General features: G+C 71.6%; 50 protein-coding genes (1 of these 50 cut by a window edge). 31 read left to right on the top strand and 19 right to left on the bottom strand.

Annotation, left to right across the window (positions count from 1 at the left end; genetic code table 11):
* The 3 genes from ACBJ32_RS45815 to ACBJ32_RS45805 all read right to left on the bottom strand — a co-directional run.
* Positions 1-937 carry the 5' portion of a WD40 repeat domain-containing protein gene (locus ACBJ32_RS45815; RefSeq protein ID WP_375132199.1) on the bottom strand. Its footprint begins 920 nt before the window's first position, so 937 of the gene's 1857 nt are visible here — the first part of the coding sequence; it begins with the start codon at positions 935-937; the stop codon falls past the left edge of the window.
* Positions 938-1234: 297 nt separating this feature from the next.
* The gene (locus tag ACBJ32_RS45810) at positions 1235-2395 is read right to left on the bottom strand and encodes a hypothetical protein (protein ID WP_375132198.1); all 1161 of its coding nucleotides are present in this window, start codon (positions 2393-2395) and stop codon (positions 1235-1237) included.
* A gap of 98 nt (positions 2396-2493) precedes the next feature.
* Positions 2494-3012 (bottom strand): winged helix-turn-helix transcriptional regulator, encoded by a 519-nt coding sequence (locus ACBJ32_RS45805; RefSeq protein WP_375132197.1) that lies wholly within the window; start codon positions 3010-3012, stop codon positions 2494-2496.
* Between the two features lie 71 nt (positions 3013-3083).
* Here ACBJ32_RS45805 and ACBJ32_RS45800 point away from each other — a divergent pair, with 71 nt between their 5' ends.
* The gene (locus ACBJ32_RS45800) at positions 3084-3680 is read left to right on the top strand and encodes a dihydrofolate reductase family protein (RefSeq protein ID WP_375132196.1); all 597 of its coding nucleotides are present in this window, start codon (positions 3084-3086) and stop codon (positions 3678-3680) included.
* A complete protein-coding gene (locus ACBJ32_RS45795; RefSeq protein WP_375132195.1) occupies positions 3674-4510 on the top strand; it encodes an MBL fold metallo-hydrolase in 837 nt (278 codons plus the stop codon). The genes ACBJ32_RS45800 and ACBJ32_RS45795 overlap by 7 nt, the downstream gene beginning before the upstream one ends.
* Positions 4511-5369: 859 nt before the next feature.
* On the opposite strand, the gene ACBJ32_RS45790 is transcribed toward ACBJ32_RS45795, so the two are convergent.
* Positions 5370-6935: a Gfo/Idh/MocA family protein gene (locus tag ACBJ32_RS45790; protein WP_375132194.1), complete on the bottom strand. Its 1566-nt coding sequence runs from the start codon at positions 6933-6935 to the stop codon at positions 5370-5372.
* A gap of 217 nt (positions 6936-7152) precedes the next feature.
* Here ACBJ32_RS45790 and ACBJ32_RS45785 point away from each other — a divergent pair, with 217 nt between their 5' ends.
* Positions 7153-7530: a VOC family protein gene (locus tag ACBJ32_RS45785; RefSeq protein ID WP_375132193.1), complete on the top strand. Its 378-nt coding sequence runs from the start codon at positions 7153-7155 to the stop codon at positions 7528-7530.
* Between the two features lie 100 nt (positions 7531-7630).
* On the opposite strand, the gene ACBJ32_RS45780 is transcribed toward ACBJ32_RS45785, so the two are convergent.
* The gene (locus ACBJ32_RS45780; protein WP_375132192.1) at positions 7631-8002 is read right to left on the bottom strand and encodes a beta/gamma crystallin domain-containing protein; all 372 of its coding nucleotides are present in this window, start codon (positions 8000-8002) and stop codon (positions 7631-7633) included.
* A 354-nt stretch (positions 8003-8356) separates the two neighbouring features.
* Between ACBJ32_RS45780 and ACBJ32_RS45775 the strand changes: the two genes are divergently transcribed.
* Positions 8357-9043, top strand: coding sequence for a TetR/AcrR family transcriptional regulator (locus ACBJ32_RS45775; RefSeq protein WP_375132191.1), 687 nt, complete (start codon positions 8357-8359; stop codon positions 9041-9043).
* Positions 9044-9178: 135 nt separating this feature from the next.
* Here the strand turns inward: ACBJ32_RS45775 and ACBJ32_RS45770 are convergent, their stop codons facing one another.
* The 4 genes from ACBJ32_RS45770 to ACBJ32_RS45755 are packed head-to-tail and all read right to left on the bottom strand — an operon-like array spanning position 9179 to position 12702.
* A complete protein-coding gene (locus ACBJ32_RS45770) occupies positions 9179-9667 on the bottom strand; it encodes a S26 family signal peptidase (protein ID WP_375132190.1) in 489 nt (162 codons plus the stop codon).
* Positions 9664-11544 carry an ABC transporter ATP-binding protein gene (locus ACBJ32_RS45765; RefSeq protein WP_375132189.1) on the bottom strand — a complete coding sequence of 627 codons (1881 nt, stop codon included), beginning with the start codon at positions 11542-11544 and terminating at the stop codon, positions 9664-9666. Before ACBJ32_RS45765 ends, ACBJ32_RS45770 begins: the two co-directional genes overlap by 4 nt.
* On the bottom strand, positions 11544-12122 hold the full coding sequence (locus ACBJ32_RS45760) for a TlpA family protein disulfide reductase (protein ID WP_375132188.1): 579 nt from the start codon (positions 12120-12122) through the stop codon (positions 11544-11546). Before ACBJ32_RS45760 ends, ACBJ32_RS45765 begins: the two co-directional genes overlap by 1 nt.
* 55 nt (positions 12123-12177) lie before the next feature.
* Complete coding sequence (locus ACBJ32_RS45755; RefSeq protein ID WP_375132187.1) at positions 12178-12702, bottom strand: MauE/DoxX family redox-associated membrane protein; 525 nt, start codon at positions 12700-12702, stop codon at positions 12178-12180.
* A 693-nt stretch (positions 12703-13395) separates the two neighbouring features.
* On the opposite strand from ACBJ32_RS45755, the gene ACBJ32_RS45750 reads away from it, so the two are divergent.
* The 8 genes from ACBJ32_RS45750 (at position 13396) to ACBJ32_RS45715 (ending at position 24670) form a co-directional block, all read left to right on the top strand.
* On the top strand, positions 13396-14238 hold the full coding sequence (locus ACBJ32_RS45750) for a spermidine synthase (RefSeq protein ID WP_375132186.1): 843 nt from the start codon (positions 13396-13398) through the stop codon (positions 14236-14238).
* Positions 14239-14567: 329 nt separating this feature from the next.
* On the top strand, positions 14568-15986 hold the full coding sequence (locus ACBJ32_RS45745; protein ID WP_375132185.1) for a PqqD family protein: 1419 nt from the start codon (positions 14568-14570) through the stop codon (positions 15984-15986).
* An 82-nt stretch (positions 15987-16068) separates the two neighbouring features.
* Complete coding sequence (locus tag ACBJ32_RS45740) at positions 16069-16236, top strand: hypothetical protein (protein WP_375132184.1); 168 nt, start codon at positions 16069-16071, stop codon at positions 16234-16236.
* Positions 16237-16392: 156 nt separating this feature from the next.
* Positions 16393-17289, top strand: a complete 897-nt coding sequence (locus ACBJ32_RS45735; RefSeq protein ID WP_375132183.1) for a hypothetical protein — start codon at positions 16393-16395, stop codon at positions 17287-17289.
* Complete coding sequence (locus ACBJ32_RS45730) at positions 17282-18664, top strand: lanthionine synthetase C family protein (protein WP_375132182.1); 1383 nt, start codon at positions 17282-17284, stop codon at positions 18662-18664. The genes ACBJ32_RS45735 and ACBJ32_RS45730 overlap by 8 nt, the downstream gene beginning before the upstream one ends.
* Before the next feature lie 78 nt (positions 18665-18742).
* Positions 18743-21991: a lantibiotic dehydratase gene (locus ACBJ32_RS45725; protein WP_375132181.1), complete on the top strand. Its 3249-nt coding sequence runs from the start codon at positions 18743-18745 to the stop codon at positions 21989-21991.
* Positions 21988-23901 (top strand): ABC transporter ATP-binding protein, encoded by a 1914-nt coding sequence (locus ACBJ32_RS45720; protein ID WP_375132180.1) that lies wholly within the window; start codon positions 21988-21990, stop codon positions 23899-23901. The genes ACBJ32_RS45725 and ACBJ32_RS45720 overlap by 4 nt, the downstream gene beginning before the upstream one ends.
* Entirely contained in the window at positions 23891-24670 is a 780-nt protein-coding gene (locus tag ACBJ32_RS45715; RefSeq protein ID WP_375132179.1) for an SAM-dependent methyltransferase, read from the top strand. The genes ACBJ32_RS45720 and ACBJ32_RS45715 overlap by 11 nt, the downstream gene beginning before the upstream one ends.
* A gap of 222 nt (positions 24671-24892) precedes the next feature.
* On the opposite strand, the gene ACBJ32_RS45710 is transcribed toward ACBJ32_RS45715, so the two are convergent.
* Together ACBJ32_RS45710 and ACBJ32_RS45705 are read right to left on the bottom strand one after the other, a co-directional pair.
* Positions 24893-25252: a hypothetical protein gene (locus tag ACBJ32_RS45710; RefSeq protein ID WP_375132178.1), complete on the bottom strand. Its 360-nt coding sequence runs from the start codon at positions 25250-25252 to the stop codon at positions 24893-24895.
* 204 nt (positions 25253-25456) lie between these two features.
* Complete coding sequence (locus ACBJ32_RS45705; RefSeq protein WP_375132177.1) at positions 25457-26242, bottom strand: hypothetical protein; 786 nt, start codon at positions 26240-26242, stop codon at positions 25457-25459.
* Positions 26243-26946: 704 nt separating this feature from the next.
* Between ACBJ32_RS45705 and ACBJ32_RS45700 the strand changes: the two genes are divergently transcribed.
* From ACBJ32_RS45700 to ACBJ32_RS45690, 3 genes are all read left to right on the top strand, one after another.
* Complete coding sequence (locus ACBJ32_RS45700) at positions 26947-28002, top strand: protein kinase family protein (RefSeq protein WP_375132176.1); 1056 nt, start codon at positions 26947-26949, stop codon at positions 28000-28002.
* Positions 28003-28219: 217 nt separating this feature from the next.
* Complete coding sequence (locus ACBJ32_RS45695; protein ID WP_375132175.1) at positions 28220-28666, top strand: hypothetical protein; 447 nt, start codon at positions 28220-28222, stop codon at positions 28664-28666.
* 279 nt (positions 28667-28945) lie between these two features.
* Positions 28946-29188, top strand: coding sequence for a hypothetical protein (locus ACBJ32_RS45690; protein WP_375132174.1), 243 nt, complete (start codon positions 28946-28948; stop codon positions 29186-29188).
* Here the strand turns inward: ACBJ32_RS45690 and ACBJ32_RS45685 are convergent.
* Positions 29142-30575: an MFS transporter gene (locus ACBJ32_RS45685; RefSeq protein ID WP_375132173.1), complete on the bottom strand. Its 1434-nt coding sequence runs from the start codon at positions 30573-30575 to the stop codon at positions 29142-29144. The two genes, ACBJ32_RS45690 and ACBJ32_RS45685, sit on opposite strands and share 47 nt — an antisense overlap.
* Positions 30576-30665: 90 nt before the next feature.
* Between ACBJ32_RS45685 and ACBJ32_RS45680 the strand changes: the two genes are divergently transcribed.
* The gene (locus ACBJ32_RS45680; protein ID WP_375132172.1) at positions 30666-31235 is read left to right on the top strand and encodes a TetR/AcrR family transcriptional regulator; all 570 of its coding nucleotides are present in this window, start codon (positions 30666-30668) and stop codon (positions 31233-31235) included.
* Positions 31236-31434: 199 nt separating this feature from the next.
* A complete protein-coding gene (locus ACBJ32_RS45675; protein ID WP_375132171.1) occupies positions 31435-32415 on the top strand; it encodes an NAD-dependent epimerase/dehydratase family protein in 981 nt (326 codons plus the stop codon).
* A 169-nt stretch (positions 32416-32584) separates the two neighbouring features.
* Here ACBJ32_RS45675 and ACBJ32_RS45670 read toward each other — a convergent pair whose 3' ends face one another.
* On the bottom strand, positions 32585-32761 hold the full coding sequence (locus ACBJ32_RS45670) for a hypothetical protein (RefSeq protein ID WP_375132170.1): 177 nt from the start codon (positions 32759-32761) through the stop codon (positions 32585-32587).
* A 106-nt stretch (positions 32762-32867) separates the two neighbouring features.
* Between ACBJ32_RS45670 and ACBJ32_RS45665 the strand changes: the two genes are divergently transcribed.
* On the top strand, positions 32868-33107 hold the full coding sequence (locus ACBJ32_RS45665) for a DUF1345 domain-containing protein (protein ID WP_375132169.1): 240 nt from the start codon (positions 32868-32870) through the stop codon (positions 33105-33107).
* 77 nt (positions 33108-33184) lie between these two features.
* Positions 33185-33541 carry a response regulator transcription factor gene (locus ACBJ32_RS45660; protein WP_357893195.1) on the top strand — a complete coding sequence of 119 codons (357 nt, stop codon included), beginning with the start codon at positions 33185-33187 and terminating at the stop codon, positions 33539-33541.
* Here ACBJ32_RS45660 and ACBJ32_RS45655 read toward each other — a convergent pair.
* Positions 33519-34172 (bottom strand): response regulator, encoded by a 654-nt coding sequence (locus ACBJ32_RS45655; protein ID WP_375132168.1) that lies wholly within the window; start codon positions 34170-34172, stop codon positions 33519-33521. The two genes, ACBJ32_RS45660 and ACBJ32_RS45655, sit on opposite strands and share 23 nt — an antisense overlap.
* A 106-nt stretch (positions 34173-34278) precedes the next feature.
* Here ACBJ32_RS45655 and ACBJ32_RS45650 point away from each other — a divergent pair, with 106 nt between their 5' ends.
* Both ACBJ32_RS45650 and ACBJ32_RS45645 read left to right on the top strand, forming a co-directional pair.
* The gene (locus ACBJ32_RS45650) at positions 34279-35646 is read left to right on the top strand and encodes a CHASE3 domain-containing protein (protein WP_375132167.1); all 1368 of its coding nucleotides are present in this window, start codon (positions 34279-34281) and stop codon (positions 35644-35646) included.
* Between the two features lie 120 nt (positions 35647-35766).
* Positions 35767-36735, top strand: a complete 969-nt coding sequence (locus tag ACBJ32_RS45645; protein ID WP_375132165.1) for a PrsW family intramembrane metalloprotease — start codon at positions 35767-35769, stop codon at positions 36733-36735.
* A 203-nt stretch (positions 36736-36938) separates the two neighbouring features.
* Here the strand turns inward: ACBJ32_RS45645 and ACBJ32_RS45640 are convergent, their stop codons facing one another.
* Complete coding sequence (locus tag ACBJ32_RS45640; RefSeq protein WP_375132164.1) at positions 36939-37526, bottom strand: TetR/AcrR family transcriptional regulator; 588 nt, start codon at positions 37524-37526, stop codon at positions 36939-36941.
* A 102-nt stretch (positions 37527-37628) separates the two neighbouring features.
* Between ACBJ32_RS45640 and ACBJ32_RS45635 the strand changes: the two genes are divergently transcribed.
* Positions 37629-39101: an MFS transporter gene (locus ACBJ32_RS45635; protein ID WP_375132163.1), complete on the top strand. Its 1473-nt coding sequence runs from the start codon at positions 37629-37631 to the stop codon at positions 39099-39101.
* Positions 39102-39193: 92 nt separating this feature from the next.
* On the opposite strand, the gene ACBJ32_RS45630 is transcribed toward ACBJ32_RS45635, so the two are convergent.
* Positions 39194-40594: a serine hydrolase domain-containing protein gene (locus ACBJ32_RS45630; protein WP_375132162.1), complete on the bottom strand. Its 1401-nt coding sequence runs from the start codon at positions 40592-40594 to the stop codon at positions 39194-39196.
* Between the two features lie 371 nt (positions 40595-40965).
* On the opposite strand from ACBJ32_RS45630, the gene ACBJ32_RS45625 reads away from it, so the two are divergent.
* The 8 genes from ACBJ32_RS45625 (at position 40966) to ACBJ32_RS45590 (ending at position 53109) form a co-directional block, all read left to right on the top strand.
* Positions 40966-41856, top strand: a complete 891-nt coding sequence (locus ACBJ32_RS45625) for a lantibiotic dehydratase C-terminal domain-containing protein (protein ID WP_375132161.1) — start codon at positions 40966-40968, stop codon at positions 41854-41856.
* The gene (locus tag ACBJ32_RS45620) at positions 41853-42947 is read left to right on the top strand and encodes a thiopeptide maturation pyridine synthase (RefSeq protein WP_375132160.1); all 1095 of its coding nucleotides are present in this window, start codon (positions 41853-41855) and stop codon (positions 42945-42947) included. The genes ACBJ32_RS45625 and ACBJ32_RS45620 overlap by 4 nt, the downstream gene beginning before the upstream one ends.
* Positions 42944-44299, top strand: coding sequence for a SagB family peptide dehydrogenase (locus tag ACBJ32_RS45615; RefSeq protein ID WP_375132159.1), 1356 nt, complete (start codon positions 42944-42946; stop codon positions 44297-44299). Before ACBJ32_RS45620 ends, ACBJ32_RS45615 begins: the two co-directional genes overlap by 4 nt.
* Complete coding sequence (locus ACBJ32_RS45610; protein ID WP_375132158.1) at positions 44296-46233, top strand: hypothetical protein; 1938 nt, start codon at positions 44296-44298, stop codon at positions 46231-46233. The genes ACBJ32_RS45615 and ACBJ32_RS45610 overlap by 4 nt, the downstream gene beginning before the upstream one ends.
* A gap of 18 nt (positions 46234-46251) precedes the next feature.
* Positions 46252-48189, top strand: a complete 1938-nt coding sequence (locus ACBJ32_RS45605) for a TOMM precursor leader peptide-binding protein (protein WP_375132157.1) — start codon at positions 46252-46254, stop codon at positions 48187-48189.
* A gap of 28 nt (positions 48190-48217) precedes the next feature.
* Positions 48218-49990 carry an ABC transporter ATP-binding protein gene (locus tag ACBJ32_RS45600; RefSeq protein ID WP_375132156.1) on the top strand — a complete coding sequence of 591 codons (1773 nt, stop codon included), beginning with the start codon at positions 48218-48220 and terminating at the stop codon, positions 49988-49990.
* 51 nt (positions 49991-50041) lie between these two features.
* Complete coding sequence (locus ACBJ32_RS45595) at positions 50042-50239, top strand: thiomuracin/GE37468 family thiazolyl RiPP peptide (protein WP_357893167.1); 198 nt, start codon at positions 50042-50044, stop codon at positions 50237-50239.
* A gap of 104 nt (positions 50240-50343) precedes the next feature.
* A complete protein-coding gene (locus tag ACBJ32_RS45590; protein WP_375132155.1) occupies positions 50344-53109 on the top strand; it encodes a lantibiotic dehydratase in 2766 nt (921 codons plus the stop codon).
* On the opposite strand, the gene ACBJ32_RS45585 is transcribed toward ACBJ32_RS45590, so the two are convergent.
* From ACBJ32_RS45585 to ACBJ32_RS45575, 3 genes are read right to left on the bottom strand one after another with little or no spacing between them, the layout of a single operon-like run.
* Positions 53037-53342 carry a hypothetical protein gene (locus ACBJ32_RS45585; RefSeq protein ID WP_375132154.1) on the bottom strand — a complete coding sequence of 102 codons (306 nt, stop codon included), beginning with the start codon at positions 53340-53342 and terminating at the stop codon, positions 53037-53039. The genes ACBJ32_RS45590 and ACBJ32_RS45585 overlap by 73 nt on opposite strands.
* A gap of 56 nt (positions 53343-53398) precedes the next feature.
* Positions 53399-53758, bottom strand: a complete 360-nt coding sequence (locus ACBJ32_RS45580; protein ID WP_375132153.1) for a hypothetical protein — start codon at positions 53756-53758, stop codon at positions 53399-53401.
* Positions 53755-53910, bottom strand: a complete 156-nt coding sequence (locus tag ACBJ32_RS45575; protein ID WP_375132152.1) for a hypothetical protein — start codon at positions 53908-53910, stop codon at positions 53755-53757. The genes ACBJ32_RS45580 and ACBJ32_RS45575 overlap by 4 nt, the downstream gene beginning before the upstream one ends.
* A gap of 464 nt (positions 53911-54374) precedes the next feature.
* Between ACBJ32_RS45575 and ACBJ32_RS45570 the strand changes: the two genes are divergently transcribed.
* Positions 54375-57553, top strand: a 3179-nt coding sequence (locus ACBJ32_RS45570; protein ID WP_375132151.1) for an Ig-like domain-containing protein, incomplete at its 3' end; no start/stop codon positions are given.

Genomic DNA, 57553 nt, shown 5'->3' with positions numbered 1-57553 from the left:
GCCGCCAGATCCGTACCATGTCGGGGCCGCTGCCGGCGATCAGGTCACCGTTGGGGAAGACCTGCAGATCGCTCCAGTGACCCTGGTCAGCCAGGGCTCCGGCGGGCGAGCCCGAGGGCAGGTGCCAAAGACGGATCCCCGAGGCGAGGACCGCACCGGCGAGGAGGGTGCCGTCGGGTGTGACGACGAGCCGGTGGAGCTCACCGGTGTACCTTTTCAGCGGTGTGTCCGCGTAGCCGTTGCCCGGGTCTCCGGTGCAGCGGCTCGCCGGTTCGGCCAGTTCGGCGAAGGCGGCCTGGTCGTCCGGCCGCCACGCCTGTTCGGCGAGTGTCTGCACCATGCGGACGCTCCACTGTGGCGGGGCGTGCGCCACCAGCCGCCACAGCTCCTCCCATGCTTCGTGCGCGCTCAACGTCGCGATCACGGCGTCCCATTCGGGGCCGGACACCTCGTCGAGGTTTTCTTCCTGCCCGAGGGTCGCCCGTACCCAATCCATACTGGCTGCGACGCGGGCACGAGCGGCCAGCCGGGCGCGCAGCTCTTCGCCGGCTGCGGCACGTGCGGCGGCCAGGTCGCCGCCGGTGTCGGTGGTGCCGGTCAGGAACAGCAGCGCCGTCTGGCGCGCCGGGTCCGAATGCCGATGGCCGGTCCTGGTGACCAGCGCGGACAGCCGCTCATCGCCGGTCTCGATCAGCACGTCGCATACCGCGTCGACGCCCGCCTGATCGTCAAGACAGGTGAGCGCCTCTTCGGCGATCGCGACGACACGGCTGTCGCGGCCGGACACGTACGCGCGGGCCAGTCCGGCGATCGCGGCCGGTGACGCCGTCCGGGCGAGAGCGCGCGCCGCTCTCCTGCGCCATAACCGGCCGAGCAGCAGCCCTCCGGCGTCGAGCCGGGCGAGCAGTTCTCCGAGCTCGCGGCCATCCACGTCCACGCCGCTCCTCCGCCACCTCAGTGGATCATCAGGTTAACGGATGGGGGGTGGGAAGCGGGAGGGCTGCACACTTGATGGGCCGCTCAGGGCACCGCAGCCCATCCAGGGTGAGTCCGGCTGGCGCGCCGGCCGGGCCCATGGCGGGCAGGCGATCAGCGGTAGTCATGCGACGTTCATGTTCTCCAAGGGCGGGTCTGTGAGGCGTCGTATCCGCTCGTCGCGGTCGGGCGCGAGCAGGTCGTACACGGTGATCATGGGACCGAACGGCACTTTGGCGAGAGTGTCGGGCGCCGGCGATCAGCTCACCAGCACGTTTCCGCCGTCCGCGGCGAGGATCGTGGCGCCGGGTTGCTCGGCCTTCCAGGTGACCTTGCCGGTGGCCGGGTCGCGCAGCGTCAGTGTGCCGTCCCCCGTCACGCGGGGAAGGCTGCTGCCCTCCCAGCGTTGTCCGTACTCGCAGCCGGGGTCCTGCCAGGCGGCGTGCCAGACTCGCTTCCCGGTGCGCACGTCGCGGGCGGCCTCCGCGACGTCGCAGCTCTCGGCCTGCTGGTTGATGCGGCTGGGGACCAGGACCACCCTGCCGTCCGCCACGTAGGTGTCGGAGAAGTAGTCGCCCTTCACGGGGCGCCCGCCTGCGAACCTGCGAGCGTCGACGCGCAGGCCGAGCCGGGCTCCGGCCCGCTTGTCCAGTGCCGTCAGCCAATACTTCCCGCCGTACCCCTCCGGCCGGGTGCCCATCGCGAGCGTGGTGCCGTCGCCGTCCACTATGTACGGCATGTGCTCTGTGGGGATCGTCCAGCGCACTCGCCCGGTCTGTGCCTCCCGCGCGCTCAGCATGCATGCGTCCCGCCGCCCGGTCTGCTGAGCGCGGCAGAGCGCCGTGTAGACCGTGCCGTCGAGCACGGTGACGAACGGTGAGATGACGGTCTTCCACAGCGTCCGGCCCGTAGCGGGGTCGAGCGCTTCGATCACGCTGGTGATGAGCGGGCCTGTCTCGGCCCGGATTGTTCTGGCGGGGTGCCGGTACGACATGATCAACACGCCGGCGGTCTGGCTGAGCTCCGTGGAGTAGCGGTTGGAGGAGCCGGACGTCCGGTCGCGGGGGAAGTCGCGCTGCCACTTCTTCTTGCCGGTGGGAGTGAAGCCGCGGACGGACAGATCAAGCCGGATCACGAAATTTCCGGACGCGTTGAGGACTTCGATGTCACTCCAGGATCTCTTCTTGAGGTGCTTGGCCGTGTACGACCAGCGCTTCGCCGCTGCCTTCACCGTCGCGGCGGGGGACGGAACAAGGGCCGGCGTCCGTGGCGGAGCAGGAGGCGGGGTCGGGGTGGGCGTCCGGGGGCGCTCGAAGATGAGGCTGGGCGTGGCGGCCACGGTGGCCTGGGACAGCCCGGCGGCGGAGCATCCCGTGCTCAGCACGAGCGCCCCGCCGATCACTGTCAGGGTTCGCTTCACCGCAGGCCTGTCTCGGTATGGCTTTCTGGGACGAAAGGGATGCTAGGAAGCTCGGGTATGTTCCCGGTACACCGAGGGCCGCATCGGCGGTTCCCCGATCACGTGGGCGGGGCCGTTCCGCCGGCGTGTTCCCGCTCGGCGGCCGCGGCGCAGGCGGCCTCGAGGCGCTCGAACGGGCCCGGACCGTCGTGCGGCCTCGGCGGGGCGCCGAGGTGGCGGACGCGGAGCTCGTCCATGAGCTCCTCGATGAACGCCGGCCCCTCCTCGCGCAGGAACTGCTGCCGGCTCCGCGGCCCGGCGCTGCCCGGGCGCCAGTCGAGGCCCCAGTCGCCGAGGGCGCAGATGATCGGAAGAGTCCGGATGCCGGCTTCGGTGAGGCTGTAGCGGGCGCGCTGCCCCCGTACGGCGGTGCCGCGGGTGAGGATCCCCGCCTCGACGAGCCGTACGAGGCGGTCGGCGAGGATGTTCGAGGCGATGCCCTCGATCGACCCGGTGAGCAGCGCCCGGAAGTAGCGGCGGTCGCCGAAGATGACGTCGCGCAGCACGAGCAGCGACCAGCGATCCCCGAGCACCTCGACGGCGGCGTTGACCGGACACCCGGACCGTGGTTCCACCATTCCTCCTTGACAGGCGTTTCGCCCTACCTATAGTAGTTGCAAAATACAATCACTCCTGGGAAGAGGAGCTGATGGGCCGCTTCGTCTATTCGATGCAGGTTTCCCTCGATCTGCGGATCGAGCAAGTTCCCGGCGACAACGGTGCCGGCGAGTGGCTGCGCATCGGTGAGGAGCTGCACCGCGCGGCCAATGCGCTGACGCGGTCGCTGGCGCTCATGGTCCATGGCCGGATCTACTACGAGGTCATGGAGGAGGCCTGGCCACGGGCGCACGAGGACGCGTCACTGCCGGACTTCATGCACGAGTACGGCGAGATCTGGACCGCCAAGCCCAAGGTGCTCGTCTCCCGCACCCGCCGCAGCGCCGATCACAACACCAGGATCATCGGCGGGGACGACGCGATTGAGCAACTGGCCGCCCTTCGGGCCGGGACCGACGGGAGCATCAGCGTGGGCGGCGCGGCACTCGCCACGCAGCTGCTCCGGGCGGGGCTGCTGGACGAGCTGCTGCTCTTCACCCATCCCGCGATCCTCGGCTTCGGCAGGCCGCTGTTCGACGACTACGACATGCCGATCGATCTCGAGCTGATCGAGCAACGATCGTTCGACCAGGGCGTCACGATGCATCGCTACGCCGTTTTGGACGCCAAGGAGGCGAGCTCGTGCTGAGGCAGGTCGCGGATGGGGTGCTGGTCCACGAGAGCGTGTTCGTGCAGAGCAACGCCGTTGTGGTGCAGGGCCGGGGCGGAGTGCTGCTCATCGACCCGGGGGTGACCGGCTCCGAGCTCGGCTGCCTCGCGGACGACCTTCGCGAGCCGGGCCGCCCCGTCGTGGCGGGGTTCTCCACGCATCCGGATTGGGATCACCTGCTCTGGCACGCCCGGCTCGGCGAGGCGCCCCGTTACGGCACGGCGCGCTGCGCGGCCGCCGTCCGCGATCAGCTGTCGGACGCGGGCGCGAAGGAGCGCATCGCCGACCACCTGCTCGAGACGGAGATCGCCGGGCAGGTGCCGCTGGACCTGCTCGGCCTCATCACCGGCCTGCCCGCCGGAACCACGCGGATCCCTTGGGACGGCCCTCAAACCCGGCTCATCGAGCATCAGGCGCACGCGCCGGGCCATGCGGCGCTGCTGATCGAGGAACGCGGGGTTCTCGTCGCCGGCGACATGCTCTCTGACGTCCTGGTCCCGATGCTCGACCTGGACGCCGCCGCGGACCCGATCGAGGACTACCTCGCGGCGCTGCGGCTGCTCGAGGAGGTGGCGGGCGAGGCCGACGTCGTCGTCCCGGGTCACGGGTCCGTCGGCGGGTCCGGCCAGGCGCAGGCGCGGATCGAGCAGGATCGGGCGTACGTGCTCGCCTTGCGTGACGGCCGGGACCCCGATGACCCGCGGATCGGCCCATCGGCCAAGCCCGGCTGGGAGTGGGTGAGCGACGTGCACACGGGGCAACGGCAACGCCTCGCCCGCAGAAGCGAGGGCGACGGGACGCCCCGCTAGCGATCGGCGGGCCAGCCGGTGACCCCACAGTCCATGTGCTCGATCCAGTGGCCGAGCAGCGCCCCATCCCCCTGCGGTTCCAGCGCGGGAGCCGCACCCGGGGGGCGGCGCCTGCTGATCACGAGCAGGAGGCGGAGCGGGCCCATCGTCTTCGAGCGAGAGGTCTTGCATCGCCACACGCCGGCGGACCATGCCGGAGCGAGCCTCCCTGCAAGCGGCAAGACATGAGAGGCCCGGCCACGTACAGGCGGCCCGGCTCCTCTTCGTGCTCGACGTGAGATCGCCCAAGCCGACATGCGCTCCGTAAGATCGCGTTTTCGTGATCGGTCGTCGGCTGTCCACCCTCCTTGGTTCGCTCCTCTGCATGAAAGCCGCCGGCGGGCGTGCCGATCCTCAGCAACCCCGCCGATCTACCCGTCGCCCCGCTCTCGCGGCTGACCATCAGCCTCTACCTGCCAGGCCAAGTCGACATCTCCACTGATGTCTCCTGGCCGATCCGCTCGGCGCGCGAGTGCGAGGTCAGGCTGCATGTCCAGGCAAGGCCAGCTGGGCGGTCGCGCAGCATCAAGGCGATCGGCTCCGCGAGCTGGGGTTGCCGCCGTAGTAGCCCGCCCCTCGCACAGCCGCCCTCACGCGGTCGGCCTGATTCCGGCCTCGGATCGACGACAGGACTTCCCGGCAGGTAGAAGAGGTTCCGACCCCTGTGGGCGGGCCTGTGCGACAAGACCCTGGCGGAGGGGGAGGACGGGATGTGGCCGGCGACGTTCGGGGCGTTCGGCGGCGCGTGTTCACCCTGGGGCTGACGCAGCGGTGGGGTGAGGCGGTGGACCTGGCGCCGCGTCCGTTCCCGCACCGGCGGTCACTGGCCGTCCGGGGCCGGTCGGCCGCCTTCCTGGCCGCTGCGGGCGCCCGGTGGGGGGTCGGCGTCCCCGTTCGCTTCGCTGCTGCCCGGCTCGATGATCCCGGTGGCGCGGCGGCCGGCGGTTGCACCGGCTCTGAGCTGCGGGTCCTCCGGTTGCGGGCGGTCGAAGGTGGGGCGGGCCTCCTTCCAGTGGCCGCGGGTGAAGTCGGGCACCTTGACCGGGCGCAGGCGGCCGGACCTCAGCGACTCGTGGCTGAGCGGGATCACCGAGCACCACGCCGCCGAGTCGTAGACGTCGATGTCGGGCGTCATGCCGAGCCGCATCAACTGGACGAGGCGGAAGATGGAGACGAAGTCGCCGCCGCCGTGCCCGCCGTACTGGTCGGCCAGCCTTTCCAGCAACGGCCATAACCAGTGGTCGTACTGCTGGCGGATGGCGGTGTAGGCGCTGCCGGTCCGCCACGTGTGGTCGTTGTGGCCGAGCGATTCGAGGTAGACCCGGGCGTTGTCGAGCTCGATCGACCCCCGCGTGCCGGTGAGCGTGGTCTCCCTGGTGTACGGGTGGGGGGAGTTCACGTCGTGCTCGACCCGGATGAACCGGCCGCGGACGGTGGTGACGAAGCAGGTGTGCCGGTCGCCCGAGATGTACGGCCTGTCCTGCCAGGACGAGTGGTCCGGGGTCACCCGCGGGTCCTCCTCGCGGAACAGGGCCAGCGCCTTGGGCAGGGAGGCCACGGCGACCAGCTCGTCGAAGCGGTCCCCGCGGTTGATGCCCATGGCGGCCGAGACGGGCCCCAGGCCGTGCATCGGGTAGTGCAGGGCGTTCATCCGGGTCTGCCAGCGCCGCCGCCAGTACTCGGGGTGGTAGGCGCCGCCGAACAGGTACGGCCAGCGCAGGTCGTGGATGTAGCCGCCGGAGCCGTGCTGCAGATCGCCGAAGAGCCCCGCCTGGACCATGTTGAACATCTGCAGCTCGGGACGGAAGTAGTTGACGTTCTCCAGGAGCATGCAGTGCTTGCGGGTCCGCTCGGACGTGCGCACCAGGCTCCAGATCTCGTCCAGGTGCGGGGAGATCGGCAGCTCGACCGCGACGTGCTTGCCGTGCTCCATGGCCGCCCTGGCCTGCGGGTAGTGCCATTCCCACGGGGTGGCGATGTAGATCAGGTCGATGTCGTCGCGCTGGACGAGCTTGAGGAAGTCCTGCTCGCCCGCGGAGTAGCCGACCGGCTCGACGTCCTGGAAGCCCTGCTGCATGATGCGGGCGATGGTGCGGCTGACCCGTTCCGGACGGATGTCGCACACGGCGGTGACCGTGGAGACGGCGCCCCAGCGCACGTCCTGGCTCCCACCCCGGTTGCCGAGGCCGATGAGACCGACCCGGACCTTCTCGAAACCCTCGAACGGCACGTTCACCATGCTGCGCTCGCCCTGGGCGCGCGGCGGTTCCCAGGCGGTCGAGGCGTCGGCGGCGCCGGCGCCGGCGACCCCCGTGGCGGCGCCGAGCGAGATGCCGGACTTCAGCAGGTCGCGGCGTGAGGGGACGTAGCGGTGCAGAGGGGCCACAACGATCACTCCCTGCTCGGTGGACGGTGATGGTGCATGGCGCTTTCCCCCCGGTAGTGCGCAGTATCGATCGTCCGCTGCCCGAGGGCAAGAGAGGCGCCGCGGCACGGGAGCGCGTGCCGCCCCACGGGCGCGGGCCGAGGCCGAACGTGTGCCGGACGGGCGCCCCCTGACATCGCGCGCATGGCGCGGGGGCGGGGCGGGCACAGGAAGCGGCATGGCATGCCGTATCAGCGAATTGGTGATCAACAGCAGGGACCCCGAGCGTCTCGCCGCGTTCTGGAGTGAGGTGCTCGGCTTCGTCGTGCTCGACCGCGACGAGGGCACCGTCGAGATCGGCCCCGAGAAGGAGGGGTTCGGCGGGCTGCAACCGACGCTCGTCTTCAACTCGTCCGACGAGCCGAGGGCCGGGAGGCTGCCGCTGCACTTCGACGTGAACGCGACCGACCGCGACCAGGACGCCGAGCTGGAGCGGCTGCTGTCCATCGGGGCCAGGCGCGCCGACGTGGGCCAGACGGGCGAGGAGTCCTGGCACGTGCTGGCCGATCCGGAGGGCAACGAATTCTGCCTGCTGCGCCGGCGGCTCAGCCCTTGAGCGAGGTCACCTTAAGGGGTTCCCTGGAGCTGGGGCAAGTGGCCCTGCCGGCTGGGGGCGGCGGTCGGGCAGGACCGCCGCCCCCGATCTCTCCGGTGGTTCAGAGGATCCTGATCCCTTGTATCTGGACCCCACCGGGGTGGTTGGGCCAGGTGAACACCGTGTACTTCGGGATCGGCTGAGCAGGCTGCCACCTTCCGTCCCCGTACCACTGGACGCGGTTGTTGCCGGTCCAGATCCGGGTGACCCACCACTGCTTCAGGACGTAGTGATCCTCTCCGGCGTTGGCGTAACAGTAGTCGCTTGACCGGTGGTTGGTCTGGTGGATCGTGGCGCGCACGAGGTCGTTCCGGCCGGCGCACGGGACTTCATTGATCGCGTACGCGGGCGCCGAGGTGGCGACGGTAAGGGGGACCGCCACCGCGATTGACGCTAAAGCGGCCAGGACCGCCCGTTTGGCGATTCGTTTCATGGAGATTCTCCTTTGTTGTGGGTGGGGCAGTGGAAGCATTTGCATGGATGAGTTCGGGGTAAATGTCGCGAGGCCGGGTCCGAGATCGACTCCCCGTGGTCGCCGAGAAAAGCGCGGAACTGGCAGAAAGGGCCGCGAGACGATCGGCATGAACGTCTACGGGTTCGTCTGCCCGCCGTACCCGATTCGCCGGTGCAGCGAGCGGTCATCAGGGCAATGTGGTGCCATGAACGACCTCCTCGTTCACCCGCTAACATTTGTAAGTTAGCATCGTTTTGCAGCGATAACAATAGGGTGTTAGCGGAACAGTTATCGGTTGTGGCGGACGACCGTTAGCATCGATGCATGTGCAGCATGAACAAGCGGGAAACGATCCTCGACGTCGCGGCGGACCTGCTGGCGCGCGAGGGCAGGGACGCGGTCTCGACCAGGGCGGTCTGCAAGGCCGCCGGCGTTCAGGCGCCGATCCTGTACCGGCTGTTCGGCGACAAGCAGGGTCTGCTGGACGCCGTGGCCAGTCGCGGGCTCATGTCCTACCTTGCCAAGAAGCGGGGCATGACGCCCAGCGGCGACCCGGTGGAGGACCTGCGGCGCGGCTGGGACCTGCACATCGGCTTCGGCCTCGCCGAGCCCGCGCTGTACTCGCTGATCTACGGCAGCCCACGGCCGGGCGCCGAGCCCGACGGGGCGAGGCAGGCCGCGGAGATCCTCGCCGGGCTGGTGCACCGTGTCGCCCTGGCCGGCCGGCTCCGCGTCCCGGAGGAGCGGGCGGCGCGCGCGATCCACGCGGCCGGCCGTGGCACCACGCTGGCGCTGATCGCCACACCAGAAGCGGAACGCGACATGGACGCCGCCCGGATCGTCCGCGAAGCGGTCATCCAAGCGATCACCGATCCCGCCCCGAACGGCTCCACGCGAACCGGGGACGACGTCGTGGCCGGCGCCATCACCCTGAAGGCCGCCCTCGCGGACCTGACGGTCCTCAGCCCTTCCGAGAGCCAGCTGCTGGGCGACTGGCTCGATCGGATCATCGGCGGTTGACCAAGACGGAGACCGCTCGGCAGGATGCCCCAGATGCGGGCGGCGCTCAGGTCGTGGATCTTGCCCGGCAGCGCGCCCGAGGTCCAAGCGAGCTACGTCCTTCGGAGCAGGCTGCCCACGGCAAGTAACCGCGATTCAGAGGGGCGGCGAGTCGTGCCCCGGGAAGGTGGCTCCTGCCAGCCTTCTGAGGGCGATGCCGAGGATTCGGTCGGCGGGGTAGGGGCCGTTCAAACGAGAGTCGTTGCTCGCGTTGTTGTCACCGAGGACGATCAACGTGCCGCCGGGGACGGCCCGCAGGGTGCCTGCCGCCTCCTGCGCCGGTGGGGGGATCGGATCGCCGGGGAGTGCCGCGACTCGTTTGACCTGCCATTGCGTTCGCGTCGGCAGCGGGGCGAGGAGCGTGACCTCGGGGGAGACGGGGACGCGTGGTGGTTCCAGCACCACGATGTCACCGACCTGCAACGCGGTGATGCCGCACCGGCGTACGAGGAGCTTCTCGCCGGGGTGAAGGGTGGGCGTCATGCTGGTCCCGGACACGGTGACGACCACGAGGTGCCGCCGTACGAGGACGGTCGCCACCAGGAACACTGCGGTCACCGCCAGCGCGGAGGTCAGGGCGATCACGGGATCGGGTGCGGCTCGTGGCCGGTGTCGTAGCCCGACGCCTGCATGCGGAAGAGCCGGGCGTAGGTGCCGCCGTAAGCCATCAGCTCGTCGTGGGTGCCTTGTTCGGTGATGCGGCCGTCGTCGAGGATGGCGATGCGGTCGGCCATCCGCACCCCGTTGAGCCGGTGGGAGATGATCACGCTGGTGGTGCCGTGGCGGTGTTCGACCAGCCGCCGGTGGATGGTGTGTTCGGCTTCGGCGTCCAGGCCGGAGCTGGGTTCGTCCAGGATGAGCAGGTCGCGGCGGCCGCGCATCAGGCCGCGGGCCAGGGCGATCCGCTGCCACTGGCCGCCGGACAAGGTCATTCCCGTGGTGGAGCCGTCGGAGTCGGAGCTCATGAAGAACATCCGGCTCAACAGGGTGTCGTAGCCATGGGGGAGGGCGGCGATGGTGGCGTCCACTTCGGCGGATGCCGCGGCGGCGCGGATCTTGTCCCGGTCGTGCAGGGCGGGCAGGTCGCCGATGCCGATGTTGTCCGCAGCCGTGAAGTCGTAGTTCATGTGGTCCTGGAAGACCGTGCCGATGCGTTCGCGCAGGTCGGCGACGGGGATGTGGCGGATGTCGATGCCGTCCCAGCTGATCGAGCCCCGGGTGGGCTCGTACAACCGGCACAGGAGTTTGACCAGGGTGCTCTTACCGGCGCCGTTCACGCCGACCAGGGCCAGCAGCGAGCCGGCCGGGATCTGCAGGTCGACCCCGCGCAGCACCCAGGGTTTGTCCGGGTCGTAACGGAACCACACGTCGCGCAGTTCGATCGTGCCCCGTAACGGCGGCGCGGGCACCGGGTGGGCCGGTGTGGTCAGGTCCGGCTCGGCGTTGAGGATGGCGAGGTAGTGGCCGAACTGCAGCAGCGCCTGATGCCCGCCGGCCAGCTCGGCGACCAGCCCGGACAACCCGGTCTGCACCCCGGCGACGGCCGCTATGAAAACGATCACATCGCCTGGGGTCAGCAGACCGGCGCGGGCCTGCAGGATGCCCCAGACCAGGCCGGCGCCGGAGACGGCAGCGGTCAGCGCGGCCAGCGCGAACTGGGTGTGGAACACCCGCCGGTCCAGCCGTCGCTGTGCGGCGTTGACCTGGCGCAGCTCGCCCAGCATCCGCGAGCGGATGAAGTCCGCCAGGCCGAACAGCCGGATCTCCTTGGCGGCGGTGCGGTCGATCATCAGCTGGGAGTAGAACACCTGCCGCCGCTCGTGCGGGCTGATGGTCCACATCATCCGGCTCCGCCTGGCGCTCAAGCTCAACTCGGCGGCGATCACCGGGACGGCCGAGGCCAGCACCACCGCGGCCATGACCGGGCTGACCGCCAGCAGCGAGCCGGTGAACCCCAGCATGGTGACTGCGGTGCGCACGCCACCCAGGGAGGCGTCCAGGATGGTTTGGGGTGACATCTCACCGGCTTGCTGAGCCAGCCGGATCCGGTCGTGAAAGACCGGGTTCTCGAACCTGGACAGCCCGGCCAGGCGGGACAACGCCGCGTACAGCCGGTCTCGGCTGTGCAGCCGGACGGAGCGGCCCATTTCGGCATCGACGTAGTGGAAGAGATGCGGCAAGGCCGCCGCGATCAGTCCAAGCCCGGCCAGCAGCGCGCTCTGCCCGAGCAGCCAGCCGATGGGCCGCTGCCGCCCCAGCAGCTCATCCAGTATCTGTTTGGTCAGCCACGCGACCGCGACGGGCGTGGCGCCCATGACCAGCGCCCCGGCCAGCTGCGCGGCAAGCAGTGCGGGCCGGGCCCGCCAGGCCAGTCCCAGCGCGATCACACATCGTTCCCGCCAGCTCGACTCGCCCGCCGCGTACCCGGCCACATCACCCATGGCCTGATCAACTGCGCGCATCACACCGAGACGGCCTGCTGCGAGCGCGCCAGAGCAGCAACGCCGCCGGCGCCGGTCTGGACTGTGCCGTCCTGTCCGAGCAAGACGAACAAGGGCCAGCGCCGCACGCTGAACGCGGTCGTCAGCGGACCCTCCTCCGGCTCGACCACCACGCGGGCCATCGGTGAGACGGCCTCGACGACGTCCGCGACCTCGTCGGCCGGTCCGGAGACCACCACCAGGTTCTGTTCCCGCCCGCCCGGCACGGTGGCGGCGTACTCGACGAAACGGGGAAGCTCTTCATGGCAGGCCGGGCATCCGGTGGAGAAGAACCCGACCAGCAGCGGACCTTCCGCCCCACTCAGACCGGCTGGATCGCGCAAGGTGATCTCGGCGCCGTCCAGCGTCTTCGCGGTGAACTCGGCGATCCGCGTACCCGGCTCGGGGAGGAGTCCGCGCTCGGCGAGGTTGTCCATACCCGCGTGTGCCCAGGTGTCGTCGTACTCCCGCAACCGCCGTAGAACAGCCAGCATCAACAACAGGTTGAGCCCGCCCAGCACGCCGACCACGACAACCGCCGCGATCAACACCGCATCCATCGACCCCTCCTCCTTCGGAAGACCACGTGCTCAGAAGTTCGGCGCTGCAACGCCTTCAACGGGGAAGGACCGCCGACACAAGATCGTCATAGGAGATGACCAGAGCGGCCAGGATCACCGCCACGAACCCGGACACCATCAAAGCTGCCGGGTTCCACCCCAGGGCTGTGGCCGGCGAGGTCCCCGTGACACCCAGCGCCGCGATCAACAACAAGATCGCGTTACGCACCAGGTGCCGCCTGCCCAGCGGCTGCGTCGACGCGCCGAAACACCGGCAGCTCACCGACGTACCCCGCCGCAGAACCGAGCTGATGGCCACCGTGAAGACGATCAACAGCGCCGCCCCGGCAGCCGAACCCGCGAGCGCGGTGACATCGGCCAGCAGCAGCACCGCCGTGGCCAGCTCGCACGTGATCACCGCCGCGGCGACAGCGGGCCTCCAGCGCGGTTTCACGCCGAACGCCCCCAGCGACGCCCGGAACGCGGCCCGATCCCGCCGCCCCCGCACCTTGCTCACCGCCGCGGCGAGGAACACCACCGCAAGCAACACCCGGCAACCGAAGCCGACGTAGGCAATCAATATTCCGACTCCCTTCCGGCGAGGGTCAAAGTCAGGTGGTGCTCGTGGTGATCGGCCGCCCCCTCAGGGGACGATTGCTCCTTGAACTCTGCTTGATCCCGAGAATCGTGCTCCGGTGCCGGGCTCGGAAGAGGCCTGCGCCCGCGCTGGGTGTGGGACCAAGCAGAATTTCAAGGATTGCAGCGTGACGGAGAATTAAGCAGTACAACAGCCCGTGGTCACTCTGTCGCAGTTGCTGTAGAGCGTGTACAGCGTGCGTGGGTAGATCGCGCCCCCCAGCCTGCATTGCGGGGAGCTGCAATATCTTTCGTACTCGCAGCCTCCCGCACTGGCGACCGCCTTGGGTGCGAGGAGCGTGAGAAGCCTGTCGCCTATGGACGCGAAAGCAGTTCTCATGCCGTGCCACCTCTCAGTGTTCGTTTTCCTCGGATGCTCTCCTTCGAAAGTATTGACGCGAGGACCGCGAGTTCAAAGGGCGCGAGGAGGGCATCTGCCGGACATTTGCCGGGCACCTGTGTCATTATCTGATGCCGGATGTCCGACGCTTGAAATGTCCGGCAAATGGCCTGCCGCTGGCCTGGGTCCACCACTCATGCCGACCTAAGCTCAGGCGTAGTGACAATAACCCGCCGGCCGGTTCATGAACGGGCGTGCGTGCATTGCCGTCAGGCCGCCAGAAAGGTCCGTTGCGCCATGACCGTCTATGAACGACCCAAAGACGCGGTGAGCGTGTCGACCGATTTCGGCACGGTCGACCTGACGCCGGATCCCCGTCGCCCCGGATTCTGGGTGCTGTTGTTCGACTGTTTCCCGCAGTCCTATGTGGACCTCGCCGACCCACGCCATCTGAAACTCAAGTATGTACGGTGGCTCGCGTCGATCGCAGACCGTGTCGCGGACCCTGGCGCGCCGATCAGGGCGCTGCACCTGGGTGGCGGAGGACTCACGCTCCCGCGGTACGTGGCCGCCACCCGGCCGGGCTCGGCTCAGCTGGTCGTCGATCGGGACGCCGCGCTGATGGAGACGGTCAGGAGGGTGCTGCCGTTGCCGTCCGATGCCGCGATGGAGATCCGCATCGCGGACGCGCGGGACGCCATGCGGTTCGCACGCCCGCGGACCTACGATCTCATCGTCACGGACGTGCTGATCCGGACCGGGGTACCCGCGCGGCTCACGAGTCTGGAGTTCGCCACCGCGGTGGCAGGGGCACTGAAGCAGGGCGGATATTACGCGCTGAACATTCTGGATTCGGTACCTTTCGCATTCGCGCGTCGCCAGGTTGCGACCTTGCGTGCGGTGTTCGGCGATGTGTGCCTGTTCTGCGAGCCCGATGTGCTGCACGGCGGCCGGATCGGAAATCTCGTGCTCGCGGGCGCGAACGGCAGCCTGCCGGCGTGGACGCCGGCCGAGTGGGCGGAGCGTGCGCCCGCTCCCGTGCGACTGCTCAGTGGTGGCGAGCTGGATCGTTTCGTCGGCGACGCCAAGCCGGTGGCCGACGCGGACGCGGTCGATTCGCCACCAGCGGTACCTCCTTGAGCCCGACCGCGATGACGGAGCCGGCCACGACGTGCGCTCACAACGCGTGAAGCCGATCTGAAGCAACCGGTGGTTAACCTGCGCAACATCGACGATCAGAAAGGAAATTGGTGATCATGACATCACTGCCCGACCCTCGCGAACTCATCCGTTCCAGCAAGCCGCTCGAGGCGCCGAACGTGACCTCGGACAACCCGGCCGAGCGCGGCTGGTACCCGCGTGACCGTGGTCCGCACCGTCCCAGCGCGTGATCCGGTGGCCGGGTGCCGCCGGCACCCGGCCACCTCCCCGGACGAGCCCATGAGCATCGGAGAGGAAGGTAGTTCCGCATGACGCGGCGCGACATCTGGCAGGAGGTGGAGCGGCTGCTCGGCACGGACGCGGAATACGGCGACTCCGCCGCCATCGAGCGGCGCGTCCTCGGGCGGCTGCGAGTCGGCCTGACCATGCTGGCCGAGCTGAGGCCGCAGACATCCGAGGCGGTGCGGCGGTGCGCGGCCTCGCCCGACGCGGACCTGCGGGTGATGAGCCGCGATCCGGTGCTGCGGAACGCGTTCGAGAGCGACCTGCAGGCCCTGACCGCGCAGTCGGACGCCGGCCCGCTCCTGCCCGGCCTGCTGCCGGCGGACGGCGGCTACGCGGTGAGCCGGGCGGCCGCCGGAGCCGGCGGCTACGCCTGGGGCTCGACCGGCTCTGCCTGGGTGTGGACCGAGGCGAGCCGGCGCAGGGGTGGTCCTGTCGCCGAACGCCTGTGGTCCCTGCTCGACGAGCAGTTCCCCGACCGGTCGGCGGCCGTGCCGATCAAGCCCTCCGCCGCCGAACTCACGGTGATCGAGGAGGCGGCGGACCTGCTCGCGGCGCTGATGCCGGCCGTCGGACCGGGCGTCCTGGGAAACGTCGGCATGGTGGGGCTCGCGCGGGACGAGGGGACGGACGGGCCGCTGCACTCCGTGTCCGGCGGGGACCGCTTCCCGTCCACCGTCTTCATCGCGCCGGAGAAGCTCCGCAGCGTCTGGGACGCGGCGGGGGCGCTGCTGCACGAGGGCCTCCACCTCACCCTCTTCGAGATCATCCGGTGCGGCGCGGTGGTCCTGGACCACGTCGACACGACATCGGACGTCGTACCGATCCCGTGGCGGCGGGAGGCGTGGTCGCTGATGCGGGTGCTGTTCGCCCTGCACGTGTACGTCCATCTCGCCGTCTTCCACGGCCTGGCCCGCTCGGCCGGCCCCGAGATCCGGCGACGGTTCGGGGAGCCGCCGGCGGACGCCGCCCTCAGCCGCGCGACCTTCGGCGGCGCGCGCTACGCGACCCCCGAACTGCGCGCCCGCTACCTCGCCGAGCAACTCGCCCAGCGATCGGAACTCTTCACCGCCTACGGCCACGAGCTCACCGCATGGCTGGTCAGGGCTCTCGACCTGCTCGCGCCGGCCGCTCCCGGCGGCCAGGCGGGCACGACGTTCCAGGCCGTCGCCCCGATCGCCGCCGTGCCGCTGCCGGAGCAGCGACGGCTCGTCGTCGCGCTCGCCGATCCGCCCCGGGTGCGCTGGCTCAACCCCTCCGCCTGGCTCGTGTACAGCCTCTGCGACGGCCGGGACGGCGCGGCGATCAGGAAGGAGTACGCCGAGTCGGTCGCCGACGTCGTCCCGCCCGCCGAGGCGCTCCGCCAGGTGGACGCGGCCCTCCACGCCCTCGTCGGCGACGGCATGGTCGTCACCCGCCACGAGGCGCTGCCGGCGACGTCCTGAGGGCGGCGCACCCGGCACCGCAAGCTTCCCTCTTCACACCATCACGCCCTGCCGGGCACGACACAGAAGAAAGGTGACCGCTGTGACCATCACGCAGACCGAACCCACGATCGACGACCTCGACGAGTTCGATCTGGATCTCCAGATCTCCATCCTGCCCGAGGGAACCCAGCCCGTCGGACGGCACACCCATTGGCACTCCTGCGCGCCGTGCGTCTCGTTCACCTCGTGGCCCAACAGGTGCTGCTGAGCACCAGGTGACCCGCCCGTCGCGACCCAGCGCCCAGCCGGTCGCGGCGGGACGGCCCCGGCCGACGACCAGCGAATGAGAGGTGTTTCCATGCCCGCAGGGCGGGTCATAGCGGTCTCCCCGAGAAAGAGCGGAACACATCTTCTGCAGGAGTTGATGATCCTGCTCGGCTACCACACCGACGGTGAGGCGGTCCCGCCGCGAGAGGCCGTGGTGGCGTTGAGCCTGCGCCAGCGGATCGAGCTGGCCGGCCAGTACATGCATCCCGACGAAGTGGCCAGGCTCGACCACCGCGCGGACCGCGAGGGGTTCGTCCAGGCCACCAACCTCCTGTGGTTCCAGGTCGCCGAACTGTGGCGGGCCAAGCTCGCCGCGGGCAACGTGTGCCACACCAAACTGGCCTACCCCGAGCTGGACCAGCCCGTGCTGATGCACCCGGAGGCCTGGGGGCGGCCCTTCGCCACCACTCCGCCCGGCATCTGCTGGACGTTCCACGCGCTCGACATCTGGCGGGTGGATCCCGTGTTCTTCAGGGAGTGGGAGAGCCCGTCAGGGCCGCGCATCGTCCTGGGCTACCGCGACCCGCGTGACACGCTCGTCTCGATGGCGACGTTCCTGTCCGGCGAGGGCGGCCACGCGCTCGGCCGCCAGCCCGAGGCCGCCGTGTTCCGCCCCATCCTGCGGAACATGCCGACGATGTCCGACCGGATCACCTACCTCCTCCGCGACCCGGCCATCCCGCTGCTGCCCGACTTCGACGCCGCCATCAGCCTGTTCCACCATCCGGACGTGTGTGCCGTGTCGTTCGAGGAGCTGATCGGCGAGCAGGGCGGCGGCAGCGCGGAACGACAGCTCACCGCGGTGCGGCGGGTCGCCGAGCACGTCGGGACCGACATGGATCCCGAGGTCGTCGCCCAGAAGGTGTTCAACCGCAACGCCTACAGCTTCCACCGCGGCCAGATCGGCGCCTGGCGGGAGGTGTTCACCGCGGAGCACCACCGGCTCTTCGCCGCCCGGTTCGGCCACCTCCTGGAGATCTTCCACTATGACTGACACCGATCTGCTGCCCTCCGCGACGGCGTCGAGGGCCCGCAAGGTCGCGGTGGAGATCCTGCACCGCCTCTGCGACAGGGAGCTGGTCGTCGAGGCGGGGCGGGCGGCCTCGGCGATGGTCGGCCGCCCCGTGTGGGAGCCCGGTGCGGCGCTGTACGCGGGTGCCGCCGGCAGCGCGCTCGCCTTCGCGCACGCCGCCCGCGCCTGCCCGGACTCCGCCGGCCACTGGTGGGCGCAGGCCCACCAGTGGCTCAAGCTGGCCGCCGCGAGCACCCGCGAGCGCCCGCTGCGGCGCCCCGGGCTGTCGCTCGGGACCACCGGCATCGCGTTCGCCGTGGCCGGATGCGACGAGGACGACCGGTACGCCCGGACGCTGCGCGGCCTGGACACCCGGCTGGCCGAACAGCTCGCCCGGTTCGGCCCCTCCGCCGGCCGCGCCCTGATCGTGCACGACTACGACGTGATCAGCGGGCTGGCCGGGATCCTCGGCTACGCCTGCCGCCGGCCCGCGGGCACCGCCGTGCAGCGGATCACCGCGCGCGGCGTCGAGCGCCTCGTCGCCCGCTGCGCCACCGACGGCCCCGACGGCGGGGCGCTCAGCACCTCCCGGTGGACGCCCTGGCGGATCGCGCCGGAGGACTACGGGCGGGAAGGGGAACGGGAGCTGCATCCCCACGGCTACGTGGACCTCGGCCTGGCCCACGGCGTTCCGGGGCCGCTGGCGGCGCTCAGCCGGGCCTGGCTCGCCGGCCACCGGGCCCCCGGCCTGCGCGAGGCGATCCGCGCCCTCGCCGACCAGCTCGTCGCGGCCTCCTGGCCGGGCGAGCACGGCCGCACCTGGTCGCGGGTCATGCCGTTCGACGCGTCGGGTGAGATCGCGCCCAGCCTGCGGCAGCCGGCCGATCCCGCGTACTGCTACGGCGCCCCCGGCATCACCTCGGCGCTGCTCGACGCTGCCGAGGCGCTCGGCGACGCATCCGTACGGGCCGCCGCGATCGAGGGCTTCGAGGCCGCCCTGCTCCAGATGGAGGCCCGGCCGCGCAGGACCGGTCCGGGGCTGTGCCACGGTCTCGCGGGAGTGCTGCTGATCTGCAGGAAGTTCGCCACGCGGACCGGCAGCGCGGCGGCCAGGGCGGCGCTGGAGCGCCTGGTCGACCGGCTGCTCGGCGGCTGCGACCCGAGCCACCCCCTGATCGTGCGGGACTACAAGCCGCAGGTGGCCGGCGAGCCGGGCTCGGTGCTCGCCGCCAGCCCCGACGGCGCCTGGATCGACCACCCCGGACTCCTGGACGGCGCAGCGGGCGTCGCGCTGGCGCTGCTGTCCGTCGCCGAGCGGGTGCCACCCCGCTGGGCCCACGCCCTGCTGGCCGGCTGACCCGGGCCGGAACGGCGAGCGAGCACGGCGTCCGACGGGCGCCGCGGAGGCAACGCGAGAGCAAGGAGAACGAGCCGCATGGCACACCCCGACAGCGGGCAGGCGGAGCGCACGAGCCTGTACACGGCATCGGAGCTGTTCATGCTTCGCGCGCCTGTGCTGCCCGCCGACACGTTCGCCGATCTGAGCCGGAGCGCGCCGGTGCCGCCTCCGGATGCCTCGGCCGCTGGGAGAGCCGCGCTGGCGGAGGCGCGCGACCAGGGCCGGCGGACCCTTCGCGAGCTCGCCGCCTCGCCCCGCGTCGGCCAGGCGCTCCAGGTGGCGAGCCCGGATCTGGCCGCTGCGGTGTCCGCGCCGTCCGCGATCGAGGGCGGCGGCAAGACCGCGAACCGCCGGCACGCCGCCCTGCTCCGGTACCTGACCAGGATGTCCACCCGGCCCACCCCCATGGGGCTGTTCGCCGGGGTCGCCACCGGCACGTTCCCCAGCGCCACTGGAACCGGCGAGATCGCGACGCTGGCCGCCGACCCGGTGCGGGCGACCCGGACCCGGGCCGACAACGTCTGGCTGGCCCGCGTGATCGACCGGCTCGGGCGCGACCGGGCCGTCCGCGACAGGCTCGGCGTACGGGTGAACGCGCTGCTGCACCGCTTCGGCACGCGGATCGTCCTGTACAGGCTTGACGAGCCGGACCGGACCGGGCACCGGCGGATCGAACTGGCGGTCGGCCGCCCCCTCGCCGTGGCGCTGGAGCTGGCGGAGCACGTGCGGACCTTCGGCGAGCTGGCGGCCGTGCTGGCCCGCCGGTTTCCGGCCACACCCCCCGAGAAGATCGGCCGCCTGCTCGACCAGCTCTGGGACCTGGGCATCCTCCTGCCCGACCTGCTGCCCGCGCCGACCGAGCCGCTGCCTGAGGTCCACCTGGTCAAGCGCCTGATCGACCAGGGCGTGCACAACGACGTCGTCGACGGACTCACCCGCATGCGGCAGCTCGCCGACGAGGTGGACCGGCGCGCCGGCCGGACCGGCCCGGCGGACGTGGCCCGGCTGGAAGCGTGCCAGCGCGCGATGACGCCGGGCTTCACCGGCCCGACGTTCCAGCTCGACACGGCGCTCGCGCTGGAGCCCGCGACGCTGCCGGCGGAGATCGGCGCGGCGGCGGCCGAGGCGGCCGAGCTGCTCATCAGGCTCGGGTGCGCCTGGCAGCGGCGGCCGCACATCGTCGACTACCACCACGTCTTCCTGGAGCACTACGGCGCCGACGTGGAGCTGCCGCTGCTCGACGTGCTCAACCCGGAGACCGGCCTCGGCCCGCCCGGCAGGTACCACCGGCCGGTCCTCGGGCGCCTGTGGCCGCGGCAGCCGGAGCCCAGGCATCCCGAGCGCGACCGCGCCCTGGTGGAGACGGCGGTCCGCGCCTCCCGCGACGGCCTGCTCGAGGTCGAGCTCGGTGACGAGCTGCTCGACCGGCTCACCGTCTGGCGTCCGGACGACGCGCACAGCCGCCCGCGTACCTCTCAGGACGTCTTCTTCGAGCTCGCCGCCGGCTCGCCCGAGGCGATCCGCGACGGCCGGTGGCGGCTGGTGCTCAACACCATCGGGAACTACGGCGGCTGGCAGGCCTTCGGGCGGTTCTTCGACCTGTTCGACGAGGCCGCCGTGGCACGGATCCGCGCCCAGCAGCGGCTGGAGGAAACGCTGCGCCCGGACACGGTGTTCGCCGAGCTCACCTACGGGATCAGGAACGACCGCAGCGGCAACCTGGCCGGCCATCACCCCACGCGCGACTACGAAGTGTGCGTGAACGCGGAGCCGACCGGGCCGCCGGTGTGGCGGATCCCCCTGGCCGACATCGTGCTCGGCGCCACCGGGAACCACTTCTACCTGAGGTCCGTCTCGCTGGGCCGTCCCCTGTCGGTCAGCCAGACCCACGCGGTGAACGTCGCCCAGGCGCCGAACGTCTGCCGGGCCCTGCTGGAGTTCTCCGAGGACGGATACACTCCGGCGTGCATGTTCGACTGGGGCGCCGCGGCAGGCGCGCCCTTCCTGCCGCGGCTGACCCGGGGCAACGTGGTGGTGCATCCAGCCCAGTGGACGGTCACCGCCGCCACCTTCCCGGCCGTCGAGGATCCGGACGACTTCTTCCACGCCTGCCACAGGTGGCGGCGCAGGTGGCAGGTCCCCCGCCACGTCTACCTGACCCATCGCGACAACCGGCTGCTGCTCGACCTGGATCACCCGCTGTGGGTGGACGAACTGCACCGCCAGGTGACCCGGCCGGGCGAGCCCGGCGAGCCGATCCGCCTGCTCGAAGCGATCCCCGGGCCCGGCGACCTGTGGCTGCGCGACCGGGCGGGGCGCCCCTACCACGCCGAGCTCGTCGTGCCGCTGGTGCTGCGTGACCGCACGCGGATGCCGGAGCCGAGCGTCCCCCGCGCGGCCGCGCCTCCCGCCGTCACACGCCGCTGGCTGCCCGGCGACGAATGGGTCCACCTGAAGCTGTACGCGGCGCCGGACCAGCACGACGGGATCATCGCCGGGCCGCTGCGGATGCTGCTGGCCGAACTCGACCGCCTGACCGATCGCTGGTTCTTCATCCGGTACGCCGACCCCCTGCCGCACCTGCGCCTGCGGTTCCACACGTCCGCCCCGGACCTGGCCGCCGAGGTCATGTCCCGGTGCGCGGCCTGGGCCCGCGGCCTCGTCCGCGACGGACAGGCCACGGATCTCGCGTTCTGCAGCTACGACCGCGAGGTGGAGCGGTACGGCGGCGGGCACGCGATCGACACGGTGGAGACCGCGTTCTGGGCCGGCAGCGAGGTCGCGGCCGACCTGGTGCGCCTCCTGCACACCGGGCGCGGCCGGCTCGACCCCGACGTGGTGCAGGTGGCCGCGCTGCACGAGCTGTACGAGGCCTGGGGCGCCGGTCCGCACCCGCATGACGGCGCGGCGCACGTGACCGACGCGGCCCGCAAGCGCTTCCGCGAGCTCCGGCCGCTGCTCTGCGAGGTCCTCACCCCCGGAGAGCGCCGTCCCGACCCGCGCGCGGCGGAGTACCAGGCCGTGCTGCGGCCCGTGTTCGCCCGGCAGCGGCAGCCGCTCGCCGACGCGAGCCGGAGGATCCGCGAGCTCGCCTCCCTCCGGCTGCTGACCGGCACCGAGCGGAACGTCGTCGAGAGCCTGGCGCACATGCAGTCGATCCGGCTGGCCGGGATCGACCGCGACCGCGAGCGGCTGTGCCGGGCGCTGTGGTCGCTCAGCCGGCGCGCCATCCGCAACCGGCCCGCCGCCGACCTGACCGGCGCGGCAGCCGAGAGGCGCCGGTGAGCCGCGGGCAGGTCCTGGTGCGCATGGTGCGCCTGCTGGCCGCGGTGGCACCGGTCAGGATGACGGCGGCCGTGCTGCTCGCGGCGGCGAGCGCGCTGCTGCCGGCTGCCGGCCTGGCGATTCTGAGCTGGTCGCTGCAGGTGCTGGTGGAGGGGGCCCGCGGCGGGTCCCCGAGGTGGGCCGACGACGTAACCCTCGCCGTGCTCGGGCTCGCGGCCGCCTCGACGTCGACGCTGCTGTTCGCGGTCGGGCAGCGCTACGTCGAGGCGCTGCTGCACCTCCGGCTGGACATCACCGTCACCGAGCGGATCCTGGCCAAGGCGCTGACGCTGGAGCTGCGGCACTTCGAGGACGCCGAGGTCTACGACTCGCTGGCCCGCGCCAGGGCCGGGGCGAGCGGCCGCCCGTACCAGTTCTTCGCCGGTCTGCTGGCCACGGTGTCGGCCACGGTCACGCTCGGCTCGGTGATGGCACTGCTGCTGTCCTGGTCCCCGCCGGCCGCCGCGCTCATGGCCGTCTCACCGGTGCCCCTGGCGGTCGCGCAGATCGTCCACCACAAGGCGATCTGGAGGATGGAGTACGCGCGCTCCGCCGACCAGCGCCGGCTGACGTACCTGGAGTATCTCCTGACCCACAACCAGTCCTATGCGGAGGTCCGCCTGCTCGGGCTCGGCCCGCTGTTCCGGCGGCGCCACGCCGCCGTCGTGGGCGGCTTCTACGACGCCGAACGGCGGCTCGAACGGCGCCACGCGGTGGTGTGCGCCCTGCTCGCGCTGGCCGGAGCCGTCGCCGTGGGGATCGCCGTGCTGCTCGTCGTACGGGACACGATGCGCAGCGGCCAGGCGGGGCAACTCGCGGCGTACGTCACCTCGGTGATCCTCATCCAGACCTCGATCCGGAGCCTGTTCCAGGGCCTGGCGAAGCTCTACGACGACAGCCTGCACCTGGCGAACCTGTTCGAGTTCCTGGACATCCGGGTGGCGGCGCCGCGGCCCGCCGTGACGGCCTTCCCCGGACTGGTCCGCAAGGGGATCGAGTTCCGCGACGTGTCGTTCGCCTATCCGGGAACCGGCACGCCGGTGCTGGACCGGCTCAACCTCTTCCTGCCGGCCGGCCGGTGCGTGGCGCTGGTCGGCGGCAACGGCGCCGGCAAGAGCACCATCGTCAAGCTGCTGGCCCGGTTCTACGAGCCGGCCGAGGGCGCCATCCTGATCGACGACGTGCCGATCACCGCGTACGACCCCGACGACCTGCGCCGCCACATCGGCGTGATGTTCCAGGACTTCGTCAGGTACGAGGCCCCGGCCCGCGACAACATCGGCTACGGCCGGACGGAGAGCATGTCGGACCGTCCCCGCGTCAGGCAGGCGGCCGAACAGGCGGGCGCCACGCCCTTCCTCGATCGGCTCCCCGAAGGGCTCGACAACGTCCTGGGGCGCTGGTTCGAAGGCGGGCGGGAGCTGTCCGGCGGACAGTGGCAGAAGGTGGCGCTCGCCCGCACCTTCTTCCGGGCGGCTGCGATCAACGTCCTGGACGAGCCGACCGCGGCGATCGACGCCGAGGCCGAGGCCGAGATCTTCGCACGGCTGGCCGACCTCGCCGGCCGCTCCACCACGCTGCTGATCGCGCACCGCTTCTCCACCGTACGGGCCGTCGCCGACCGCATCGCCGTCATCGACCGGGGACGCATCGTGGAAGAGGGCGACCACGACGAGCTGATGGCGGCCGGCGGCGTCTACGCGCGGCTCTTCCGGCTGCAGGCGGCCGGCTACCTGGACGAACCCGGTGGCGCAGGTCCTTGGCGGGCGGCCCACCGGGTCCACCAGACCGGCGCGGCACCGCCGCGACCGCGGGACCGCACGGTCCCGGCATCCCCCGAACAGGATCGGAGCACGCGACTTGCTGACTGACGACGCGGACCCGGAACTGGCCGCCGAAAAACTGATCCATCCCCAATTCCCGCGCTCGGCGTCGTACGACCCGGTCTGGCAGGGCCGATACGCCGACGGCCCCAACCCCTTGTGGCTGGCCGAGTCGCTGACCGACCTGCTGGACCTGGCCCCCGGCATGCGCGTGCTGGACCTGGGCTGCGGCTGGGCGATCAGCTCGATCTTCCTGGCCAGGGAGTTCGGGGTCGACGTCGTGGCCGCCGACATGTGGCTGCGTCCCGAGACATGGCCGCTGATCGTCGAGGCCGGCGTGGAGTCGCAGGTCATGCCGGTCCGCGTCGAGGCGCACGATCTGAGGTTCGCCCGCGAGTACTTCGACGCGATCATCAGCCTGGACGCCTACCAGTACTTCGGCACCGACGACCTCTATCTCGGCTACCTGCAGCAGTTCCTCGCCCCCGGCGGCGTGCTGGGCATCGTGGTGCTGGGCGTGACCGAGGAACTGGACGGCGGTCCGCCCGGGCACCTGGCCGACATGTGGACCTGGGACCACAAGGCGTTCCACAGCCCGGGCTGGTGGCGCGACCATCTGGAGCGCTCGGGTCCCATGACTGTGGAACACGCCGATCTGGTGCCCGACGGGTGGAAGCACTGCCTGCGCTGGCAGGAGCTGGCCGCCTTGGCCGCCGCACCGCAGGCGCGCCCGGCCTGCGCCGAGTGGGCCCGCAGGCTCGCCGTGGACGCCGGCCGCACGATCGGGTGGCCGAGGATCGTGGCGAGAAAGAGGTGACGTGCCCCTTCGCCTGGCCTGCCTCACCGTCACGAACACGTTCGCCGTGCTGCGCTTGCCGCCCATGGGCGATCAGGACAAGGACGTGGAGATCCTCGTCCTGCGCCATCTACGCGAGTACGAACTGTTCTCCAACCGGCACCGCGCCCATCAGGCCCCGGCTACGGCGGCGTCGCTCCTCGGCGCGCTGAGCCCGGCCCGTCGGCGTCCAGCGGGTTTGGTTCAGTCGACGGAGCCGCTGAGGCTACTGGTGCCGCCGCCGCTTGATCCTGAACCTGCGGTGCGCGTGATGAGCCGCCCGTCGACGTAGGCAACGGCACTCACCGAGCCGGCGCCCAGATGCCGTATGGAAAGGCTCCAGGTGTCCTCGCCCTGTTCAGCGAGGGTGATGTCCTTCCGCCAGGGAGGGCTCACCTGGGGCTCGGTCGTGGAACGGCCGTTGATGACGTACGTGATGGCGAAACTTCCTTCGCCCGTGACATCGAAGGTGAGCGTGTGAGACTTCTCGGAGGAACAGGCGGCCAGCAGCACGGCGGCGGCGACCGCCGCCAGCGAGCGCGTCCACCTGCCTGATGCGATCATCCGATCACTCAACCACAGCGGAACGCCGCAATGCTCGCACACCAGCTACCGGACCATCCTCGGCTACTGGCAGTCGTACGGGTTGTGCGAGCTGAGCGAGACCGCTCCCACGCGGCATGACGCGCCGGCCCGGCTGCCGCCCCAGCTGAAGATCGCCGGCCGGGTGGAGCCCCGGGCTTGCGCCGCCGTCCGCTCCGCTTCCGGTCAGCAGCCCACTCGCCGGCTGCTCAGCGCGATGTCGTCCATCCACACGTCGTAGCCGGCGGGGGACGGGTTCGCCTGGTAGAGCTGCCAGCCCAGCTTGATCGTGTCGAACCGCGGGAAGACGAAGTCCACCGGGTTGCCGCCGTGTTCGCGGGTGGACACGGTGAGCTCCGGCTTGGCCACCCCGTCGAACCACAACGAGACGCGGTTGTCGCCGGCGTCCATGTGCCACTCCACGCACGTCCAGCTCCCGGCGATGGAGGGCGCGGTGGGTCGCCAGTTCGTCCAGTCCCCTGTGGGGCCGCCGTCCGCGCCGACTCCCCAGTACGCGGCTCCCCCGTGGGGCGGCGGGGCGTACTGGCCGCCGAGCGGGCGGACGACCTCGGGGCCGTCGCCGGTGGCCTCGACCAGCGTGTAGTGCGCCCAGGCAGGCGCGGTCGGGAACGCGCCGACCCGCACCCGTACGCGCCCGTAGAAGCTGTTGCCCGGCGCGGCGAAGTCGTCCACCTTCAGGAACGCGCGGCCGTTGCCTTCGGTGTGCACACGCAGCACCTTCTGCCCCCGCCGCCCGCGCTCGACGGTGAGCGCGCCGTGCTTGGTGTCGACTCCCCAGCGGAGGCTGGCGGCGCCGCCGACGGGCATGGCCTGGAAGTCCTCGCAGAACAGCAGGTCCGCCTTCGCGCACGTACGCGCGTCCGTCCGGGCCGAGGCGGAGGAGGCCGCCGGAGCGGCCGTCAGCGGCACCATCAGGAAGGACACAACGGCGCGGGCCAGCCAGGTACGCACGACGACTCCCTTTGACGCGGATGTGGGTGAGCGGGAGTAAGGTACGCCATCCTGCGTCCAGGGGACGGGGCATGGCCACAGCCGCCGGCAACGGCGCTGGTGGAGGGCCTGCGGCGGGGGAAACTTTCAGCCGGGGGGCGTCCTGACGGCCGGCGACCCCGGCGGCACCACCGCGAGCACCGTCGTCCGGAACGGCTTCTCCTGGCGCGCGAACGGGTGGACCACCTCCACCGGCGAGCCCGGCAAGAGCGCCGCCCGGACCAAGCTCGGCCCGGCCATGCTCAGGGTGGGCGCGAGCACGGCCCTTGACGGGTGGCTTTCCACCCCGCTTCCCACCACCGCGCGGCCGGCGCACCGATCGGCCCTTGCGTAGGACTCGAACCCGACCCGAACACGAAGATCGGCTCGCCCACGAAGCCCACCCTGTCCGCCCCCAAGAAACCCCTGGAACCCCTGGAACACCCCGCCTGTCGCCCTCTCCGGAGGGCGACGGGCGTCCGGGCCCCGCAGCCCATACCGTCGATGTCGTCAGGTGCGGGTCCAGCGCTGGTGGGCGCCGCCGTGGCGGGCCTTGTCTTGGGTTCCCGCGGCACCGGCTGGACACGGCCGGCCAAGAGATCAACGAGCACCTGGCCGAACTCCGCAAGCGGTGCGGCAAGGTGGCCGCCAGGCAAGGGGTGCCGTCATCGGCCGGTAAGGTGATCATGATGACGGAGACGCGGCTGACCACCCACCGTGACGTTTCCACGGCCCTGGCCCGGCATGACGACCGGCAGCTGGCGGAGCTGCTGGAGCGCGAGGCCGTGCCCCTCGGCACCGGCATCGGCGGGGCGTCCGCGCGGCTCGAGGTCGGCGGCACCTCGGTCTTCGTCAAACGCGTGCCCCTCACCGGGCCCGAACTGCGCCACCCGCACTCGACGGCCAACCTGTTCGGGCTGCCGCCCTTCTGCCAGTACGGCATCGGCTCGCCCGGCTTCGGCGCCTGGCGCGAGCTGGCCGCGCACACGATGACCACCGCATGGGTGCTGACCGGCCGGTTCCCCGGCTTCCCGCTGCTGTATCACTGGCGGGTGCTGCCCAACGCCCAGCCCGCCCCCCTGTTCGCCGAGCTGGCCGACATCGATCGGGCGGTCACCTTCTGGGAGAGCGCGCCCGGCGTGCGCCGCCGCCTCGAAGCGCTGGCGGAGGCGCCGGCGAGCCTGACGCTCTTCCTGGAGTACTTTCCCTGCAACCTGCACCAGTGGCTGGACGAGCGGGTACGCGCGGGCGACGCCGACCGCGCCTGCGCCCTGGCGGACCAGGGGCTGCGTGAAGCCGTGTCCTTCATGAACGCGGGCGGCCTCCTGCACTTCGACGCGCATTTCGAGAACATCCTCACCGACGGGCGCCGCCTCTACCTGACCGACTTCGGCCAGGCCGTGTCGACCCGGTTCGACCTGTCAGCGGAGGAACAGGCCTTCCATCGCCGGCACCTCACCTTCGACCGCACCTACACGCTGACGTTCCTGGTGAACTGGCTGGCCGGCACCTTCCACGGCGCCGACTGGCAGGGGCGTCGCAAGCTGGTCCGGCGATGGGCGGCGGGGGAGCGGCCAGCCGGCGTGCCCGGCGGGGTCGCGACCCTGCTGTCGCGGCACAGCCCGCTGGCCACCGTGCTGAACGACTTCTACCACGAGCTACAGAGTGAGAGCAGGAAGACGCTGTACCCGCTGGAGGAGATCCGCCAGGTTGCCGGACAGCACGCCCTGCCGCTCGATTGAATATCAGCCGCTGCTTGAGCGAGGCGCACGCCGGTCGGGAAGAAGCTCTGCTCAGGCGAGACATAGGCGATCACGGGCCCGCTTGCCTTCGTCTCGAACGGTCTCGGCTCCAGCTGAGATCTCTGGCCTCAGTTACCGATCTGTACGGTGTGACGTGAACGAGTATGCGGCTACCGGGCCATCGGCTCGTGGTGGCGTGGGAAGCGTTGGTGTCGGGATGACGGGGCAGACAGCAAAGATCGAATCGCGTTGTGATGGTTGCGGGGGCACCCTGGTCCGCCAGGTGAACCAGTTCATTGACTGCGGACAGCTGTGGTGGGATGCCGAGGCCTCCTGCGCGACCTGCGGTGATGGCTGGTGCGAGCACCCAGAGGCGGGCAGGCCGCCGGAAGCTGTCCGCAGTGCCCTGCTGGCGGCGCACGGCCCGAGCCGACTGCGTGCGGTCGGTCCGGTGCCGAACCTGGTCCCGGTCTTGAGGGTTCTGCGGGAGGTCTGGGAGATGCCGCTTTCCCAGGCTCGTGAACTCGCCGACGAACTCGCTCACGCCGGCTTGGCCGGGACCCTGACGGAGATGGAGTTCCTGCACACCCGGCTGCGGAGCCGCGGCGTCGCAGCCGAGGTGACGTCCGATGCCGGCCCGGAGGGGGAGCGGATTCCCTCGTAGCCAGTCTTTGATCAAATCGCCAACAGCCCGTGGTGGATGTCGGTGCGCCGCTGCCGGTGGAATCCCACGGGCCGGAGGCATCGTCATGATCGCGCAAGCGGGAAGCGTGGTCGGCGCCGGCACCGTGTCGAGTGACTGCGGCGGCCAGGTCACGCTCAAAGATCTGCGCAAGTAGTTCGATCCGCGAGCAGGGCAGCGGACACATCATCCAGATCTCCTCCACCGGCGGTCAGGTCGCTTGGCCGCGGTATCACGCCTCGGAAGTTCGCGCTGGAGGGATTGAGCGGCTCCCTCGCGCAGGAGGTCGCCGGCTTCGGCATCAAAGGTGACGGTGGTCGGGCCCGGCTTCTACGCCACCGACGGCGCCGCCGGGGCCGGGCGCTGCTCGAGATGGCAGACCCCGACGACCCGCCGCTGCGGGTGTTCTTCGGCACCGACGGGCTGCTGATGGCCCAGCGGGCCTACGCCGAGCGGCTCAAGAGGTGGGCCGGCTGGGAGGAGCCGTCAGCGGCGGCGCACTGACTGCTTGGCCTCCTGACTGTCCGGCCGGGACGCCCGTCGGCGTGCGGGCCGCGGTCAGCCACAGGCCGGTGAATACGGCGCAGGCCAGCGTCACGGCACCCGCCGCGAGGAAGGCGCTGTTGAGGCCGGACTCGAAGGAGGCGCCGGCGGACTCCCGCGTGTGGACGATCGCCCCGAGCAGCGCCACGCCGAGCACCGCGCCGATCTGCCGGGTGGTGCTGCTGACGCCCGAGGCGAGGCCGCCCTCCTGCGGGCTGACCGCCTGGATGGCGGCCCCGGTCAGCGGCGACATGGTGAGAGCGAACCCGATGCCGACGACCGCCAGCCGCCACCACACGTTCCCGTAGCCGGTATCGGCGTGGACGAAGCCCAGCGCCAGCAGCCCCAGCCCGGCCAGCGCCAGGCCGATGCTGACGACGACGCGGAAGCCGTACCTGGCCGCGAACCGGCCCGCGTACGGGCTGACGATCACCATGGCCAGCGAGGTGGGCAGGGTCTGCAGCCCGGCGACCAGGATCGAGGCGCCCTGGACGTGGACGAAGAACTGGGAGAAGAAGAACGACGACCCCATCAGCGCGAACCCGACCACGACCATCGCCGTGTTGGACACCGTGAACAGCCGCTGACGGAACAGCCGCAGCGGCAGCATCGGCGTCGACACACGTCCCTCGACCACGACGAACGCGGCCAGGAGCGCCAGCCCGGCGGCGAAGCTGCCCAGGATCACCGGCGAGGTCCAGCCTCGGGAACCGCCCTCGATCAGGCCGTAGGTGACAGCGCCCACGGCCGCGACGGACAGGACCGTGCCGGGGACGTCGATCGGCGGCGCGCTGGGGTTGCGGGACTCTCCCAGCACGCGCAGCCCGGCCAGCAGCAGGGCCGCCCCGATGGGCACGTTGACCAGGAAGATGGCGGGCCAGCCGAAGGCCTCCACCAGGATCCCGCCCGCCGGCGGTCCGGCGGCCAGGCCGATGCCGCTGAACCCGGCCCACAACCCGATCGCTCTGACGCGCTCCCTCGGGGCGGGATACGCGGCGGCGAGCAGCGCCAGCGAGGCAGGGCTGAGTGCCGCGGCCCCGACGCCCTGCAGCACCCGCCCGGCGATCAGCCAGCCGATCGAGGGCGCGAGCGAACACACCACCGACGCGGCCGTGAACACCACCACCCCGGCCAGGAACACCCGACGGCGGCCGAACCGGTCGGCGAAGACGCCGCCCGACAGCAGCAGCATGGCCACCAGCAGCACGTAGGCGTCGACGATCCACTGCAGGCCGGTCAGCCCGGTGTGGAGCCGCTGCTGCATGTCGGGCAGGGCGGCGCCGACGATCGTGTTGTCGAGCAGCACCATGAACTGACCTGCGCAGGTCAGGGTGAGCAACGCTTTCACGCACTTCCCTCCTAAAAGCAGTTTGTGACTGCGTTAACCTAGGCCCTCATGGGTTCTAACGCAAGTCTCGACTGCGTTAAGGTGGGGGGTATGGATGAGCAGGGGCGGGTCAGGCGGCCCGGCGGGCGCAGCGCCCGGGTCCGCGCGGCAGTGCACCAGGCCGTTACCGAGCTGGTCAGGGAGCGCGGCTACGGAAACTTCACCGTCGGCGACATCGCGGCCCGCGCGGGCGTGGCCGACACCAGCCTCTACCGCCGGTGGGGCAACCTCCAAGCCCTGCTCAGCGATGTGCTGCTGGCCCGGCTCAACGCGCGGTCGCCGATGCCTGACACCGGCAGCCTGGCCGGCGACCTGCGGACCCACGCCGCCAACGTGGCCCGCGAGGTCACCGGACCCGACGGACTGGCGCTGGTGCGGCTGACCCTCGCGCTGTCAGGCGAGGGGCAGCAGGGCCTTCAGGCGCGCGACGAGCTCCTGGCCGACCGCACCCGGCAGTTGCAGGCCATGCTCGACCGCGCCCGCGACCGCGGCGAGGACCCGCCTGACGTACTGGAGGTGCTGGACCATCTCCTGGCGCCGATCTACATGCGCGTCCTGTTCGGCGCGGGCCCGCTCACCCCCGACTACCTCGACGGGCTGGTCGACCGGTTGCTCGCCTGATCCGGCCCGGCGCGAACCCGAGGTGTCACGACTTTCGGGCCGCTGGAAGCGATTGCCCGCAACAAGATCAACCGAAGAGGATCCACCGCAGTGGTCCCGGGTCGCTGGTCACCAGCCAGGTCCGCCCATTCGCACGCGCCGGCACCGGCGAGCCCCCAGGTCACATGATCGAAACGACAGCGAAGGGATGATCTACGGCATGCGTGTCTTGATCCTTGGAGGAACCGGGTTCACGGGACGGCGCATCGCGCACCGGCTGGCGCGGCGCGGCGACGAGGTCATGGTGGTGCATCGGGGAGGCACCCAGGCCGACCTGCCGCCCGGGGTGCGCTTCCTGCACACCGACCGGCGCTCGCTGGCCGACCACGCCCGCCGGGTGAAGGACTTCGCGCCCGAGGCGGTCGTCGACGCCTACGCGCTGACGGCCGGCGACGTGGACGCGGTCCTGCCCGTGCTGCCCGAGGTGCCCACGGTGGTGCTGTCCAGTGTGGACGTCTACCAGGCGTTCACCGGGCTCAACACCGGCCGCGAGCTGTCGCCCATGCCGCTGGACGAGGACTCCGAGCTGCGCCGCGACCGCTACCCCTACCGGGACGCGAACCTGCCGGGCGTCCCGGCCGACTACGACAAGCTCGACGTCGAGGAACGCTGGCTACCGCGCGGCGCGGTGGTGCTGCGCCTGCCCATGATCTACGGCCCGTACGACGGGCAGCGCCGTGAGGACGTCATCCTGCGCAGGGTCCGCGCCGGCCGCACCCGCATCCCCGTCGGCGCGGCCAACCTGCTGTGGACCCGCCTGCACGTCGACGACCTCGCCTCCGCCGTGCTGGCCGCCCTCGACCGCCGCACCGCCGACGGCCAGGCGCTGACCATCGGCGAGTCCCGTACCGCCACCCTCGGCGGCTGGTTCCGCCAGATCCTGCGGGCGGCCGGCTCGCCGGCCGAGCTGGTACGCGTCCCCGACCAGGTCCTGCCTCCGGCCCTCGCGCTCACCGGCGCCCCCGCCCAGCACGCCCTGGTCTCCTCCGCCCGGGCCACCGCCCTGCTCGGCTGGACCGCCGGCGACCCGGCGGTGCGAGTGGCGGAGTCCGTCCAGTGGCACCTGGCCCATCCCGCTCCTCAGCCGTGGAGCCGGGAGGAGGCCGCCGCCGACGACGCGGCCCTGGCCCACGCCGCCTGACCGACGGCACGATGCCGGCCCTCTCCCCGCCGAGCCCGGCTTCACCCGCGACGGGCACGGTGTCCTGCCTGCCCGTCGGGTGAGGCGGCCGGCTCTGCCCCTGCGGCATCGCCACGATCACGCCGCGGTCCTTCACCGTGGTCTCCCGACCGGCAAGGTCGATCTTGGCTCACCCGAGGTTCGAGCTCGGGTCGAGGCCGGTCAGCCCGGCGGTGGCGGTCCACAGCCGGGCCGCGAGTACGGTGTCGGCCAGGTGACCTTGGACGCGTTCGAGAACGGGCAGGCCGCGGACCCCGAACACCCGGGGTCCCCAGAGCCGGCCGCCGCGTACGGACGGGTCGAGCACGGCCCGGACGGCGGGCCAGGCGGCGGCCTCCTTGCCCTGCAGGAGAAGGCCGGCCGGCAGGCCGCGATCGAGAGGACGGGGAGAGCGGTCCCGCGCGGGCGCGGACGTGGCCGTGGTCGTCGCGGCGGTGGCCAGCCTGGCGGCGGTGGGCTACATGATCATGACCGCCGGAACCGGGGTCGCCTATCTGGCCTTCACCGTCGGGATGACGTTCCAGGTCTCCGACACCCAGTTGCGCACCTCCGCGTTCCGCTCGACGGTGCTGCGCCAGGCCCTGCTGTCGTACCTGTTCGGGACGGTCATCGTCGCCCTGACCATCAACCTCGTCGCGGGCCTGGGCCGATGAGCGCGCCGGCGGTAGGCACGAGAGGGTTCCAGCTAGCGGGAATGCCCCGCGCCCTGCCGGGGTGGGAGCCTGGGGAGGTGGAGTTGCGCTGCCTGATCGTCGATGACAGCCGGCGGTTCGTGGAGGCCGCGAGCCGGCTGCTGGAGCTGCAGGGCGTCCAGGTCGTCGGCACGGCCGCGACCGGAGGCCGGGCGTTGGAGCTGGCCTCGGCGCTGCGGCCCGACGTCGCGCTGGTCGACGTCGGGCTGGGCGAGGAGAGCGGCTTCGACGTGGCCGGCCGCCTGGAAGCCGTCCCGGTCATCATGATCTCGACCCAGGACGCCGACGACTTCGCCCAGCTCGTGGAGGCGAGCCGGGCGGTCGGGTTCCTGCCGAAGGCGCGGCTGTCGGGGCCCGCGATCCGCGAGCTGCTCAGCGGGCATCGAGGAAGGTGAGCACGGCCAGCACCCGGCGGTGGTCGTCGTCGGCCTCGGACAGGCCCAGCTTGGTGAGAATGCTGCGTACGTGCTTCTCCACCGTGCCCTCGGTCACCCACAACCGGCGGGCGATGCCGGCGTTCGAGCGGCCCTCGGCCATCAGCGACAACACCTCGCGCTCGCGCGTGCTGAGCGCGTCCAGCGGGTCGTTGCGGCGCCGCGCCGACACCAGCTCCTGGACCAGCGCGGGGTCGACGACCGAGCCGCCCCTGGCGATGCGCAGCGCCGTGTCGACGAAGTCCTCCACGTCGGTCACCCGGCTCTTGAGCAGGTAGCCGATCCCGCCGCCGCTGGCCAGCAGCTGCATGGCGTGCTCGGCCTCGGCGTGTGCCGACAGCACCAGGATGCCCACCTCGGGGTGCCGCTCGCGGATCTGCGCGGCGGCCCGCAGCCCCTCGACCGTGTTGGTGGGCGGCATCCGGATGTCCACGATGGCCAGCTCCGGCCGCCGTTCGCGGACCAGGTCCAGCAGCTGGACGGCGTCGCCGGCCTGCCCGATCACGTCCAGGCCGGAGCGCGCGAGGAGGCTGGCGAGCCCCTCGCGCAGCAGCACGTCGTCGTCAGCGAGAACCACCTGCGTATCGGCCATGTCGGCATTATGGGACCTTGTCCCTGATCGGTACACTCCGGGCATGCACGATGGCCGGTCAGGCGCAGCCAGGAACGATCCAGGCCGCGGTCTCACCCTCCGCACCGTGACGGCCGGCGCCGTGCTGGCACTGATCGTGGGCGCGGCCTTCGCGGTCCTGCTGGTCTCGATCGGCGACCTGCGTGAGGCCTGGCGCCGCGAGCAGCGCTCCGCACAGGTCCTGACGATGGCCAACCGGCTGGAACGTCTGATCATCGACATGGAGACGAGCCAGCGCGGGTTCGCCCTCACCGGCCAGGAGAGCTTCCTGCAACCATGGCAGGCGGCCGTCGCGGCCTTCCCCGGGCAGGCGAGCGAACTGGAGCGGCTGGTGGCCGACGACCCCGCCCAGCACGAGCTCGCCCGGAGGATCGAGGCGGAGGGCACGTCGTACATCGACGCCTACTCCGTCCCGCTGGTGCGGGCCATGCGCGGTGACCGGGCCGTGGCGAGGGCGGCCGAGACCGCGGAGGGCAGGCGCCGGGTGGACACGATGCGCGGGGAGTTCGACGCGCTGGTGGCGGTCACCCTTTCCGCGGCCCGGACCGAGCAGCGCCAGTCCGACACGGCGGCCCTGCGCGCGATCACCAGCGGCGTGGCCGGGCTGATCGCGTCGGTCGCCCTGATCGGGGCCTACTCCCTCTACCTGGCCCGCGCGGTGGTCACCCCGGTGCGGCGGCTCGCCGGGGCCACGCGGCAGCTGGCCGACGGCGACCTGCGGGCCCGGGTGCCCGAGCGCGGGATCGGCGAGATCCGTGTCCTGGAGCGCGGCTTCAACACGATGGCGGCCACGCTGGACGGGCAGCGGGAAGAGCTGGCCGCCTCCCGCTCGCGCATCGTCACCTCCGCCGACCAGGCCCGCCGCCGCATCGAACGCGACCTGCACGACGGCATCCAGCAGCGGCTGGTCTCGCTCGTGCTGGACGTGCGCACGACCCAGGCGACACTGCCGCCGGACCGCCCCGACCTCGCCGAACCCCTCGACCGGCTCGCCGACGGGCTCGGTGAGGCCGTGGACGAGCTGCGCGAGATCTCCCGCGGCATCCACCCGGCGATCCTGAGCGAGGCCGGGCTCGGCCCGGCGTTGAAGACCCTCGCGCGCCGCAGCCCGGTGCCGGTCGAGCTGGACGTGAACGTGCCTGGCCGGCTGCCGGAACCCGTCGAGGTGGCCGCCTACTACGTGGTCTCCGAAGCGCTCACCAACACCGCCAAACACGCCCAGGCCACGATCGTGACCGTGCGGGCGTGCCTGGAGGAGGGGACGTTGCGGCTGCGGGTGAGCGACGACGGCGTCGGCGGCGCCACGTCCGGCACGGGCTCGGGGCTGCTCGGGCTGGCCGACCGCGTCGAGGCGCTGGGCGGCGCGGTCACCGTCGACAGCCCGCCCGCCCGGGGCACCACCCTGCACGCCGATCTGCCGGTCACCGGAGGCTGACCGGGATCCCGGGATTCCAGCCAGCCGGTAGCCGGGATGGCCGCTGGCCGGGACGACACCGCGGCGGGGCCCGCGGATCCTGAAGGGGAAGCCTTGAGCACTCCCCGGAAGGAGCCCGCGGTGAAGTCACACCCGGCAGTTTTCCCTGATGTCGCATTCGTCAACGAGCCCGGAGTGCGGCGCTCCGGCCCGAGCTGGGTCCGGATCCTCCTCGGAGGGCTGGCGCTGTGGGTGGCGACCGTGGTGGTCACGTTCGTCACCGGCAACGTCAACCTGGTGCCGACGATCATCCTGGTGGGCAGTTTCTTGGTCCCCGTCACGTTCGTCGCGTTCGCGTTCCGGCGCGCCGACGCGGTGATCACCACCCAGCGCATCTTCTCCGCGTTCGTGTACGGCGGCGTGCTCGGCGTCCTGGGCGCCTCGATCCTGGAGTCGGCGCTGCTGACGAACATGTCGAGCTGGGGCTACCTGGCGGTCGGGGCGATCGAGGAAGGCGTCAAGCTGGCCGCGCTCTGGCTGCTCGCCCGCCGGCTGCCCTTCTACACCGCGCGCGACGGCATGGTGCTCGGCGCGGCCGTGGGCTTCGGCTTCGCCGCGTTCGAGAGCGCCGGGTACGCCTTCAACGCGCTGTTCACCTCCAGCGGCCTGTCGCTGCTCAATCTCGTCGAGACCGAGGCCCTGCGTGCGGTGCTCGCCCCGGTCGGGCACGGGTTGTGGACCGCGCTGCTCGGTGGCGTGCTGTTCGCGGCCGCGGCGCGCAGCCGCGGCGGCCAGCCCCGGCCGGACCTCCCGCTCCTCGGCTGGTACGCCGTCGTGGTCCTGCTGCACGCCCTGTGGGACGCCGCGCAGACCATCGCGGTGTGGCTGACCCTGCTCGTGACCGGCACCCCGGCCCAGTGGGTGGCGATCATCCGGCTCGGGCAACTGCCCGGCGTCACCCAGACCCAGGTCCACCTGTTCACGATGCTGAACTGGGGGCTGCTGACAATCGACGGGCTGATCGGGATGGCCCTGCTCCTCGTGCGCTGGGTCCGGCTCGGCAGGGGGCGCGCGACCGCGCCCGTCCCGCTGACCGGCAGCCTGCGGTGACCGTTGTTCACCACGCCGCGGGACGGCCCGGGCCCGGTCAGCCGGGCCCGGGCCATGACGAAGAGATACCTGAGATCGACCCTACGAGGAGGCCTTCGCGCCCGGCCGTGAGGCTCGCCGGACGCCCGTTCCTCCACCAGCCAACGCGCCGGGCGGCGCGTCCCAGGACCACTCGCTGTGGACGCTGTCCGCCGCCCTCCGGTTCAGTCCGGTTCATCCACCCGGAGGCGGAGCCCGTCGAGCATGACGGCCAGAAGCTGGTCACGGTGTACAGGGGTCCGCTCCGCAGCCCAGGCGACCGAAGCGATGAGGGAGAAGAGCGCGGAAGCGTCAATATCCGGCCGGATCGTTCCTGCGTGCTGGGCTCTGGCCAGCAGTTGCGCCCCGGCGGCCTTGACGGCTTGGCAGGTGGCGTGGAGTTCGGACGCGGGGTCGGCGAGGCTGTCGACGAGGGCGTCGACCAGGCCGCGGTAGGCCATGGCGTGCTCGACCGCGGCTGTGAGCCAGGTGGTCAGGGCCTGGTGCGGGGACGGGGAGGCGAGCAGCTCGTCCGAGCGTGCGCGCAGGCCGCGCAGGCTCTCGCCCAGCAGTGCCTCCAGCAGTGCCTGGCGGGTCGGGAAGTGCCGGTAGAGGGTCACGTTGCCAACGCCGGCGGTGCGCGCGATGTCGTTCAGGGAGGCGCCGACGCCGTGCTCGGCGAAAGCCGTCCGGGCGGCCGTCAGCAGACGCTCGTAGTTGCGTCGCGCATCCTTGCGCCCTGCGGGCCGGGTCTGCGCCGATCGATCCGCCATGGGACCCTCCACACGTTTGCCAAAACGAGGAGCCTCCTCATATCTTAGCTCACCGAAACCGAGGAGCCTCCTCGTTTCGTTGCTTCCATCCTGAGGAGTGCCATGACCGAACAGCGCACGCACATGGCGACAGCGGGATCCGGGCCCGCCGGCGCTTCCCGCCCCCAGCGCCACCCCGGCCCGGTGCTCGCCATCGTGCTGATCTGCCAGACGATGTTCATCCTGGACACCAACGTGGTGAACATCGCCCTCCCCGACATCCAGCACGACCTCGGCTTCTCCGCGGCCGGCCTGTCCTGGGTGCTCAACGCCTACATGCTGGCCTTCGGCGGTCTGCTGCTGCTCGGCGGTCGCGCGGGCGACATCCTCGGCCAGCGGCGGGCGCTCATCGGCGGGGTCGTCATCTTCACGGCCGCTTCACTGGCCGGAGGGCTGGCCACCTCGGCCGAGATGCTGCTGGCGGCCCGTGCAGGTCAGGGAATCGGCGCCGCCATGGCCGCCCCGACCGTGCTCGCCCTCATCACCGTAGGCTTCCCGGACCCCGCACGCAGGGCGCGGGCGCTGGGGGCTTACGCGGCAGTCTCCGGCTCCGGCGCCGCGATCGGCCTCGTCGCCGGTGGCATGCTCACCGACTGGATCTCCTGGCGGTGGGTGCTGTTCATCAACGTGCCGATCGGCCTCGTCCTGCTGATCCTGGCCCCGCTGTTCATCACCGAGACCGAGCGCCACCCGGGCCGCTTCGATCTGGCGGGTTCGCTGACCTCGACGCTCGGCATGACCGCGCTCGTCTACGGCTTCATCCGCGCCGCCGAGCAGGACTTCGGCGACGCGGTCACCCTCGGCGCGCTCAGCGCGGCCGCCGTCCTGCTGGCACTGTTCGTGGCCGTCGAGTCCCGTGCCCGGCAGCCGATCGTCCCGCTGCGGCTGTTCGCCGACCGCAACCGCGCCGGCGGCTACCTCGTGCTGCTGTTCGTCCTGGCCGCGGGCAACGGCATGTTCTTCTTCCTCACCCAGTTCCTGCAGCAGGCCCGCGGCTACAGCCCTCTGCAGGCGGGATTCGCCTTCGTGCCGCTGGCCCTGGCGATCCTGGTCTCTTCCGGCGCGGCGGCCCGGCTGCTGCCACGCCTGGGCGCCAAGACGCTGATCGCCGTCGGCGCCGCAGCGATCACCGTGGCCCTGCTGTGGATGACGCGGCTGACGCCCCAGGCCGGCTACGCCACGGCCCTGCTCGGCCCCATGATGATCGCCGGCCTCGGCATGGGCGTCCTGCTGGTGGGAGCCACCACCGTGTTGTCCTCCGGGATCCGGCCCGAGGATGCCGGCGCCGCCTCCGGCCTGCTCAACGTCATGCAGCAGATCGGCGGCGCGCTGGGGCTGGCCATCCTGGTCACGGTGTTCGGCGCCGCCACCCGCGTCGCGCGCGGACCGGCCCACCAGATCCTCACCGAGGGAGTCACCGTGGCCTTCACCCTCGCGGCGGCGTTCACCGCCTGCACCGTCCTCCTGGCTCTGGCCATGAAGAACCGGCAGGCTCCCGCCGCCGGATCCCCAGCCGCGGAGGAGCTCACCCGATGACGCAGGCGTGCACCGGCAAGGCCGGCCACGCCCGGATCAGAGGTCCACAGGCTCAGAAACCACTCCGGTTCTCGCCACCCGCCGCGCACGCTTCATGGCCGTCGTGGCCGCGCCGCGCCCCAGAGGCGCGCGGCGACCACCGTGAGGCCCGCGGCCGCGGCCGTCACCAGCCAGAGCATGAACGTCGGGTAGAGGTAGGCCAGCTGGACCCAGCCGGCGTCGCGGCCGCGTGCCAGTATGCGATGGATCGGGGCGATCGTCGCGCACAACCCGATCGGGATCAGGTACGGCGCCAGCCGCCATCGCTGCCATCCCGTGCGGCGTGCGGCCCATCGCCGGGCACGCGCCGTGCCCCGCACCGCGAGCCCGATGGTCACCAGGGTCAGCAGTACGAAGAGCGCGTCGGTGGGGAGCGATTGCTGCCCGGAGGGCGGCTGCGGAGTGCCGCCCTCGATGATGGCGACCAGGCCCGCCATGAGGGTGTGCGCGTCGGAGAAGGCCATACCGGTGTTGGCCATGACGGCGATGCCGTATCCCGAGCCGGGCATCAGCAGTTGGTGGGCGGTGGAGGTGAACAGGTCGCCCCCGTGCTCGAGCACGAGGGCGCCGCGCTCGGTCTTGTCGATCATCCAGCCGAGGGCGTAGTCCTGGTTCTGCTCGGAGGCGGTGCGCATCTCCCCGACGCTCCGCGGGGACAGGAGACCCTGGAGGCCGGTGTTCTGCGCGACCAGCCACCTGGCCAGGTCGTTGGCGGTGCTGATGACCCCGCCGGAGCCGTTGCCGAACGCGGAGGGCTCCGGCACGGCGAGGGCCTGGCCGAGGACGTACAGGTGGCCGCGGGCGCTGTCGGGCATGTCGCGGTCGGTGTTGATCGTCGTGCTGTTGCGCATGCCGAGGGGTTCGAACACGTTTGCGTCGAGGTAGGCCGCGAACGGCTGGCCGCTGACCACTTCGACGAGCCGGGCGGCGACTTGGTAGTTGGTGTTGTGGTAGCTGAAGGCGGTCCCGGGATCCGCCGCGAGCCTGGCCGTCCTGAGCCGGGCCACGGCGCCTTGGAGCGTTCGAGGCTGAGCCAGGCTCTTCTCGTGGAAGGCCGAGTCGGCCATGCCGGAGGTCTGGTCGAGCAGCTGCCGTACGGTGATCTTCGCGGCCCGGGGGTCGGCCAGCGTGAACTCGGGCAGGTAGCGGCGCACCGGCTGATCGAGGGCGACCTTGCCCCTCTCGGCCAGCTGCATGACGGCCAAGGCGGTGAAGGACTTGCTGACCGAGGCCACCGCCATGGGAGTGTCGGCTGTGACGGGCTCACCGGCGGCGGTCTTGCCGTATCCGCCGGTGTGGATGACTCTGCTCTGGTTCGTGATCGCCACCGTGACGCCAGGCAGGCCCGTGGCCGCGCGGTACTCCTCGACGTAGGCGTCGACCGACGCGGGGATCGACGCGGGAACGTCGGGAGCCAGGACGAAACAGATTGCAGCGAGGGCGGTTTTGAGCACCTGCCGAAAGCTACTGAGGCCCTCTTTCCTGCACCATTGCGAGAAACCGCCGCGTTTGTTCCGGGAAACCGCCATGTGAAACCCGAGCTCACAGCACCGAAACCGTATTTTCGAGCGGGACACGGTCTCCGAGGTTCCCTTCACCGCGGACGCCGCCCTCCCTGTCGTGGTCCACGCGGCGGCGCCGTCCTGCGCGAGCGGAAGCTGGTGGACGGCTCCGCGGACGTGCCTCCGGCCGGCTGGCAGGGCGGCTCACCAGGCGCGTATACGGGGCGTGTTCTGGAGTTATACCAGCGCTCGCTACGTTCCTCGATCATCCGGGCCGGCCGGCCGCGGCGGCAGGGACGAGTCAGGGAGCGGGTGGTGTGCGGGTGACCGGCACGCGGTCGTGGATCAGCGTCCACGTCTTCTACGACGGCGACCTCGATCTCGTCATCACGGACCTGCTGGCCACGGTGCAGGACCGGCTCGACGATGCCGCCGCCGGTGCGGGCCTGTTCTTCCTGCGGTACTGGGAAGGGGGCCCGCACCTGCGGATCCGTGCCCTGCCCGCTCCGGGACGCGCGGACGACGTACGGCGGGTCCTGTCCGGCGCCACCGGGGACTTCCTGAGCCGCCTCCCCTCGCCCACCCGGGGAACGCAGGCGGACTACGACCTCTACGCGCCCGCGATGGCGGCACTGGAGGAGCTGCCGTCGTACGAACGCGATCTCCGGCCCAACAACTCCTTCGCGTTCATCCCGTACCGGCCGGAGACCGGCACGTACGGCACGGGTGCCTGCCTGCACGCCACCGAGGACCACTTCGTCCGATGCAGCGGAGCGGTACGGCGGTTACTGGCGGCGCGGCCCTCCCCCGACCGGCGCACCACGGCGGCGTTCGCCGCGCTCGCCCTGAACCGGTGGATCGCCGCGCGCTGCACCGGGCGGCCGGAGCCGGGAACGCCCTCATGGCCGCCCGGAGGGCAGGCCGAGGCCCGGTACGAACGCCGCCGCCGCACCCTGCTCGCCATCGCGGAACGGACGCGGGCGCTGGCCGCGGACCCGCCGGAGGAACCGTCCGGTTTCGCCGGCGTCCTCGCGGCCTCCGCCACCACCCTGGCCGCCAGGCTCGGGGAGCCCGGGGCCGTGCGGGAGGTCCTCGACAGGTGCGCCCACCTGACCTGCAACCGCCTCGGCGTGAGCCTGACCGAAGAGTCCTGGCTTCGCGATCTGGCCGATCGGGCCTTCGCCGAGCTCGCCAGGGACGAGGCTGCCGCATGACGACGCCTGGCTGGCACAGCGTGCACATCCACCACTACGGCGACGCGACCGACCGCTTGCTGGTGGAGGCCGTACGCCCGGTCATGACCGAGCTGGCGGCCCGCGGTCACCGCTGCTGGTTCGCCCGGCACTGGCGCCAGGGCCCGCACGTGCGGCTGCACGTCGAAGCCACCGACGGCGCCTTCAGTACGGACGTGCTCCCGGCGGTCGAGGCGCGGATCGGCCCGTACCTGGCGGGGCTGCCCGCAGCCGGGGCCGATCCGGACGCGGTTCTGCCGCTGCACCGACGGCTGGCCGAGGCCGAGTCGGAGCCCGGCCCGCTGACCCCCTGGTACGACGACAACTCCTGGCACGTGGAGGCGTACGACGCCCGGGTGGCGGTGCACGGCACACCCGAGGCGGCCGCGCTGTACGCGGACTTCATGTGCGCCGCCAACGATCACGCCTTCGCCGTCCTCGGCAGGGCGATCCAGGGGCAGGGCGTGCTCGCGGCGGTGTTCGACGCCATGGTCGTCGTGGCCGACGAGTTCCACTCGGACGGGATCGAGGCCGGCTACCTCAGCTACCGGTCGCACGCCGACGCCTACCTCGCCCAGCAGGCCGGCGGCGCCGCGCGGGCACGTGCGTGGGAGGCGCACTTCCAGGACAGGGCCGGCGTGCTCGGGGCTCGCCTGGACGCCCTGCTCGACCCGGGCTCGGGGGCCGTGGACGACGCGACCGAGAGCCTGGTCGCCGCCCTGCTGGCGAGCCGGGTACGCGGGCTCGACCTGCGCGGGCGCGGGCTGCTGCCGATGGGAGAAGGCGGGGACGACCTGGCCCTGGTGCGCGACGCCTACCGGGAGCTGAGCCCGTTCCACCGGGCCCTCGCCGAGAACGAGCGGTGGCTCGGCGAGGTGCTCCCGTCCACCTGGTTCGCGCTCTTCCGGCTCGTGCTGAATCTGATGTACCTGCAGTTCACCCGGTTGGGGCTGACCCCGTTGCAGCGCTATTTCCTCTGCTACCTGGTCGCCGCGGCGGTGGAACGGCGTACCGGCAGGCAGGCCACCCAGGTCCTGCGCGACTTCGCCGCGGCGGGCGGAGGAGCCGGGTGAACGCGGGCGAGACCCTGAGGCTTCGCGCGGGGGTCGCGATCGGCCGCGAGCGCAACGGTGCCCACCTGGTGGGCTACCCCGACACGACTCCGATCGACGGTGGTGACCTCGCCGTCGTGCGGGCGCTCGCCGCGGGGGAACACCGGGCCGAGCAGTTCCCCCCGCAAGCCCGTACGCTCCTGTCCCGGCTGCGTGAGGACGGCTGGCTCGTGGTCACCGTCCACGACGGTGACACACCTGTCCACACCCTGGAGCCCCGGCTCCGTCCACCGGCAGGCGCCCCCGCGGACGCGCCCGCCACCGCGCGGCTGTCACGTTTCACCACCATCGCGGCGGCGCCCGGCGGCGGCCTGCGTGCCACGTCGCCTCGCGCCTGGGCCTCCATCACGGTCCACGCCCCGCAAGCGCTGGCCACGCTCGCCGATCCCGGCTCAGCCGCGCCGCTCCCGGGCATCAGCGCGCAGGCGGCGTTCCTGCTCAGGCGCGACCTGCTCTGGTCCGGTCTGGCCGTGACCGGGGACGAGGACGAGGAGTTCCGCGTCCGGCAGTGGTCCGCGATCGATCTGGCGTTCCACCGGAGCAGCCGGGGCATCGACGGCGGGGGCGGGGTGGCCGGCGGGTTCGGCGCCACGTACTGGGGCCGGGAGCACACGGCCGCGCCGGCCCCCCGGCCACCGGCCGCCGGGCCCGCCACGGACCTGCCCCGCCCCGACCGCGAACGTGTCCTGGCCACGGACCCGAGCCTGACCGAGGTGCTGGAAGCGCGCAGGTCCGTACGTGACCACGACGCGGGCAGGCCGATCACGATCGTGCAGCTCGCCGAGTTCCTCCACCGCTGCGCCAGAACCTCCGACCGCCCGACCCCGTACGGCGACCGGCCGCGCCGTGCCTATCCGGGCGGTGGCGGCGTCCACGAGCTCGAACTGTACGTGGTGGCCCACCAGGTGGCCGGGCTGGCGCCCGGAACCTACCACTACGACGGGTACGGCCACCGCCTGGAGCGGGTGGACAGGCAGGCCGGCGCCGAAGGGATCCTGCTGGACGCGGCGCGGTCGATGTCCGGCGCCGGGGCGCGGCCGCAGGTGCTGGTGCTGGTGACCGCGCGCTTCGAACAGCTCATGTGGGTGTACGAGGGCTTGGCGTACGCGCTGATCCTCAAGAACCTCGGCGTCCTGATGCAGACCATGTACCTCGTCGCCACCGCCATGGGGCTCGGCGGCTGCGCCCTGGGGAGCAGCGCGCCGCGCGCCTTCCAGCGCATCACCGGAGCCGATCCCCTCAGCGAGGACGTGGTCGGGGAGTTCATGCTCGGCACCGTCGCCGCGGAGCACCCGACGGAAGGAGACGCATGAAGCTGCGCCTGGTCGACCACACGTACCTGGCCCCGATCAGGAACGGGGTGCACCTCATCACCCCGGCCGGACCGCTCACCCTCACCGGGACGTCCATCGCCCGATGGGTCGAGGCCCTCGCCCCGCACCTGGACGGACGGTCGAGCCTCGCCGAGATCACGGCGGGCCTGCCGCCCGCGCACGCGGACCTGGCCAGGTCGATCCTGATCCAGTTGCGCGACGCCGGCGTCGTCCGCGAGATCGCCGCCGAGCCCGCGCAGGGTGCCGGCGACGACGAACCGGGCGGTTTCGCGGCGGAGGTCGCCTTCGTCGAGGCCCACATCGACGGGGCGCGGGCCGCGTTCGCGCGGTTCCGTGACCTCAGCGTCGCCGTCGCGAACGACGGCCTGGCGGCCGATCCGCTGCCGGAGGCGATCGCCGCCTCCCTGCGCGCCTCCGGAGCCGCGCGGGTCCGGGTGTGCGACGCGGACGGGCTCGGCGAGGAGGACCTGTGGAGCCTGGACGTCCTCCTCCTGACCTCGGCGCTCGGCCCCGCCGCCGAGAGGGCGCGGTTCGTGGACCGGGCCGCACGTGACGGCCTCGCCGTCGGCCACGTCCTGCGGGACGGGACGGACGTCTGGTACGTCCCCGTGCGGGCGGCCAAGGACGACCCCCTCGTCGCGGTACGGCCGGAGTCGCTGCGCGCACGCCTGAGGAGAGCACCACGCGCCCCTGAGGCGATCACCGGCGTGCACGTGGAGGTGGCCGCCGCGCAGGTGGGACGCGCGGTGTTCCGATGGGCCACCGGCACCGCGGACCCGCGGCACGCGAGCAGGCCGACGCGGCTCGGGCCGGACCTGATCACCTCCAGGCACCACTGCCAGCCGCACCCGTACGAGCTGCCGGCGGCGCCGCCCACCCCGGACGCGGTGCTGAGCCGGGTGGACCACCTGCGGTCCCGGCCCGCCGAGGACGCGCAGGAGTTCTCCGACGCGGCGGTCCGGGCCGCCGACGAGCTGTTCGGCCCGTTCCGGTTCCTCCCCGACGACTCCGCCGCGCAGAGCCCGCTGCACGTGTCCGAGGCCGAGGCCGGCGACGTGCTCGCACCCGGGCCGGGTGTGACCGTGCGTGCGGTGGGTTTCGCCTACGCCGGCACCCGGATCGAGGCGGCCCGCCGGGCGCTGGCCCGCTACGCCGCGCTGACGGTCGATCCGCGGCGCCTGGTGGACTCCGGCGGCACCGCGCTGGCCGCCGAGGACGCCGAGCCCGCGGCCCTGTACGCGGCCGTGACCGCCGGCGCCCCAGGCGGGTTCGCCATCGCCTACGACCTGGCGGCGGCGGCGCCCGTACGCCTGGCAGCCGCACGGGCCTTCCCGCGGCTGGCCGGGCAGCGGGCCGCCCCCGGAGAGGGCTTCGGCGCCACCTGGGAGGAGGCCGTGGCGAGAGGGCTCTGCGCCCACTGGACACGTGACGCCGACCTCATCGACGACCCCGCGGGCCGCCCCGTCACGGCCGATCCGGCGGGGCTGGACGCGGTGGGACGGCGCTGCTTCACCCTGCTGGCCGAGCTCGGCGAGCTGCCCGAGGTCCACGACCACGGCGGCCGGTTCGGGGTCACCAGCCTGTCGTTCCACCGCGGCGGGACGGAGGTGGCCAGGACCGCGGGAACCGCGTCCTCGGCCTGGACGCAGGGACTCCTCGAAACGCTCTTCAGCGTCCAGCGGCGGATTCACGCGGGACGGACCCGCCCATGGGCGGCCGCGCAGCCCGCGCGGGCCACGATACGGCTCGACCCGGGCCACGTCATCGACCCGGACGGGGTGGCGGTGGCCCTGGCCGCCACCGGCCGCCGCGCCGTCGTCCTGCCCCTCGACCACGACCCGGCCGTGGCGGCGATCGCCCCGCTGAGCCTGAGGGTGGCGATCGCCGGCTCTCATGACCTCTGTCAGGCCTGAACCCAGAAAGAAGGCAGGATGTCCGAGCACGCCGTGACCGTACTGGCGGCGGGGCGCATCGCCGATGCCGTGGCGGACCGGCTCGGAGTACGGCCCGTCCCGCTCCCCGAGGAACACCTCCCCGCCGCGCCGACCGTCGCCGCCACGGACGGCTGGTCCGAGGCCGTCACGGCCGAGCTGCGGGCCAGGCTCACCGGCCCCGTGCTCCCGGCCCGCGCCGAGCCGGACACGATCGTCATCGGCCCCTGGGAGACGCCGGGAGAGCCGGGCTGTGCCCTGTGCGCCGCCCGCCGGCAGACCTGGGCCGCCCCGAGGTACGAACGCGGCGAGGCCGTCCGCGAACGCCACGCCGAGCAGCTCGCCGCGCCCTCGCCGCTGCTGACCGCGGACGCCGTCCGCCTGGCGGCGGCCCTGATCGCCGACGACATCCGCTCCTTCGCCGGCGGCGAGCGGCCGCGGACCCGCGCGACCGTGCTCACCGTGGATCTCCACGACCTGTCGGTCACCCCCCACCGGATCCTGCCGGACCCCCTCTGCGAGGTCTGCGCCCCGCGCGTGATCGACGAGCCCCCGGCCGTACTGGGGACGCCTCGGCCGGTGCCGAGCCATGCCGAAGGGGCGGCACGCGGGCGCGACCTCGCCGCGGAGCTGGACGCGCTGACCGAGACCTACGTCGACGAGCGCACCGGCGTGGTGTGGCTGCTGCACGACCGCACCTCCGGCGGGGCGATCCTCAGCTCGGCGGAGGTGTCGCACCGGTGGGGCAGAGGGTCCGGCGGCTACGGCCGCGCCCCCCAGCGCCGCGTCAGCCGGACGATCGCGCTGCTCGAGGCGCTGGAACGGTTCTCCGCGGCGCCGGGGCGGCTGCACAGCCCGGAAGTGGGGTCGTACCACGACCTCGCCGGCCGGGCCCTGGATCCGCGCACCCTCGGCCTGCACCCGCCGGAGGCGTACGACGAACCGGGCTTCGGGTTCGACCCGTTCGACCCGGATCGCGCCTACCGCTGGGTGTGGGGCTGGTCGTTCCTGCGCGGCGAGCCGATCCTGGTGCCCGAGACCCTCGCCTACTACGGCGCCCACGCTCTCGACCCGGACAACCGCCCCTTCGTCTACGAGATCTCCAACGGGTGCGCGCTCGGCTCCAGCCTGGAGGAGGCGGTCCTCTACGGCATGCTGGAGATCGCCGAACGCGACGGGTTCCTGCTGACGTGGTACGCCCGGCTGCCCGTACCGGAGATCGACCAGGCGACCCTCGACGAGCGCAACGCCCTCCACCTCGCGGCCCTGCGCGCGGAGACCGGGTACGATCTCCGTCTCTTCGACATCACGGCAGAACACGGCATCCCCGCGGTGTGGGCCCTGGCCACGGCCGCCCCGGGCGCGGACCTGCCCGCGGCGTTCTGCACCGCGGGCGCCCACCTGTCCGGGCGCCGGGCGGTCATGAACGCGGTGGCCGAGCTGGGCGACATGCTGACCAACGGCATCCGGTCCTTCACGAGCCCCGAGGTGCGGGCCCGGGCGGCGGCCATGGCGGAGGACTCCTCCGCCGTCGCGGACATGGAGGACCATCCGCTCCTCTACACCGACCCGCGCGCCGCGGAGCGGCTGAACTTCCTCACCGCGAGCGCACCCGGCCGCCCCGCCTCCGAGGTCGGCGCCCGCACGGAGGAGTTCGCGGCCGGCGACCTGGGGGAGCTGATGCGCGCGGTCGTCGGCCGGTACACCGACTCCGGGCTGGACGTCGTGGTCGTCGACCAGACGCCGGACGAACTGCGCGCCATGGACCTCCACGCGGTCAAGGTGCTGATCCCCGGCACGCTGCCGATGACCTTCGGGCACCGCCACCGCCGGATCAGCGGGCTGCCCCGGCTGCTGGAGGCGCCCCACCGGCTCGGGTACACCCGGCGCTCCCTCACCGAGGACGAGCTCAACACGGAACCGCACCCCTTCCCCTGAGGCCGTTCCCCTACTGAGAGAAGGACCCATGACCCATCAGGCGGCGGCCGCCCGGCCGGTGTCCGTGTGGCGGATCTTCCTGCGCTGGGCGCGGCCGTACCGTGCCCGGCTGGCCGGGGGAGTGGTGCTGTCGTTGCTCTCCGCGACGAGCGTCCTGGTGCTGCCCCTGATCACGCAGCGGCTCATCGGCCAGATCTCCGCGGGGACCTGGCCGGGCGGGGCGATGCTGCTCATCGGGGCGCTCATCGTGGCCAACGTGCTGCTCAACGCGGGTAGCTGGTTCCTGCTCGACCGTACGGGCGTCATCCTGACCAGGGACGTCCGCCGGCGGCTCGCCTCGCGCCTGGTGCGGCTGAGCGTTCCGTTCTTCGACCGGCTCCGCCCGGGCGACCTGCTCGCCCGGGCGACCGCCGACGCGGCGAGCGTGGACATTCTCACCACAGACGCGCTCGTCGGGCTGGGCATCTACGTCCCCGTGATCATCACCGTGATCGGCTTCATGGCATACCTGGACGCCGCTCTGCTGGGGCTGACGCTGGCGGTCGTCGTCCTCGCGTTCCTGGTCTTCCGCCTGCTCGCGCCCAGGATCCGGAGCGCGAGCTCGGCCACGGCCGAGGCCGTGGGCACCCTGACCGCCGACCTGGAACGTGCTCTGGGCGCCCTGCGCACCATCCGGGCGTTCGGCGCGGAACGGGCGGAGGAGGCCCGCCTCCACGCCGCGGCGGACGCCGTACGCCGGGCCAGGACCCGGGCGTCGTTGTGGGGTGTGGTGTCCGCGAACGTCACCGGCCTGACCTATCAGCTCGCGCTGCTGACCGTTCTGGTGGCCGGCGGGGCGCGGGTCGCGACCGGGACCATCGACGTCGGTGTGCTGGTGGCCTTCCTGCTCTACGTGTTCTACCTGATCGGGCCGATGCAGAGCGTGATCCAGGCGCTCGCCTCCTACCAGTCGGCCACCGCCGGCGTCGCCCGCATCGCCGAGGCGCTGGACTACCCCGCGGAGGCCCCGTACGAGCCCCCGGCACCGCAGGCGGAGCACTCACCCCTGAGCGTGCGTTTCGACTCCGTCCACTTCCGGTACGGCGACGCCGGCCCGGTCCTGCGGGGACTCACCTTCACCGCCGCGGCGGGATCCGTGACGGCGCTGGCCGGAACCTCGGGAGCGGGAAAGTCCACGGTGTTCGGCCTGATCGAGAGGTTCTACGAGCACGAGGACGGCCGCGTCCTGGTCGGCGACCGCGACGTCCGCGACTGGCCGGTCGCGCGGCTCCGCCAGGGAATCGGCTACGTCGAACAGGACGCCCCCGTCCTCGCCGGTACCATCCGCGACAACCTGACCTTCGCCGTTCCCGGCGCCACCGACGCGGAGCTGGCCCACGTGCTCAGGCTGGCCCGGCTCGACGAGTTCGTGGAAGGGCTCCCCGACGGGCTCGACACACCCGTCGGGCACCGCGGCGGCACGCTCTCCGGCGGGGAACGGCAGCGCCTCGCCATCGCCCGCGCCCTGCTCCGCCGCCCGCGCCTGCTCCTCCTGGACGAGGCCACCTCGCACCTCGACGCCGTCAACGAGGCGGCCTTCCGCGACACCGTCCGCACCATCGCGCAGACGGTCACCGTCATCGTCGTGGCGCACCGCCTCTCGACGGTCATGGACGCGGACCGCATCGTCGTCCTCGACCAGGGGGCCGCCCGCGCCGTCGGCACGCACGACGAGCTCATGAGGACCGACGAACTGTACGCCGAACTCATCTCCAGCCAGCTGCTGACTCCCGCGCACGCGGATGAGCTGAGTGAGGCCTGAGAACGTCCGGCTCCCGCTGGGGGACCCGGGTGAAGAAGAGAAAGGAACGCGATGAGCCCTGCGAAGTCGAAGTTCTCGGTCGCCGACCTCCCGGTCGACGTCTTCGAGCTGGAGACCGGCGACCTCGAGCTCGAGTCGCTGACCGGCGGTCACGGGATGCTGGAGTACGGCGCTTCCAGGAACTGCAGCTGCTCCTGCCAGCTGGTCGGCTGCAGCTGCTGCAGCGGGTCGCCGAAGGAACCGCGGTAACACGGCCGGACGGCCGATGACGCCGGCCCTGTGAAGGGCCGGCCCAGCCCGGTCCGGCGCACGCGCCGGACCGGGCTCTCCATCCGGATCGTGAAGGGAGAACGGTGAGCACAGCGGAGGCGTCCGCCCGGATCGGCCCCATCCCGGGCGGCACGGGAAACGCGGTGGTCCGCGTCGCCGGACTGGCTCCCGCGGCCCTCGACGGGCTCCGTTCCCCGCGGCTCGCCGCGACCGTCGACGACGTGCTGGCCCGCCGCGACGGGCTCCGCGCGGAGGGACGCACGATCGCCGACGCCCTCCACGCCGTGATCGGCGACCTGCCCCGCGACGACGTACGCCCCCGCGTCATCGGCCTCCGCCGAGCCCTGCACGCCGGGCGGCGGCCGGGCACCCGGGAATGGACGCCGGAGATCGCCGGGCGGCTGCCGGAGGAGGTGACGCGCAGGATCACGGGCTGGCTGGACGGGACCGCCGCCCTCGCCACCGCCGAGAACTCCCTCCCGGACGTCCTCGCGGCCGCGCGGGAGTCGGGCCTGAACGCGCTGCTGAAGGCCGCGATGGACCCCGGGTTCCGGATCGCGCTCGGCGGCACGAGCCCCGTACTCGCGGCCGAGCTGGAGAAATGGATCAGCGACCCGGCCAGGAAACCCCGGGCGGGAACCCTGACGACGGTGGCGCGCTACCTGGCCCGCGCCGTGACCAAGACCAGCCCGCTCAGCACGTTCACCACCAGCGGACCCGTGGCGTGGCGAGCCGGCGGTCCCGCCGTCGAGGTACGCCCGGTGGATCGGTCCGGCGTCTTCGAGCTCTCCTACTACCACGTCCGCGAGAGCATCGCCGGTTTCGTGGCGGAGCACGCGGCCGGGCGCGGCCGGGCGCTGCTCGCGCTCAACGCGTCGGCACAGCGCCTGGGGGACCAGGTCGTCTACCTCAGAGGGCTGGGGGTTCTCGGGCTGCTCGGTGGCGAACGGTACTGTGCCGTCCCCGCGCGGCCCTCCGTTCTCGCCCTGATCGATCAGCTCGGCGCGGAGCCGGGGGGACTGCCCCGCCACGTACTCCGCGAACGCCTCACCGGCGGCGATGCCTCCCTGGACGGAGAGGTCGACGCCTTCCTCGATCACCTGCTCGACGCGGGGCTCATCGTGAGCGGGCTGCCGGTTCCGCACCTCGACGAGGTCCTCGCCGGATCCGCGGCGTGGTTGCGGGACCTGGGGGAGGCCGGCGCGTTGCCGGACGCACTGGAGCGGGCGGCCGCCGCGCTGGCGGCGCGTCCCGCGATCGACGACGCCGGCTCCTACCGGGCCCGCCGCGAGACGGTGGCGAGCAGGCTGCGCGAGCTGGCCGGGTTCGCCGTACCGGGCGGCCCGCACCACGCGATGTTCGCCTCGCTCACGACCGTCAACGTGCGCGAAACGGCGGTAAGCCCGGAGCCGCCCGCCGTCTGCTCGGCCCGCGCGTGGCGGCCGGTCGCCGAGGACCTGGACCTGATCCGCCGGTGGATCGCGCCCTTCGCGCCTCACCTGCCGGCCAGGCTGGCGCTGACGGAGCTCTTCGGCGAGCGGCTGCGCCGGCGCGGCCCCGTCTCCGCGATCGCGTTCTACCGCGAGTACCAGCAGGCCATGACGGCCGCGGACGAGGTCGGCGCCGAGCTGCGAGGCAGCGTTCTCGGACCGGCGGCGCAACATCCCGAGGACAGCGTGCTGGCCTCGGTGAGCCGGCTGAGCGACGTGATGACCTCCGCACTCGCGGCACTGTCGCCCTACCCGCTCCACGCCGCCACCGAGAGCCCTGTCGCCGAGAGCCCTGTCACCGAGGGACTCCCCGCAGAGGGACCCGCCGGTGAGGTGGTCGTGCATCCCGGCGCCTTGCGCACGGCCATCGTGAGCTATCCGCCCTGGGTGCCCGAAGTGCGGTCCATCAGCGCCTTCGTCCAGCCCGCCGCCACCGCCGCCACCGCCGGCGGCTTCCGCGCGGCGCTCAACGCGCTGGGCACCGGATTCGGCTCGGTACGCGCCCGCCTCGACCACCTGACCGGCGGGCGGCGCGGCGCCGAGGTGGCGGACCAGGGAACCGGCCCGATCTACGCGGCGTTCGCAAGCCGGTTCGGCATCTCACTCAACGACCACCTGCGGTGCCTCCCCTTCCACCTCGGCGGCACCCCGGGCCTGGCCGAGCGCGCGGACGGCGCCCGGCTACGGATCGACGACCTCGTCGTCCGTCTCGACGAGGAGACCGGCCTCCTCGCGCTGGCCACGACGCACGGGCGCGAGGTGCGCGTCGTGCACACGGGCGCGGCCGCGCGGGAGTTCCTGCCCCCGTTCTCGCTCCTGCTGACGGTGTTGTCCGGCGAGACGCCGCCCATCTCGGTCCTCCCTCCACCGCACCCCTCCCGTACGGCCCCGCTTGACCGGCGCTGCGACTGGCCTCGCCTGACCATCGGCTCGCTCGTCGCGGGACGGGCGCAGACCAGGTTTCCCGCGCAAGGCGTCCCGCTGCCCCGGCCGGGGGAGGAGGAGGCCCGGTTCCTGCTGCGGCTCGCGGAATGGCGGCACGCCGAGAGGATCCCCCGCCGGTGCTTCTTCCGCACCCGCCCCGCCCCGGAGACCGCGGACGAGCGCCTTGCCAGGTCCGCGACGCCGTGGACCCAGACCCGCGAGAAGTGGCACAAGCCGATGTACCTCGATTTCGACAGCTGGTTGCTGGTGCAGGGGTTCGTCGCGGCGCTGCGCCGGCCCGGCACCGCGCTGGTGACCTTCGAGGAGGCACTGCCCGACCCGCTCGCCTCGCCGAGCGGCGATCACCAGGTGGCCGAGCTGGTCCTGGACGTCACCGCCGGTTCGAAGCCGTGGGTTCCGTCTCTGCACGCGTGAGCCCGGGCGTCCAGCGTTCGCACGCCGTCCTCGTGCGAGATCCCGCGGCACAACTCCCGGGCCTCTTCCCAGACGGCCGTGGTCGTGCGGTGGCCGCCGACGTCGCGGAGTGCTTGCAGCGTCCGCGCCAGGTAGGGGATCGAGCCCCGGGTGCGCCACCCCCGGACCGAGCGTTCGAGGGTGGCGATGGCGGCGGGCAGGTTGCCTTCGGCCAGGTCCAGCTGCCCGAGCACGCTGAGCGAGTCGGCGAGGTAGTGGCCGAAGTTGCCGGCCTCGCTGTGGGCCAGCGTCAGCGCTCGGCGGTCGCCCTGGCGCGTTCGTCCCCGACCATGGCGAACAACTTCGACAGGTAGAGCAGCGCCTCGGCGACCTTCGTCGCCTGCTCCAGGACCTCGTGCGCCGCCTGCGGGTCGTCCTCGCCGTGGATGATCGCCATCACGTGGTAGGCCCGCGCCTGGCCGCCGAGGTAGCCCGCGTCGGCGGCCGTCCGCAGAGCCTGCTCCGCCAGGGCGAGCGCCTGCTCGCCGCCGTTCCCGTCGGCCGTCAGGCTCCAGGCCAGGGTGGCCAGGGCGTCGGCCATGCCGACCGGGTCGTTCAGCGTGGTGAACAGGTCGAGGAGCTGCGAGGCGCCGGCCCGCATCCGGATCATCGCCGGTCCGGGTCATCGCCGGTTCGGGTCATCGCCGGTCCGGGGCCCGGCGGTGAGTTCCAGGTGGTGATTTCCAGGAGGCCGCGCATCAGCACGGCCTCGCCGCGCTTGTCGCCGGTCTCACGGCAGAGCGCGGGCGCCTGTTCGTGCATGCGCTGCCAGCCGTGACTTCACCACCGCGCCGCCGCCCTCAACCTCCGCCGCCTCATCACTCGGACTCACCCGCGCCAGCGGCACCTGGACTTTCGCCCCGATCACCCCATGACAAGAGGGTGAGCCAGCTCATTACATCCCTGGAGGCTGGGGTGAGCGACCTGAGGGCGCAGTACCGACACCTCGTGCCGAAGTGCAGAATCTCCGCTTCCTCGGAGGCATCGCTGTGAGCCGACAACGCCGCCGAGCCGGCAAACCCAAAAGAAGATCAAACATAGCACACAAGTGCAGAAATAAACCATGGGCCAAGCGCCCTGTATGGCTATTGGTACATCGAACCCATGGAGGCCGCCAACTCTAATGACGGAAAGGCGCTTGCCCGTTACAAAATCAATATTTACTGCGACTTTATAGTGTGCCATGATCATCCAGCTTTATCTCATTAGACAGCGAAGAGGCTAATGTGACTCGCTCTCAACCCACGCCCGGCTTATCGGCCGCGACGCGCCGCCGAGGCTCCATTCTGGCAACACTCGTCCTCTCGGCCTCGCTCCTCGCGGCACCGGCGCTCGCCGAACCCACGCCTACCGCGACGGCGACCACGTCATCGAACGCACCTGCCACCCCGGACCTGGTCCACGCCGCCAAGGCCGAAGCCAAGCGCACCGGGAAGGAGGTGGAGATCCCGAGCCTCCATACCGAGAACATGACAACCGTCGCCACACCCGGCGGCAAGACCGTCAAGACGTACGTGTTCGGCGATGTCGTCCGCGTGAAGCGCAGTGGCGCCTGGCACAAGGTCGACCCGGCGCTGGTTGTGGAGAACGGCGTCGTCAAACCCCGGATGACCAAGCTGGACATCCAGCTGTCCAACGGCGGCAGCACGACACCGCTGCTCACCGCCAAGGGCGACTTTCTCGGCATCAAGGAGGGGCAGCCCGGCGAAATCAGTGTCGCCGCTCCTGGCAAGCTGCCAGTCCCAGAGCTTTCCGGTAGTACGGCCACGTACAGCGACGCGTACGGTCCCAAGATCGATCTGGTCGTGACCATCACCCCGAACGGGTACCAACATCGAATCGTAATCCGCGAGCGGCCCGGCAAACGTCTCAAGCTGCCCGTCCTGATCGACCCACCCTCCGGCATGAGCCTGGGCAGATCATCGACCGGCAAGCCGGCGGCTCTCGCCGCCGGCAAGGAAGTCGCCGACCTGTCGGCGCTGCCGGTCTTGGACGCCAAGGAGATCGCCGCACCCGGCACCGGCAAGGCGGGCACGGCGACCACAACGCTGACCGGAAGCGGAGACGACGCTGCGCTCGTCGTCACTCCCGACGCCGCGTTTCTGGCCGACCCCGCAACGACCTACCCGGTGACGGTGGCCGCCGCCAATCCGACCCCCTGGCATGGGGCCGGCGCTCCAGCCGACACCTTCATCGCCAACGGCGGCAGCTACGTGAACGGCAGCTATATGGCGAACTCCAACGCTCTGTTCGCCGGACGCCGGGATGGCTACAACTATCGCTCCTACCTGAAGTTCAATCTCACCGGGGCACCGTTCATCGGGCGGGAAATCCTGGATGCGAACATCATTCTGTGGAATTACATCTCCAGCGCGTGCGGCAACGTCGGCGACATCTCCATGCACCGCATTTCCGGCGACTGGACTCCTACCTCTCTGACTTGGTCCAACCAGCCCCACGCCGTGGCGGACGGTTACGTGGTCAACCCCTACGGCAAGGACCAGAACTGCTTCGACTGGATGGCCGAGGGCGAACTCTGGTACTCCATCGAGGAGATCACCCAAGCCTGGTCGGACGGATCACCCAACCACGGTGTCATGGTCCGCGCCGTGGGCGAATCGGGTTCGAACAACTGGCGGCAGTACCTGTCCGGCAACTACCCGGAGACGGCCCCGGACGGCAGCCATCACCCCTACTTCTTCGTCGAGTACGACGCTCCCGCACCCACCAGAACCGAATGGGTGCAGTTCGAGATGGACGACGTCGCAGGGGTGTTCCCCACGTACAACGAAGCCAAGGCCAACACCGTTCAGCCTTGGGACACCACCGCGGACTGGGCAGTGTCCAATGCGGAGGCCGACGCGATCGAGAAGCTCGGAATCGGGGTCGCCAACGAGGTCACGTCCAGCAAGCTTCAGCCGTTGGGAGGCGACGCCGAGACTGATCCGTCCGAACTCGATCCGGATGAGATTCCGGCGGGTACTCCGATCGACCAGACGCCGCCCACGATCACCGGAACCCGACCCGATGGTTCCGGCGTTCCGGTCAACACCGCGATCACCGTGACCTTCAGCGAACCGGTCTGGGGAGCGAACATCGCCCTCAAGGACTCGGCCGGGACCGCGGTCCAAGGGACGACGGCCCTGGATGCCGCCAAGAAGGTGCTCACCTTCACTCCCGCTCAAGCGCTACGGCACGCGACCACCTACAGCGTGGAAGTGAACGGCGCCACGGATGTGGACGGCCTGGAGGTTGCTCCACGTCTCTGGCAGTTCACGACGGAGGTGGATGTCACTCCCCCCACCGTGACATCCACGGAGCCTTCGGCTGATGCCGGCAACGTGCCACTCCAAACCGCGGTGAAGGTGACCTTCAGCGAACCGGTCACCGACACGGTGATCGGGGTCAAGGATGGCAGCGGAGCGGATGTGCCGGGCAGCGTCTCCACTGATGGCGACAAGGTCTGGACGTTCACGCCGGCCGCTCCGTTGACGTGGAACGGCACCTATGCGGTGCAGGTGTCCGGCGCGAAGGACGCGTCCGGGAACATGATGGCTCCGCACTCCTGGTCGTTCGCGACTGTCACGGATACCGCTGCGCCCACGGTGGCGCAGGTCAGTCCGGCGGGCGGCGCCACGGGTGTCTCGGTGAAAACCAAAGTCGTCGTGACGTTCTCCGAGGCCGTGTCGGATGCTCAGATCACCGCTGCCGACGCGGCGGGAGCGCCGGTTCTCGGGGACATCGCTGTAGACGCTGCGAACACGACGTGGACATTGACATTCGGCGGTCCCCTGAACGCCGAAACCGTCCACACCGTCAATGTCTCAGAGGCAAGGGATCCTGCGGGAAACGTGATGGAACCATATTCCTGGTCCTTCACCACCGCCCAGCCAGACACCGTCGCGCCGACAGTCACTGCGTCGAGTCCTGAACCCGATGCCGTCGATGTGGCTCTCGGCGGTCCGATCAAGGCGACCCTCAGCGAGCCGGTGTCCGAGGGCCAGATCGTGGTCAAGGATCCGGCAGGCGGCATCGTGGCCGGTACTCTCGCAGCGGACTCCACGACCGTCCTGTCCTTCACGCCCGCTCAGCCACTGGCCGAGCGCACCAAATACACGGTTGAGGTGATCGGCGCCAAGGATGACGCGGGCAACGTGATGGCGTTGCACACCTGGTCGTTCACCACGAAGGAGCTCCCACCACCGCCGAACTCACCGACGGTCGCCGGCGAGTACGTACGGCCGACCAATGGCGCAGGCGCGGCCACCACACTTACCCCCGAGTTCCGGGCCGAGGTCAGCGATCCCGACGGCCGGCCTATGACGTTGATGGTCGAGGTTGAGCACGATCCTGCCGTTCCCGGTCAAGGCACTGGAGTCATTTGGGCCGGTAGCACCACAACCGC

The sequence above is a fragment of the Nonomuraea sp. GTA35 genome (assembly GCF_041950525.1).
Classification (GTDB): Bacteria; Actinomycetota; Actinomycetes; order Streptosporangiales; family Streptosporangiaceae; genus Nonomuraea.
Note: the sequence above shows the minus strand (reverse complement) of the source record. Positions and strands in the feature narration are given on the sequence as shown.

Excerpts from the sequence above, each read along its gene's own strand:
- ACBJ32_RS45805 (WP_375132197.1), bottom strand. The coding sequence starts at position 3,012 with ATGGTGGAACCACGGTCCGGGTGTCCGGTCAACGCCGCCGTCGAGGTG.
- ACBJ32_RS45800 (WP_375132196.1), top strand. The coding sequence starts at position 3,084 with ATGGGCCGCTTCGTCTATTCGATGCAGGTTTCCCTCGATCTGCGGATC.
- ACBJ32_RS45785 (WP_375132193.1), top strand. The coding sequence starts at position 7,153 with ATGGCATGCCGTATCAGCGAATTGGTGATCAACAGCAGGGACCCCGAG.
- ACBJ32_RS45780 (WP_375132192.1), bottom strand. The coding sequence starts at position 8,002 with ATGAAACGAATCGCCAAACGGGCGGTCCTGGCCGCTTTAGCGTCAATC.
- ACBJ32_RS45775 (WP_375132191.1), top strand. The coding sequence starts at position 8,357 with ATGAACAAGCGGGAAACGATCCTCGACGTCGCGGCGGACCTGCTGGCG.
- ACBJ32_RS45765 (WP_375132189.1), bottom strand. The coding sequence starts at position 11,544 with ATGCGCGCAGTTGATCAGGCCATGGGTGATGTGGCCGGGTACGCGGCG.
- ACBJ32_RS45760 (WP_375132188.1), bottom strand. The coding sequence starts at position 12,122 with ATGGATGCGGTGTTGATCGCGGCGGTTGTCGTGGTCGGCGTGCTGGGC.
- ACBJ32_RS45750 (WP_375132186.1), top strand. The coding sequence starts at position 13,396 with ATGACCGTCTATGAACGACCCAAAGACGCGGTGAGCGTGTCGACCGAT.
- ACBJ32_RS45745 (WP_375132185.1), top strand. The coding sequence starts at position 14,568 with ATGACGCGGCGCGACATCTGGCAGGAGGTGGAGCGGCTGCTCGGCACG.
- ACBJ32_RS45735 (WP_375132183.1), top strand. The coding sequence starts at position 16,393 with ATGATCCTGCTCGGCTACCACACCGACGGTGAGGCGGTCCCGCCGCGA.
- ACBJ32_RS45730 (WP_375132182.1), top strand. The coding sequence starts at position 17,282 with ATGACTGACACCGATCTGCTGCCCTCCGCGACGGCGTCGAGGGCCCGC.
- ACBJ32_RS45725 (WP_375132181.1), top strand. The coding sequence starts at position 18,743 with ATGGCACACCCCGACAGCGGGCAGGCGGAGCGCACGAGCCTGTACACG.
- ACBJ32_RS45710 (WP_375132178.1), bottom strand. The coding sequence starts at position 25,252 with ATGATCGCATCAGGCAGGTGGACGCGCTCGCTGGCGGCGGTCGCCGCC.
- ACBJ32_RS45700 (WP_375132176.1), top strand. The coding sequence starts at position 26,947 with ATGATGACGGAGACGCGGCTGACCACCCACCGTGACGTTTCCACGGCC.
- ACBJ32_RS45695 (WP_375132175.1), top strand. The coding sequence starts at position 28,220 with ATGACGGGGCAGACAGCAAAGATCGAATCGCGTTGTGATGGTTGCGGG.
- ACBJ32_RS45680 (WP_375132172.1), top strand. The coding sequence starts at position 30,666 with ATGGATGAGCAGGGGCGGGTCAGGCGGCCCGGCGGGCGCAGCGCCCGG.
- ACBJ32_RS45675 (WP_375132171.1), top strand. The coding sequence starts at position 31,435 with ATGCGTGTCTTGATCCTTGGAGGAACCGGGTTCACGGGACGGCGCATC.
- ACBJ32_RS45655 (WP_375132168.1), bottom strand. The coding sequence starts at position 34,172 with ATGGCCGATACGCAGGTGGTTCTCGCTGACGACGACGTGCTGCTGCGC.
- ACBJ32_RS45640 (WP_375132164.1), bottom strand. The coding sequence starts at position 37,526 with ATGGCGGATCGATCGGCGCAGACCCGGCCCGCAGGGCGCAAGGATGCG.
- ACBJ32_RS45635 (WP_375132163.1), top strand. The coding sequence starts at position 37,629 with ATGACCGAACAGCGCACGCACATGGCGACAGCGGGATCCGGGCCCGCC.
- ACBJ32_RS45620 (WP_375132160.1), top strand. The coding sequence starts at position 41,853 with ATGACGACGCCTGGCTGGCACAGCGTGCACATCCACCACTACGGCGAC.
- ACBJ32_RS45610 (WP_375132158.1), top strand. The coding sequence starts at position 44,296 with ATGAAGCTGCGCCTGGTCGACCACACGTACCTGGCCCCGATCAGGAAC.
- ACBJ32_RS45605 (WP_375132157.1), top strand. The coding sequence starts at position 46,252 with ATGTCCGAGCACGCCGTGACCGTACTGGCGGCGGGGCGCATCGCCGAT.
- ACBJ32_RS45600 (WP_375132156.1), top strand. The coding sequence starts at position 48,218 with ATGACCCATCAGGCGGCGGCCGCCCGGCCGGTGTCCGTGTGGCGGATC.
- ACBJ32_RS45595 (WP_357893167.1), top strand. The coding sequence starts at position 50,042 with ATGAGCCCTGCGAAGTCGAAGTTCTCGGTCGCCGACCTCCCGGTCGAC.
- ACBJ32_RS45580 (WP_375132153.1), bottom strand. The coding sequence starts at position 53,758 with ATGATCCGGATGCGGGCCGGCGCCTCGCAGCTCCTCGACCTGTTCACC.
- ACBJ32_RS45575 (WP_375132152.1), bottom strand. The coding sequence starts at position 53,910 with ATGCACGAACAGGCGCCCGCGCTCTGCCGTGAGACCGGCGACAAGCGC.